58 protein-coding genes and 2 pseudogenes (2 of these 60 only partly in view) are annotated in these 55192 nt (G+C 66.3%); 26 read left to right on the top strand and 34 right to left on the bottom strand.

Going from position 1 to position 55192, the window contains the following annotated elements:
* From sucD to phhA, 7 genes are all read right to left on the bottom strand, one after another.
* On the bottom strand, positions 1-880 hold the 5' portion of the coding sequence (gene sucD, locus GGR45_RS08125; RefSeq protein ID WP_042484035.1) for a succinate--CoA ligase subunit alpha. 5 nt of this gene lie to the left of the window's left edge; only the first 880 of its 885 coding nucleotides appear in the window; its start codon is at positions 878-880; the stop codon falls past the left edge of the window.
* Between the two features lie 53 nt (positions 881-933).
* Complete coding sequence (locus GGR45_RS08120) at positions 934-1236, bottom strand: GIY-YIG nuclease family protein (protein WP_217497968.1); 303 nt, start codon at positions 1234-1236, stop codon at positions 934-936.
* Between the two features lie 52 nt (positions 1237-1288).
* Complete coding sequence (gene mdh, locus GGR45_RS08115; RefSeq protein ID WP_056436995.1) at positions 1289-2251, bottom strand: malate dehydrogenase; 963 nt, start codon at positions 2249-2251, stop codon at positions 1289-1291.
* A 121-nt stretch (positions 2252-2372) separates the two neighbouring features.
* The gene (zapE, locus tag GGR45_RS08110) at positions 2373-3497 is read right to left on the bottom strand and encodes a cell division protein ZapE (RefSeq protein ID WP_175311599.1); all 1125 of its coding nucleotides are present in this window, start codon (positions 3495-3497) and stop codon (positions 2373-2375) included.
* Positions 3498-3712: 215 nt separating this feature from the next.
* Positions 3713-4492, bottom strand: coding sequence for a succinate dehydrogenase iron-sulfur subunit (locus tag GGR45_RS08105; RefSeq protein ID WP_175311600.1), 780 nt, complete (start codon positions 4490-4492; stop codon positions 3713-3715).
* A 108-nt stretch (positions 4493-4600) separates the two neighbouring features.
* Positions 4601-5176 carry a ClpP family protease gene (locus GGR45_RS08100; protein WP_175311601.1) on the bottom strand — a complete coding sequence of 192 codons (576 nt, stop codon included), beginning with the start codon at positions 5174-5176 and terminating at the stop codon, positions 4601-4603.
* Between the two features lie 62 nt (positions 5177-5238).
* The gene (gene phhA, locus GGR45_RS08095; protein ID WP_175311602.1) at positions 5239-6111 is read right to left on the bottom strand and encodes a phenylalanine 4-monooxygenase; all 873 of its coding nucleotides are present in this window, start codon (positions 6109-6111) and stop codon (positions 5239-5241) included.
* A gap of 74 nt (positions 6112-6185) precedes the next feature.
* Here phhA and GGR45_RS08090 point away from each other — a divergent pair, with 74 nt between their 5' ends.
* Positions 6186-6821 carry a TIGR02117 family protein gene (locus GGR45_RS08090; RefSeq protein ID WP_246358114.1) on the top strand — a complete coding sequence of 212 codons (636 nt, stop codon included), beginning with the start codon at positions 6186-6188 and terminating at the stop codon, positions 6819-6821.
* Positions 6812-7171, top strand: a pseudogene (locus GGR45_RS19900) (esterase/lipase family protein); the annotation flags it as partial. The gene GGR45_RS08090 and the pseudogene GGR45_RS19900, both read left to right, overlap by 10 nt.
* A 50-nt stretch (positions 7172-7221) precedes the next feature.
* On the opposite strand, the gene GGR45_RS08085 reads toward GGR45_RS19900, so the two are convergent.
* The 3 genes from GGR45_RS08085 to GGR45_RS08075 all read right to left on the bottom strand — a co-directional run bounded on the left by GGR45_RS08085 (position 7222) and on the right by GGR45_RS08075 (position 8836).
* Positions 7222-7437: a hypothetical protein gene (locus tag GGR45_RS08085; protein ID WP_175311604.1), complete on the bottom strand. Its 216-nt coding sequence runs from the start codon at positions 7435-7437 to the stop codon at positions 7222-7224.
* Between the two features lie 74 nt (positions 7438-7511).
* The gene (locus GGR45_RS08080; protein WP_175311605.1) at positions 7512-7823 is read right to left on the bottom strand and encodes a hypothetical protein; all 312 of its coding nucleotides are present in this window, start codon (positions 7821-7823) and stop codon (positions 7512-7514) included.
* A gap of 14 nt (positions 7824-7837) precedes the next feature.
* Entirely contained in the window at positions 7838-8836 is a 999-nt protein-coding gene (locus GGR45_RS08075) for a glycerophosphodiester phosphodiesterase (protein WP_175311788.1), read from the bottom strand.
* A 113-nt stretch (positions 8837-8949) separates the two neighbouring features.
* Between GGR45_RS08075 and GGR45_RS08070 the strand changes: the two genes are divergently transcribed.
* From GGR45_RS08070 to GGR45_RS08050, 5 genes are read left to right on the top strand one after another with little or no spacing between them, the layout of a single operon-like run.
* Positions 8950-9486: a 2Fe-2S iron-sulfur cluster-binding protein gene (locus tag GGR45_RS08070; RefSeq protein WP_175311606.1), complete on the top strand. Its 537-nt coding sequence runs from the start codon at positions 8950-8952 to the stop codon at positions 9484-9486.
* Positions 9483-10466: an FAD binding domain-containing protein gene (locus tag GGR45_RS08065; RefSeq protein WP_175311607.1), complete on the top strand. Its 984-nt coding sequence runs from the start codon at positions 9483-9485 to the stop codon at positions 10464-10466. Before GGR45_RS08070 ends, GGR45_RS08065 begins: the two co-directional genes overlap by 4 nt.
* Before the next feature lie 4 nt (positions 10467-10470).
* Entirely contained in the window at positions 10471-12711 is a 2241-nt protein-coding gene (locus tag GGR45_RS08060) for a xanthine dehydrogenase family protein molybdopterin-binding subunit (protein WP_175311608.1), read from the top strand.
* Positions 12711-13634 carry an XdhC family protein gene (locus tag GGR45_RS08055; RefSeq protein WP_175311609.1) on the top strand — a complete coding sequence of 308 codons (924 nt, stop codon included), beginning with the start codon at positions 12711-12713 and terminating at the stop codon, positions 13632-13634. Before GGR45_RS08060 ends, GGR45_RS08055 begins: the two co-directional genes overlap by 1 nt.
* Entirely contained in the window at positions 13621-14244 is a 624-nt protein-coding gene (locus GGR45_RS08050) for a nucleotidyltransferase family protein (protein WP_175311610.1), read from the top strand. The genes GGR45_RS08055 and GGR45_RS08050 overlap by 14 nt, the downstream gene beginning before the upstream one ends.
* On the opposite strand, the gene GGR45_RS08045 is transcribed toward GGR45_RS08050, so the two are convergent.
* From GGR45_RS08045 to GGR45_RS07995, 11 genes are all read right to left on the bottom strand, one after another.
* Positions 14213-15418 (bottom strand): ABC transporter permease, encoded by a 1206-nt coding sequence (locus GGR45_RS08045; RefSeq protein WP_175311611.1) that lies wholly within the window; start codon positions 15416-15418, stop codon positions 14213-14215. The two genes, GGR45_RS08050 and GGR45_RS08045, sit on opposite strands and share 32 nt — an antisense overlap.
* The gene (locus GGR45_RS08040; RefSeq protein WP_175311612.1) at positions 15418-16149 is read right to left on the bottom strand and encodes an ABC transporter ATP-binding protein; all 732 of its coding nucleotides are present in this window, start codon (positions 16147-16149) and stop codon (positions 15418-15420) included. The genes GGR45_RS08045 and GGR45_RS08040 overlap by 1 nt, the downstream gene beginning before the upstream one ends.
* Positions 16139-17530 carry an efflux RND transporter periplasmic adaptor subunit gene (locus tag GGR45_RS08035; protein WP_175311613.1) on the bottom strand — a complete coding sequence of 464 codons (1392 nt, stop codon included), beginning with the start codon at positions 17528-17530 and terminating at the stop codon, positions 16139-16141. Before GGR45_RS08035 ends, GGR45_RS08040 begins: the two co-directional genes overlap by 11 nt.
* Positions 17530-19005, bottom strand: a complete 1476-nt coding sequence (locus GGR45_RS08030; protein WP_175311614.1) for an efflux transporter outer membrane subunit — start codon at positions 19003-19005, stop codon at positions 17530-17532. Before GGR45_RS08030 ends, GGR45_RS08035 begins: the two co-directional genes overlap by 1 nt.
* A gap of 268 nt (positions 19006-19273) precedes the next feature.
* Positions 19274-19858: an ABC-type transport auxiliary lipoprotein family protein gene (locus tag GGR45_RS08025; RefSeq protein WP_175311615.1), complete on the bottom strand. Its 585-nt coding sequence runs from the start codon at positions 19856-19858 to the stop codon at positions 19274-19276.
* Positions 19859-19878: 20 nt separating this feature from the next.
* Positions 19879-20841 carry an MlaD family protein gene (locus GGR45_RS08020; protein WP_175311616.1) on the bottom strand — a complete coding sequence of 321 codons (963 nt, stop codon included), beginning with the start codon at positions 20839-20841 and terminating at the stop codon, positions 19879-19881.
* Positions 20841-21752: an ABC transporter ATP-binding protein gene (locus GGR45_RS08015; protein ID WP_175311617.1), complete on the bottom strand. Its 912-nt coding sequence runs from the start codon at positions 21750-21752 to the stop codon at positions 20841-20843. The genes GGR45_RS08020 and GGR45_RS08015 overlap by 1 nt, the downstream gene beginning before the upstream one ends.
* Positions 21752-22858, bottom strand: coding sequence for an ABC transporter permease (locus GGR45_RS08010; protein ID WP_175311618.1), 1107 nt, complete (start codon positions 22856-22858; stop codon positions 21752-21754). The genes GGR45_RS08015 and GGR45_RS08010 overlap by 1 nt, the downstream gene beginning before the upstream one ends.
* A 97-nt stretch (positions 22859-22955) precedes the next feature.
* Positions 22956-24161, bottom strand: coding sequence for a DUF445 domain-containing protein (locus GGR45_RS08005; RefSeq protein ID WP_175311789.1), 1206 nt, complete (start codon positions 24159-24161; stop codon positions 22956-22958).
* Between the two features lie 264 nt (positions 24162-24425).
* Entirely contained in the window at positions 24426-27632 is a 3207-nt protein-coding gene (locus GGR45_RS08000; RefSeq protein WP_175311619.1) for an efflux RND transporter permease subunit, read from the bottom strand.
* 1 nt (position 27633) lies between these two features.
* Positions 27634-28812 (bottom strand): efflux RND transporter periplasmic adaptor subunit, encoded by a 1179-nt coding sequence (locus GGR45_RS07995; RefSeq protein WP_175311790.1) that lies wholly within the window; start codon positions 28810-28812, stop codon positions 27634-27636.
* Between the two features lie 211 nt (positions 28813-29023).
* Here GGR45_RS07995 and GGR45_RS07990 point away from each other — a divergent pair, with 211 nt between their 5' ends.
* On the top strand, positions 29024-29767 hold the full coding sequence (locus tag GGR45_RS07990) for an SIMPL domain-containing protein (protein WP_415640733.1): 744 nt from the start codon (positions 29024-29026) through the stop codon (positions 29765-29767).
* Positions 29768-29908: 141 nt separating this feature from the next.
* Here the strand turns inward: GGR45_RS07990 and GGR45_RS07985 are convergent, their stop codons facing one another.
* The 3 genes from GGR45_RS07985 to GGR45_RS07975 all read right to left on the bottom strand — a co-directional run bounded on the left by GGR45_RS07985 (position 29909) and on the right by GGR45_RS07975 (position 30926).
* Positions 29909-30166, bottom strand: coding sequence for a GlsB/YeaQ/YmgE family stress response membrane protein (locus GGR45_RS07985; protein WP_042483991.1), 258 nt, complete (start codon positions 30164-30166; stop codon positions 29909-29911).
* 135 nt (positions 30167-30301) lie between these two features.
* Positions 30302-30601 (bottom strand): CtrA inhibitor SciP, encoded by a 300-nt coding sequence (gene sciP, locus GGR45_RS07980; protein WP_037569132.1) that lies wholly within the window; start codon positions 30599-30601, stop codon positions 30302-30304.
* A 94-nt stretch (positions 30602-30695) separates the two neighbouring features.
* A complete protein-coding gene (locus GGR45_RS07975) occupies positions 30696-30926 on the bottom strand; it encodes a hypothetical protein (protein ID WP_175311621.1) in 231 nt (76 codons plus the stop codon).
* 179 nt (positions 30927-31105) lie between these two features.
* Between GGR45_RS07975 and mnmA the strand changes: the two genes are divergently transcribed.
* Both mnmA and GGR45_RS07965 read left to right on the top strand, forming a co-directional pair.
* A complete protein-coding gene (mnmA, locus tag GGR45_RS07970; protein ID WP_415640732.1) occupies positions 31106-32212 on the top strand; it encodes a tRNA 2-thiouridine(34) synthase MnmA in 1107 nt (368 codons plus the stop codon).
* A 15-nt stretch (positions 32213-32227) separates the two neighbouring features.
* Positions 32228-32500 carry a UvrB/UvrC motif-containing protein gene (locus GGR45_RS07965; protein WP_175311622.1) on the top strand — a complete coding sequence of 91 codons (273 nt, stop codon included), beginning with the start codon at positions 32228-32230 and terminating at the stop codon, positions 32498-32500.
* 13 nt (positions 32501-32513) lie between these two features.
* Here the strand turns inward: GGR45_RS07965 and GGR45_RS07960 are convergent, their stop codons facing one another.
* A complete protein-coding gene (locus tag GGR45_RS07960; protein WP_183988963.1) occupies positions 32514-33476 on the bottom strand; it encodes an alpha/beta hydrolase in 963 nt (320 codons plus the stop codon).
* 175 nt (positions 33477-33651) lie between these two features.
* Positions 33652-34368, bottom strand: a complete 717-nt coding sequence (locus GGR45_RS07955; RefSeq protein WP_246358113.1) for a DUF4163 domain-containing protein — start codon at positions 34366-34368, stop codon at positions 33652-33654.
* Between the two features lie 103 nt (positions 34369-34471).
* Here GGR45_RS07955 and GGR45_RS07950 point away from each other — a divergent pair, with 103 nt between their 5' ends.
* The 3 genes from GGR45_RS07950 (at position 34472) to GGR45_RS07940 (ending at position 37741) form a co-directional block, all read left to right on the top strand.
* On the top strand, positions 34472-35716 hold the full coding sequence (locus GGR45_RS07950; RefSeq protein WP_175311624.1) for a putative DNA modification/repair radical SAM protein: 1245 nt from the start codon (positions 34472-34474) through the stop codon (positions 35714-35716).
* Between the two features lie 68 nt (positions 35717-35784).
* On the top strand, positions 35785-36270 hold the full coding sequence (locus GGR45_RS07945) for a hemerythrin domain-containing protein (RefSeq protein WP_175311625.1): 486 nt from the start codon (positions 35785-35787) through the stop codon (positions 36268-36270).
* A 73-nt stretch (positions 36271-36343) separates the two neighbouring features.
* Positions 36344-37741, top strand: a complete 1398-nt coding sequence (locus GGR45_RS07940; RefSeq protein ID WP_175311626.1) for a UdgX family uracil-DNA binding protein — start codon at positions 36344-36346, stop codon at positions 37739-37741.
* Positions 37742-37784: 43 nt separating this feature from the next.
* Here GGR45_RS07940 and GGR45_RS07935 read toward each other — a convergent pair whose 3' ends face one another.
* Entirely contained in the window at positions 37785-38138 is a 354-nt protein-coding gene (locus tag GGR45_RS07935) for a darcynin family protein (protein WP_175311627.1), read from the bottom strand.
* Between the two features lie 139 nt (positions 38139-38277).
* Between GGR45_RS07935 and GGR45_RS07930 the strand changes: the two genes are divergently transcribed.
* Entirely contained in the window at positions 38278-38835 is a 558-nt protein-coding gene (locus GGR45_RS07930; RefSeq protein WP_285138729.1) for a TetR/AcrR family transcriptional regulator, read from the top strand.
* Between the two features lie 9 nt (positions 38836-38844).
* On the opposite strand, the gene GGR45_RS07925 is transcribed toward GGR45_RS07930, so the two are convergent.
* Entirely contained in the window at positions 38845-39642 is a 798-nt protein-coding gene (locus GGR45_RS07925) for an aldo/keto reductase (RefSeq protein WP_217497970.1), read from the bottom strand.
* A 75-nt stretch (positions 39643-39717) separates the two neighbouring features.
* Between GGR45_RS07925 and GGR45_RS07920 the strand changes: the two genes are divergently transcribed.
* Positions 39718-40353 (top strand): DedA family protein, encoded by a 636-nt coding sequence (locus GGR45_RS07920; RefSeq protein ID WP_175311630.1) that lies wholly within the window; start codon positions 39718-39720, stop codon positions 40351-40353.
* On the opposite strand, the gene GGR45_RS07915 is transcribed toward GGR45_RS07920, so the two are convergent.
* Together GGR45_RS07915 and GGR45_RS07910 are read right to left on the bottom strand one after the other, a co-directional pair.
* The gene (locus GGR45_RS07915) at positions 40308-41729 is read right to left on the bottom strand and encodes a hypothetical protein (RefSeq protein WP_175311631.1); all 1422 of its coding nucleotides are present in this window, start codon (positions 41727-41729) and stop codon (positions 40308-40310) included. The genes GGR45_RS07920 and GGR45_RS07915 overlap by 46 nt on opposite strands.
* Before the next feature lie 102 nt (positions 41730-41831).
* Positions 41832-44576 carry a [protein-PII] uridylyltransferase gene (locus GGR45_RS07910; protein WP_175311793.1) on the bottom strand — a complete coding sequence of 915 codons (2745 nt, stop codon included), beginning with the start codon at positions 44574-44576 and terminating at the stop codon, positions 41832-41834.
* A 213-nt stretch (positions 44577-44789) separates the two neighbouring features.
* Here GGR45_RS07910 and GGR45_RS07905 point away from each other — a divergent pair, with 213 nt between their 5' ends.
* Genes GGR45_RS07905 through GGR45_RS07880 form a run of 6 tightly spaced genes read left to right on the top strand, consistent with a single transcriptional unit; the run spans position 44790 to position 49198 of the window.
* On the top strand, positions 44790-46052 hold the full coding sequence (locus tag GGR45_RS07905) for a glutamate-5-semialdehyde dehydrogenase (protein ID WP_175311632.1): 1263 nt from the start codon (positions 44790-44792) through the stop codon (positions 46050-46052).
* The gene (locus GGR45_RS07900; protein WP_175311633.1) at positions 46049-46648 is read left to right on the top strand and encodes a nicotinate-nucleotide adenylyltransferase; all 600 of its coding nucleotides are present in this window, start codon (positions 46049-46051) and stop codon (positions 46646-46648) included. Before GGR45_RS07905 ends, GGR45_RS07900 begins: the two co-directional genes overlap by 4 nt.
* 12 nt (positions 46649-46660) lie before the next feature.
* Entirely contained in the window at positions 46661-47065 is a 405-nt protein-coding gene (gene rsfS, locus GGR45_RS07895; RefSeq protein WP_175311634.1) for a ribosome silencing factor, read from the top strand.
* Between the two features lie 17 nt (positions 47066-47082).
* Positions 47083-47505, top strand: a complete 423-nt coding sequence (locus GGR45_RS07890; protein ID WP_175311635.1) for a 23S rRNA (pseudouridine(1915)-N(3))-methyltransferase RlmH — start codon at positions 47083-47085, stop codon at positions 47503-47505.
* 2 nt (positions 47506-47507) lie between these two features.
* Positions 47508-48683 carry a murein hydrolase activator EnvC family protein gene (locus GGR45_RS07885; protein WP_343051166.1) on the top strand — a complete coding sequence of 392 codons (1176 nt, stop codon included), beginning with the start codon at positions 47508-47510 and terminating at the stop codon, positions 48681-48683.
* A 53-nt stretch (positions 48684-48736) separates the two neighbouring features.
* Positions 48737-49198: a hypothetical protein gene (locus GGR45_RS07880; RefSeq protein ID WP_175311636.1), complete on the top strand. Its 462-nt coding sequence runs from the start codon at positions 48737-48739 to the stop codon at positions 49196-49198.
* A gap of 27 nt (positions 49199-49225) precedes the next feature.
* Here GGR45_RS07880 and GGR45_RS07875 read toward each other — a convergent pair.
* Positions 49226-49309 (bottom strand): annotated as a pseudogene (locus GGR45_RS07875).
* Positions 49310-49462: 153 nt separating this feature from the next.
* On the opposite strand from GGR45_RS07875, the gene GGR45_RS07870 reads away from it, so the two are divergent.
* From GGR45_RS07870 to GGR45_RS07855, 4 genes are read left to right on the top strand one after another with little or no spacing between them, the layout of a single operon-like run.
* Positions 49463-50812, top strand: a complete 1350-nt coding sequence (locus GGR45_RS07870) for a S41 family peptidase (RefSeq protein ID WP_175311637.1) — start codon at positions 49463-49465, stop codon at positions 50810-50812.
* 2 nt (positions 50813-50814) lie between these two features.
* A complete protein-coding gene (locus GGR45_RS07865) occupies positions 50815-51309 on the top strand; it encodes a disulfide bond formation protein B (protein WP_175311638.1) in 495 nt (164 codons plus the stop codon).
* A complete protein-coding gene (locus tag GGR45_RS07860) occupies positions 51306-51848 on the top strand; it encodes a demethoxyubiquinone hydroxylase family protein (RefSeq protein WP_175311639.1) in 543 nt (180 codons plus the stop codon). The genes GGR45_RS07865 and GGR45_RS07860 overlap by 4 nt, the downstream gene beginning before the upstream one ends.
* Before the next feature lie 23 nt (positions 51849-51871).
* Complete coding sequence (locus GGR45_RS07855; RefSeq protein ID WP_175311640.1) at positions 51872-52336, top strand: hypothetical protein; 465 nt, start codon at positions 51872-51874, stop codon at positions 52334-52336.
* 48 nt (positions 52337-52384) lie between these two features.
* Here the strand turns inward: GGR45_RS07855 and GGR45_RS07850 are convergent, their stop codons facing one another.
* On the bottom strand, positions 52385-53449 hold the full coding sequence (locus GGR45_RS07850) for a Glu/Leu/Phe/Val family dehydrogenase (RefSeq protein WP_175311641.1): 1065 nt from the start codon (positions 53447-53449) through the stop codon (positions 52385-52387).
* A gap of 129 nt (positions 53450-53578) precedes the next feature.
* Between GGR45_RS07850 and GGR45_RS07845 the strand changes: the two genes are divergently transcribed.
* The gene (locus GGR45_RS07845) at positions 53579-54049 is read left to right on the top strand and encodes an Lrp/AsnC family transcriptional regulator (RefSeq protein ID WP_175311642.1); all 471 of its coding nucleotides are present in this window, start codon (positions 53579-53581) and stop codon (positions 54047-54049) included.
* Positions 54050-54310: 261 nt separating this feature from the next.
* On the opposite strand, the gene infC is transcribed toward GGR45_RS07845, so the two are convergent.
* Both infC and thrS read right to left on the bottom strand, forming a co-directional pair.
* Entirely contained in the window at positions 54311-54844 is a 534-nt protein-coding gene (gene infC, locus GGR45_RS07840) for a translation initiation factor IF-3 (protein WP_175311643.1), read from the bottom strand.
* Between the two features lie 114 nt (positions 54845-54958).
* On the bottom strand, positions 54959-55192 hold the end of the coding sequence (gene thrS / locus GGR45_RS07835; protein WP_175311644.1) for a threonine--tRNA ligase. The gene runs 1770 nt beyond the window's last position; only the last 234 of its 2004 coding nucleotides appear in the window; its start codon lies off the right edge, out of view; its stop codon occupies positions 54959-54961.

Below are 55192 nucleotides of genomic sequence, written 5' to 3'. Positions count from 1 at the left end.
TGTTCAGCACCGACAACAGCGTCGAGCCGAGCTCCGACGGCGAAGCCGCGACCTTGATGCCGGCCGCTTCCATCGCCGCGATCTTGTCCTCAGCGCCGCCCTGGCCGCCCGAGACGATCGCACCGGCATGGCCCATGCGACGGCCCGGAGGCGCGGTGCGGCCCGCGATGAAGCCCGCCATCGGCTTCGAACGGCCACGCTTGGCCTCGTCACGCAGGAACTGCGCGGCTTCTTCTTCCGCCGAGCCGCCGATCTCGCCGATCATGATGATCGACTGGGTCTCGTCATCGGCCAGGAACAGCTCCAGCACGTCGATGAAGTTGGTGCCGTTGACGGGGTCGCCGCCGATGCCGACCGCGGTCGTCTGACCGAGCCCTGCGTTCGAGGTCTGGAACACCGCCTCATAGGTCAGCGTGCCCGAGCGCGACACGACGCCGACCGAACCCTTCTTGAAGATCGAACCCGGCATGATGCCGATCTTGCACTCACCCGGCGTCAGCACGCCCGGGCAGTTCGGACCGATCAGGCGCGACTTCGAACCCGACAGGGCGCGCTTCACCTTGACCATGTCGAGGACCGGAATGCCCTCGGTGATCGCGACGATCAGCGGGATCTCGGCGTCGATCGCTTCCAGGATCGAGTCGGCCGCGAAGGGCGGCGGCACATAGATGACCGACGCATCGGCGCCCGTCTTCGACTTGGCTTCGGCGACGGTGTTGAAGACCGGCAGGCCGATATGCTCGGTGCCGCCCTTGCCCGGCGTCACGCCGCCGACCATCTGCGTGCCATAGGCCAGCGCCTGCTGGGTGTGGAACGTGCCGGTTTCACCCGTCATGCCCTGGGTGATGACCTTGGTGTTCTTGTTGACGAGGATGCTCATCTGCTTTTCGTCCTTACCGCCCCGGCGCAGGCCGGGGTCCAGTTGCGATACGGTTATGGGAGTGCGATGCGATCATACAGGTCGTCCCATTCGGGATTGAGCCCTTCGATCTCCCGTAGCTTCCAAAGCCGCTTCCAATTCTTCATCCGCAGCTCGCGTTGCCGCGCTGCTTCCCAGCTATCATGCACCTCGTACCAGACGAGCAGATGACAGTGGTTGTCCCGCGTGAACCCAGCCACCACGCCGTTGCGGTGTTCCCACACGCGCCGCGGCAAATTGGTCGTCGAGCCGATATAGATCGTCCCGTTGCGACGGCTGCCCATGATGTACACGAAGGCTTGTGCTTCGATCACCATGGCCAACCCAACTGGGTCCCGGCCTTCGCCGGGGCGGTTTCATTCCTTCAAATTACGCCAGGCTCTCGTCGATGCCCTTGCAGGCGACGAGCAGTTCCTTGACCGCGTCGACCGAGACCTGAAGGTTCGCCTTGGCCTCGTCCGACAGCTTGACCTCGACGACCTTCTCGACGCCGTTCGCGCCGATCACGACGGGCACGCCGACGTACAGATTGTCGATGCCATATTCACCCGACAGGTGGGCGGCCGCCGGCAGGATGCGCTTCTGGTCGTAGAGATACGCTTCGGCCATCGCGATGCCGCTGGTGGCGGGCGCGTAATAGGCCGAGCCGGTCTTGAGCAGCGCGACGATCTCGCCGCCGCCGCCACGGGTACGCTTGATGATCTCGTCGACCTTTTCCTTGGTCGAGAAGCCCATCTCGATCAGGTCGCTGACCGGGATGCCGCTGACCGTCGAATATTCCAGGACCGGGACCATCGTGTCGCCGTGGCCGCCGAGCACGAAGGTGTTCACGTCCTTCACCGACACGCCGAACTCTTCGGCGAGGAAGTGCGAGAAGCGCGCCGAGTCGAGCACGCCCGCCATGCCGACGACCTTGTTCGCGGGCAGACCCGAGAATTCGCGCAGCGCCCAGACCATCGCGTCGAGCGGGTTGGTGATGCAGATCACGAACGCGTCGGGCGCGTTGTCGCGGATGCCCTCGCCGACCGCCTTCATCACCTTCAGGTTGATGCCGAGCAGGTCGTCACGGCTCATGCCGGGCTTGCGCGCGACACCGGCGGTGACGATGATGACATCGGCGCCCGCAATATCGGCGTAGTCGTTGGAGCCCTTGATATTCGCGTCGAAGCCTTCGACCGGGCCGCACTGCGACAGGTCGAGCGCCTTGCCCTGGGGCACGCCCTCGACAACGTCGAACAGGACGATATCGCCCAGCCCCTTGAGCGCGGCGAGGTGCGCCAGCGTGCCGCCGATGTTACCGGCGCCGATCAGCGCGATCTTCTTGCGAGCCATTCCAATCCTACTCCGTAGTGGACGTGCGTGATTGGTCACGCGGCCTACGCCTATATGGACGTCGGAGCAACCGTTAATCCGCAGAGTTTAAGATTTTAAACGATAATGGTTCGCAAGTGCATTAGGGCTTCGTTGGCCCTTCCCCGGAGCCATGCCCCTGGGCCAGATATTCCTCGGATCGCATCTCTTCCAGCCGGCTGATCGTGCGTTCGAACTCGAACCGGCCATCGCCGGTTTCATAGAGTTCGGCGGGCTGCGCGTCGGCTGCGGCGAGCAGCTTGACCTTGTGTTCGTAGAGCGCGTCGATCAGCTGGACGAAACGCGCCGCCTCGTTGCGGTTCTCCGGTCCCAGCTTGGGAATGCCGACCAGAATGACGGTATGAAAGCGCCGCGCGACCGCCAGATAGTCCGCCGCGCCGCGCGCCTCGCCGCACAGCCGCTTGAACGAGAAGACCGCCACGCCCTTCAGCGCCTTGGGGACGTGCAGCACGCGCCCGCCGACCTTCAAATCCTCGCTGGGGACGTGCGCGGCATCCTCGACCGGATAGTCGGTCAGGCGGAAAAAGGCGGCCGAGAGCGTCATCGTCGCCTTCGGCCCATTGGGCACCAGCCAGGTGTCCAGTCGCCCCAGCCGGTCGCGCCGATAGTCGGTGGGGCCGTTCAATGCCAGCACGTCCAGCCGCGCCTCGATCAGCGCGATGAAGGGAAGGAAATGCTCGCGGTTGAGGCCGTTCTTGTAGAGATCCCTGGGCGGCCGGTTGGAGGTGGTGACGATCGTCACCCCCGCCTCGATCAGCGCGGTGAACAGCCGCGACAGGATCATCGCATCGGGGCTGTTGGTCACCATCATCTCGTCGAAGGCCAGCAGCCGCACCTCGTCCGCCAGCGCGGCGGCGACGGGGGCGATCGGGTCGCCTGCCTGCTTGGCCCGCTCGGTGGCGATGCGGGCGTGGACCTCCAGCATGAACTCGGCGAAATGGACCCGGCGCTTGGCCTCGATCGCGACATGATCGAAGAACAGGTCCATCAGCATCGACTTGCCACGCCCGACATCGCCCCACAGGTACACGCCCTTGGGGGCAGGCGCGCCCTTGCCGGTCAGGCGAGCGAACAGTCCGGTTTTGCGCGGGGTTTCCAGTTCGGTCGCGAGTTGTTCGAGTCGCGCAGCGGCGGCGGCCTGTTCGGGATCGGGGCGGAGCTCCTGCGCTTCGATCAGGCGGCGATAGGCGTTGAGGATGTCGGGCATGTTGGGGGCGATGTCTGCCGTGGCCTCTCTCGCGTCAAGTCCCACCCTCACCCTTCCCGCGCGCTTGCAGCGGGTGGGTCCCCTCCCTCTCCCACTGGGAGAGGGAGGGAGGCGCATAAGCGCCGGAAGGGTGAGGGCGGCTTGGCGATCGGAGGAGAAATAAAAAAAGGGGGCCGTTCCCGACCCCCTTTCCGTTTTCATCGAAATGGCCCGAATCAGATGACCCGCTCGGCTTCCATCTTCTTGATCTCCGCGATCGCCTTGGCCGGGTTCAGACCCTTGGGGCAGACATTCGCGCAGTTCATGATCGTGTGGCAGCGATAGAGGCGGAATGGATCCTCCAGCTCGTCCAGACGCTCGCCGGTCATCTCGTCGCGGCTGTCGGCCAGCCAGCGATAGGCCTGGAGCAGGATCGCCGGCCCCAGGAACTTGTCGCTGTTCCACCAATAGCTGGGGCACGAGGTCGAGCAGCAGGCGCACAGGATGCACTCGTACAGCCCGTCGAGCTTGGCGCGGTCATCGGGCGACTGGAGCCGCTCCTTGCCCGAGGGGGCGGGCGACACGGTCTGCAGCCACGGCTTGATCGAGGCATATTGCGCATAGAAGTGGGTGAAGTCGGGAACCAGGTCCTTGACCACGTCCATGTGCGGCAGCGGGGTGATCTGGACCGTGCCCTTCACATCCTCGATCGCGGTGGTGCAGGCCAGGCCGTTGCGACCGTCGATGTTCATCGCGCAGGATCCGCAAATGCCTTCACGGCACGAACGGCGGAAGGTCAGCGAGCTGTCCTGCTCGGCCTTCATCTTGATGAGCGCGTCGAGCACCATCGGGCCGCACTCGTCCAGATCGACCTCGAACGTGTCGTAACGCGGATTCTGACCCGAATCGGGGTCGTAGCGATAGACCTTGAACTTTTTCAGGCGGCCGCCGGTGGTCGCCTTGTGCGTTTCGCCCTTCTTGATGACGCTGTTCTTCGGCAGGGCAAATTCGGCCATGGTCACAAACCCGCTGGATGGGCCGACAGGCTGTCGGCAAAGGATCGACCCCGCCGATACATGACAGGGACGCTTGTCGCAAATGTCTTGACCGATTTAGGCGCTGGCTCAGATCACATCAAGCACGAGGCCCAGCTCATGCGCCTCCTCGGCGTCGATATACCAGTTGCTGCGCGCCTTTTCCCGAAGCGTCTCGAAGCTGACCTTCGATCCGTTGACGATGGCGCGGAACCCCTCTTCCTGGATCAGGACGGATTGCTCGATTTCGTGCAGCTTGGCCCTGAGCACGACGGGCAGGTTGGTGAGCGGGCCGGACAGGTCGATGCTGCCACTCATCTGCCGCTCGTGCAGCATCAATCGGGTGCCGCGCGTCAGGAAACGGGTTTCGACCGGAAAGGCCGACATGAAGGTCGCCCCGGCCGAATAGACCGCGACCTTGCCCAGAAACAACGTCTCACGACCGGTATGGTCCCGCAACAGCCGGATCGAGTCGCCCATCGCGCGCGCCATTTCCGGATCGCCGCCCAGCGTGGTGATCGACACGACCAGCGGACCGTCGGCGGGAGCTGCCGCGAGTTGGTCGTTGAACCTCGCATACATCACTTCATCCACTGTGCCGTACAGCTGGATGTGCGGGCGGGCGAGCAGCGGGTAGTTCACCGCGTTGTTGGGATGGTCGTGCATGGGGCTGCGAACCGGGGGCGCCGGGGAAGGTTCCGTGTCCCCTTCGGCCCAGCGCACCGCCTTCAGGGAGCGACCTTAGCCCGTGCATAATCCTGCGTGCCGCGGGTCAGCACCTCATCACCCTCCACGATCGCCGCCACCGGGATGTCGGGCAGCGCCTTGATCTCCGCATAAAGCGGCGCAAAATCCGTCTCCAGCGTGGTGCGCAGCAATTCCTCGTAACTCGGGATCACGAAGTAGTTCTGCTGGAAATCGTCGATCCGATATTCCGTCCGCATGACGCGGGCGAGGTCGAAGCCGATCCGGTTGGGGCTCGGATCCTCCAACGCAAAACGGCTTTCCGAATAGCTCGACACGATCCCCGCGCCATAGATGCGCAGATCGCCATCCTCGCGCACCAGCCCGAACTCGACCGTGTACCAGTAAAGCCGTCCGAGATATTTGAGCGCATCCATGCCCAGCGCGCGCTGGCCACCGCGCCCATAGGCGGCGAGATAGTCGGCGAAGACCGGATCGGCGAGCATCGGCACATGGCCGAACACGTCATGAAAGACGTCCGGCTCCTGAAGATAGTCAAGCTGGTCGGGCCGCCGGATGAAATTGCCCGCCACGAAGCGGCGATTGGCCATATGGTCGAAGAACACGTCATCCGGCACCAGCCCCGGCACCGCTACCACCTGCCACCCGGTCAGCTTCATCAACCGCTCGGACAGCTCCTCGAAATCAGGAATGCCCGGCCGCGAGAGCTTGAGCACGTCGAGGCCCCGCAGATACGCCTCCGACGCACGGCCCGGCAGCAGCTTGGATTGACGCGCGAACAGCGTATCCCAGGTCGCATGCTCCTCCGCCGTATAATGTTCCCAGCCCTGCGGGATGGTCCAGTCGGCTCCGGCGCCTTCAGGCGGGGCGGCGAGAACATGGGTATCCTGTGCCATTCGCGGAGCCTATCATGTTGATGGTGACAAATGAAACCATATCGTGGCGACGCCTTGGGCGGGTTGCAAGGGGGTTGCTCGCCGTTATCGGCCTGATCCTGTTCGCCTATATGGGCTTGGGGCTGGCGCTCGGCACGATCCCGCGTGAGACCGTGGCGATGCCCGCCGCAGGACCGGACGCCGTCACCATCTTCGTCGAGTCGAGCGCAATCCACACCGCGATCATCGTGCCGAAACAGGCGGCGGGCGTGGACTGGCGCGACTGGGCGCGGCCACAGGATCTGCGCGATCCGCGCTATGCGGGTTTTCCCTTCCTCGCCATCGGTTGGGGCGAGGCGGGCTTTTTTCGCGAGACGCCGCATTGGCGCGACGTACGGCCGGGGACGATCCTACGCGCGGCGCTGGGCAGCGACCGGACGCTGATCCATGTCGATCATCTGCCGCTGCCCCGTGCCAATGGCAACGATGTGCGAATGGTCCGCCTGTCGCCGCAAGCCTATCGGCGGATGGTCGCATTCATCCAGTCGAGTTGGCGACGGGGCGCGCCGCATTATTCCGGCTATGACGTATATGACGCCTTTTACGAGGCGACGGGGCGGTACAGCGCACGCCATACGTGCAATAGCTGGACCGGCGATGCGCTGGCGGCGGCCGGGGTGCGGATGGGGTGGTGGACGCCCTTTCCCTGGACGGTGATGACATGGCTGTGATCCCACCGCCGTCCAAGGCGCTCTGGGCCGCCGAACTGCCGCGCGCGCTGTGGATGGGCGCAACCTGGTGGCGGCACCGCGCGGCCCTGGCCGCTGCCCCGGCAGGAGACGGGCGGACGGTGATGCTGCTGCCCGGGCTGTTCAACAGCGACCGGTCCAACATTGTGCTTCGCCGCTATCTGACCAGCAAGGGGTACCGCGTTCATGACTGGGGCCTGGGCCGCAATCTGGGAGTGCGCAGCGTCGGGCTGGATGCCGGGCATCTGATCGCGCGTATCGAGTCGCTGGCGAGCCATGGCCCGGTAACACTGGTCGGCGTCAGCCTGGGCGGGATCATGGCGCGGATGGTGGCGCAGGCGCGGCCCGACCTGGTCGCGGGCGTCATCACCATTTCCTCGCCCTATGCGGGGCCGGCCCGCGCCACCAATGTCTGGCGCCTGTTCGAACGGTTGACCGGCGAGCGGGTGGACGATCCCGCCGTCGTCATGCGGTCGGCGGCGATCGCCGGGCCGCTGCCCTGCCCCTCGGCGGCGATCTGGAGCCGCAGCGACGGGCTGGTCGCGGGCGTGATCTGCCGCGACGACACGACCCGGCGGTCGAAGTCCGCTGCAGCCACTTATGGGTCCAGCACCGGCCACAGGTGCTGGCGGCCGTGGCGACCATTCTCGCGGGATGGCCGCGCGTCACTGGTCAGTCATTGGCGGCGCGATAGCCGTCATAGCCCTGCGGCTGGCCCTGATACGGGTTCTGACCCTGACACTGCTCGGGATGCTTGCGGCACTGTTTTTCATATTCGCGACGCTCGCGCCCCTCGCGCGCTTCCTTCTTGCGCATCTTGCGGCCGTAATTGCGATCCGCCTCGTCCTGGCTGGTCGTGGTCCAGTCGACCACCTGCCCCGCTGCCTGGAACGGCGCCTTCACCACGCTGGCCACCGTCTTGACGCAGCCTCCGGTCGTCAGCGGCAGGGTCAGCACGGCGAGTTTCAGGACGAGGTTACGCATGGATACGGGGTCTTTCAGCGGGCGCGCACGACGGCGTTGCGCGTATCTACCCCGATTTGCGGGAAATCGGTGAAGAATCCGTCGATGCCCTGACCGAGCGCGGCGCGAATTTCGCCCGCGACATCGCCATGCGCCTTGGGATCGGCACCACGGCGGAAGGCGGGGCGGACGAAATAATTCTCCGCCCGATAGGTCCAGGGATGGACGCGCAGTCTCGCACGGTGCGCATCGGCGACCAGCGTGGTGGGCGCGTCGCCGTTCCACAGCATCGCCTTGTCCGGCCCGATCCCCCAGGCATAGGTCGCCACCTGTTCCAGCCCCGCAGGCGTCATCATCGCGCCGTAGCTGGGCGCGGCATCGTCCGCCGGACCGCCCTCGCCCGCGACCAGCTGGATCAGGCGGATGCCGGTCATCGTCTTCAGATGCTTGAGATTGTTCACCTCGAACGACTGGATGAAGACCGGCGCGTCCGCCGTCTTCCACCCGGCCTTGTCGAGCGCGGCGACGAGCGGCGCATCGGTGCCCTTGCCGATCGACGCGAAATAGGTCGGGTGCTTGGTTTCGGGATAGATGGCGATGGTCCGCCCGGTTTCCTTCGACCGCTGCTTGGCGAGCGTGATGATCTCGTCCAGCGTGGGTATCTGGAACTGCCCGTCATAGGCGGTCGAGCGAAGCTGCGGCAGGCGCTCCCGCGCACGAAGCGTCTTCAACTCGGCCAGCGTGAAATCCTCGGTGAACCAGCCGGTCTCCTGCTGTCCGTCGATCGTCTTGGTCGTCTTGCGATCGGCGAACTCCGGGTGGGCGGCAACGTCGGTCGTCCCCGATATCTCGTTCTCGTGGCGTGCGACGAGATAGCCGTCACGGGTCGGCACCAGATCGGGCTCGATCACGTCCGCCCCTTCGCGGATCGCCAGATCATAGGCGGCCAGCGTGTGTTCGGGGCGCTCTCCGCTGGCGCCGCGATGCGCGATGACGATCGGGGACGATAGCGGCTTGTTCGGTTCGGCGGACATGGCCTCACCCTGCCCCATGACCAGCGCGACGGCAATGAGAGTGGTTCGCAACGGGAAACGTGCGGAAAGCATGGCGTTTGTTCATCCAATTGTAATCCCAAGGGGATGGCGCGATGCATTTCACAATCAATGGTCAATCGCATGACATCGAGGTCGATGTCCGAACCTCGCTGCTCGATCTATGTCGCGAGCATCTGGGACTGACGGGGTCCAAGAAGGGCTGTGATCACGGCCAGTGCGGCGCGTGCACGATGCTGGTGGACGGGCGGCGGGTAAATAGCTGCCTGACCCTGGCGGTGATGCATCAGGACGATGAGATCACGACGATCGAGGGGCTGGGTCAGCCGGGCAATCTCCATCCCTTGCAGGACGCCTTTGTGCGGCATGACGGCTTCCAATGTGGTTACTGCACGCCCGGGCAGATCTGCTCGGCCGTCGGGATGCTTGACGAGGTGAAGAAGGGGTGGCCCAGCCATGTCACCGAGGACCTCGGCTCGGCCGAACTGACCGTCGAGGAAATCTCCGAGCGGATGAGCGGCAATCTGTGCCGCTGCGCCGCCTATCCCAACATCATCGATGCGATCCGCGAAGTCGCGGGCCAAGGCGACCGCAATCCCAATGAGGATGTCGGCAAGGAGGTCGCAGCATGAGGCTGTTCGACTATGCCCGCGCCGATTCGATCGGCACCGCCACCCGCGATGGCGCTATGCCGGGCGCGCGCTTCATCGCCGGGGGCACCAACCTGCTCGACCTGATGAAATTGCAGGTCGAGACGCCCGAAACGCTGGTCGACATCAGTCGACTGCCCCTGGCCGATATCGAGGAGCGTGAGGATGGCGGCCTGACCATCGGCGCGCTGGTGCCCAATAGCGATCTGGCGGCCGATCCCCGTATCATCGAGGGCTATCCCATCCTGTCGCGCGCGCTGCTGGCGGGGGCCTCGGGCCAGCTGCGCAACAAGGCGTCGACCGGGGGCAACCTGCTCCAGCGGACCCGCTGCTATTATTTCTACGACCCCGCCACCCCCTGCAACAAGCGCGAACCGGGCAGCGGCTGTTCGGCGATCGGGGGGGAGAACCGCATCCTCGCCATCCTCGGCACCTCCGACCAGTGTATCGCCACGCATCCCAGCGACATGGCCGTCGCGATGCGCGCGCTAGAGGCGGTCATCATCACCCAGAAGCCCGACGGCGACCGCCGCCGGATCGCCATCGGCGAATTCTACCGTCTGCCGGGTGAGACGCCCGAGATCGAGAACGTCCTGGAGCGGGGCGAGCTCATCACCCATGTCGAGCTTCCCCCCGCGCCGGAAGGCCGCCAGACCTATCGCAAGGTTCGCGACCGGGCGTCCTATGCCTTTGCCCTGGTCTCGGTCGCGGGGATCGTCGCCGTCGCGGGAGGCAAGATCACCTCCGCGCGGCTCGCCTTTGGCGGCTTGGGGCCGATGCCGTGGCGCAACGAGGCGGTGGAGGCCGCGCTGGTCGGGCAAGAGCCATCCGACGCCGTATTCAATGCCGCCACTGACGTGCTGTTGGCGGACGCCAGGGGCTATGGCTCGAACGACTTCAAGATTCCGCTGACGCGTCGCACATTGGTCGCGACGCTCCGTGAACTGACGCAGGAGGGCTGATCCCATGTTCGGATCCGGCAAGGACGACACGAACGCGCTGACCATGAACCAGCCGCATCCCGACAGCCTGCTCGACACGGGCGTGCAGGGGGTGATTTCCAAACCACTCGACCGGGTGGACGGGCCGAAAAAGGTGACGGGCACCGCCACCTATGCCGCAGAATACGCCATCGAGAACTGCGCGCATGGCGTCCTCGTGAGCGCGACCAAGGGTCATGCGAAGATCAAGGCGATCGACGCCGATGCGGTGAAGGCGATCCCCGGCGTGATCGACGTCATCACCGACTACGACACCTTCATCCGCAATTCGCAGCAGGGCGGCGAAACCGAAGCCCCGACGCAAGGCGTGCGCACCGTCGACTATTTCGGCGAGATCATCGCGATCGTCGTCGCCGAGAGCTTCGAGGTCGCCCGCGACGCCGCCAAGCAGCTGAAGGTCGAGTATGAGCCGCTCGACGACGGCGCGTTCGACTATGAGGCGAACAAGGACAAGGCCGAACCCGCCCCCGATGGCCTCATCAAGGGCCATTACGATCAGGGCGATTTCGACAAGGCGTTCGACAATGCGGCGGTCAAGGTCGATGTCACCTACACCACCCCCAGCCAGAACTCCGCCGCGATGGAGCCGCATGCCTCGATCGCGGTATGGGAAGACGGCGCGCTGACGCTGTACGGCGCCTACCAAATGCCGACCTCGGACGCTCAGCAGCTCGCCAAGGCGCTGGGCGTTGCCCAGTCCAAGGTGCGGATCATCTCGCGCTATATCGGTGGCGGCTTCGGCTCGAAGCTAGGCATCGCGCCCGAGAGCGTCGCCGCCGCCATCGCCGCCAAGCAGCTGGGCCGCCCGGTCAAGGCGGTGATGCTGCGCCAGCAGGTGTTTGACGCCACCGTCCGCCGTTCCAACACCGAGCAGCGGATGCGGCTCGGCACCGAAGCGGGCGGCCGGATCGTCGCGCTGGGCCATGAATCGATCACCTCCAACCTGCCTGACGAGGACTTTTTCGAGCCCGTCGGGATCGGCACGCATTTTCTGTACGCGGGTGAGAATCGCCGGATCAATCATGACGTGGTGCGGCTGAACTGGACGCTGTCGGGCTCGATGCGCGCGCCCGGCGAGGCGGTCGGCATGGTCGGCATGGAATGCGCGATGGACGAGCTGGCCGAGGCGATCGGCATGGACCCCATTGCCTTGCGCAAGGTCAATGATCCCGAACGAGATCCCGAACAGGGCCTGCCCTATTCGTCCCGCAGCCTGACCCGCTCGCTGGAGGAAGGCGCCAGGCATTTTGGCTGGGATAAGCGCCAGGCCCCGGGCCAGCGGCGCGAAGGCGACTGGTTGATCGGCATGGGCGTCGCCGCCGCGTGCCGTTCCAACCAGTTGCAGCAGTCGGCCGCCAAGGTCGAACTCCACCCGGACGGCAGCGCGACCGTATCCTCGGCGATGACCGACATCGGCACGGGCAGCTATACGATCATGGCGCAGATCGCCGCAGAAATCCTGGGCTTGCCGGTCGAGAAGGTGACGATGGCGCTGGGCGACACCAACGATCCCCCCGCGGCGGGCTCGGGCGGGTCCTGGGGCGCGGCCTCGGCCGGCTCGGCGGTCTATCTGGCGGCGGAACGCGTGCGCGAGAAGCTGGCCAAGGCGATGGGCGTCAAGGCAGACGACCTGACCCTGAAGGACGGCATGGCGATCGGCGACAATCGCTCGGTGCCGCTTGGCGAGCTGGTCGGCCAAGACGGCCTGTCCGCGATCGGCGAGATCCAGCCGGGCCAACAGGAAAAGCAGTTCAACCAGGCCAGCTATGGCGCGCATTTCGCGGAGGTCGGGGTCAATGTCGTTACCGGCGAGGTGCGCGTGCGGCGGATGCTGGGCGTGTTCGCGGCGGGGCGCGTGCTCAACGCCAAGACGGCGCGCTCGCAATGCCTGGGCGGCATGACCTTCGGCATCGGCACCGCGCTGACCGAGGAACTGATCCACGACCCGCGCACCGGCAAGCTGGTGAATCACGATCTGGCCGAATATCATGTGCCGGTGAATGCCGATGTCCCCCAGCTGGAAGTCCATTTCCTTGATGAGCGGGACATCCATGCCAATCCGATCCACGCCAAGGGGATCGGCGAGCTGGGCATTTCCGGCGCGGCCCCGGCCGTGGTCAACGCCATCTACAACGCCACGGGCGTGCGGGTGCGCGAGATGCCGGTGACGCTCGACAAGCTGCTCGATCACCTCCCGGCGCTTTGATGAGCGACCATGACAGTGTCCTCGCCGCCGCGCGCGAATGGCGGGGCGAGAAGATGGCGATTGCGACGGTGGTGTCGACCTGGGGGTCGGCACCGCGTCCGCGTGGCAGCCATATGCTGGTCCATGAAGATGGCCGGTTCGAGGGATCGGTCTCGGGCGGCTGTGTCGAGAACGATATCCTCCACACCGCTGCCGAGGTCATCGCGGGCGCGCCGTTCCAGCTGAAGCGCTACGGCGTGGCGGATGCCTCGGCCTGGGAAGTAGGCCTGCCCTGCGGCGGCGAGATCGCGGTGATGGTGCAGCCGGTGTCGGCGGACGGGTTCGACCCCGAGTTGTTCGACCGCATCACCGAGGCGCGCGAACAGGGCCGCGCTCTGACCGTCACCACCGACCTGACCACCGGTCATTCCGACCTGCGGCCGATCGAGACCGGCGAGGTCTTCGCCAACCGCTATGATCCGCCCCGCCGCTTGCTGATCGTCGGCGCGGTGCAGATCGCGCAGAGCCTGGCGCAACTGGCGCAGACGCTCGGCATCGCCACCGTCGTGATCGACCCCCGCGCGCGTTTCCTGACCGAGGAGCGCTTCCCCGGCGTCACGCTCGACGATCGCTGGCCCGACGAGGCGGTGGCGGCCTATGCCCCCGGCCCCGCAACCGCCGTCGTGACGCTGAGCCACGACACCAAGATTGACGACCCCGCGCTGGTCGCCGCGCTTGCCAGCGACACCGCCTATGTCGGCGCGCTGGGCAGTCGGCGCAGCCATGCCGCGCGCCGGGAGCGTCTGGCCGCGATGGGCGTTTCTCCCCAGGCGATCGACCGGATCGATGGTCCTGTCGGCCTCGACATCGGTGCGATCGGCCCCTCCGAGATCGCGCTGTCGATCGCGGCGGCGATGATAGGAGCCTTTCATGATCGACGCTGAAGATGTGGTCCTGGTCCTGCTGGCGGCGGGGCAGTCGAGCCGCTTCGGGATGGAAAACAAGCTGGAGGCCGAGTTTCTCGGCAAGCCGGTGGGATTTCACGTCACCACCGCGCTGGAAAGCATTCCCTTTGCCGACCGGATCGTGGTGACGGACGGGTGCCAGCTCGACTTCGCCTCGCGCGGCTACCGCGTCATCCACAATGACGACATCGCCAAGGGCATGTCGCACTCGATGCATCTGGGCGTGCGCGAGGCGATGAAGGCGTCACCCCAGGCGATCCTGATCGCGCTGGCCGATATGCCGCGGGTCACGGCGGCGCATATCTATCGCCTGTTCGATGCCCTTGACGGGCCGGATTCGGTCGTCGTGTCGAGCAATGGCGAACACCCCACCCCGCCGGGCGTGTTCGGCTCAGGCCAGTTCGAGGCGCTGCTCAAGCTGGAAGGCGACGAGGGCGGCCGCCAACTGGTTGCGGGTGGGCGGCATGTCGTGACCGCCCCCGCCGAGTTGATCGACATCGACACGCCCGAGGATCTGGAAAAACTACGTCAACTCGTCCACGCGCCCGAGCGGACGATCACTCGTGGCGTAGCGCATCGATCGGATTGAGCGCCGCCGCCCGCCGCGCCGGGAAATAGCCGAAAACCACCCCGATCACCGCCGAAATCGCAAAGGCGATGATGTTGATCTGCAGGTCGAAGGTCCAGGGCACCTGCATGACGGGCACCAGCAAGGCGATGATCGCCTGCGCCAGGATCAGGCCGATGATCCCGCCCAGGCAGGACAGCACCACCGCCTCGACCAGGAACTGCAACAGCACCTCGCGCGCCACCGCGCCGATCGCCAGGCGGATGCCGATCTCGCGCGTTCGCTCGGTCACCGACACCAGCATGATGTTCATGATGCCGATGCCGCCAACCACCAGGCTGATCGCCGCCACCGCCGCGACGATGCGGGTCAGCATCGTCGTCGTGCTGGTCAGCGTGTCGCTGATCTGCTTGGTGTCGAAGATGTTGAAATCGTCGTCCTTGCCGCCGGTAATGTTGCGCCGTTCGCGTAAGAGATCGGTCAGCGAGGCTTGCACGGCCGAGGTCGAATAGGCCTGATCGACACCGACCAGCATCAGGCGGATGTCGCGGCTGCCGGTGAAGCGGCGTTGCACCGCCTTGATCGGCATCAGCACGACATCGTCCTGATCGCCAAAGCCCCCCTGCCCGCGCGTCGTCAGCACGCCCACCACGTCGCAACTGATCGCGCCGATGCGAAAGCGCTTGCCGACCGCCTCGGTGGTACGGAAGAGGTTCTGGCGGACGGTATTGCCGATGACGCACACCGCCTTGCCTGCGGCCTGTTCGGCCGGGGTCCAGTAACGGCCCGACGCCAGGGGCCAGGGTTGGACGGTGAAATAGGCCAGCGTCGTGCCGGTGACGGTGGTCGACCAGTTAGCGCCCTCATAGATGGCGGTCGCACTGGTCTGTGCCTGCGGCGCCACCGCCGTCACGCCCGCGATCTGGTCGGCGATCGCCTCGACATCCTCGGGTTTGAAGTCGGGCGGACGCGGACCGCCGCCGCCGCGCCCGAAGCCCTGACCGGGGCGGACCTGGAGGATATTGGTGCCCAGTGACGAGATCGACTGCTGCACCGCCGCCGTCGTCGCCTTGCCCAAAGTCACCATGGTCACGACCGCGCCGACGCCGATAATGATACCCAGCGTCGTCAGGAACGAGCGCAGCATATGCCGCCGGATCGACCGGATCGCGAGGAGAAGCGTGGTGCCGAACATCAGTGCCCACCCATTTCCGGCACTTCACCCGGCCGATGCTGCGCCTCGATCCGATCGACCAACCCATCCTTGAAATGGATGACGGTGCGCGCGAACGCCGCCATGTCGGGCTCATGCGTGACCATCAGCACGGTGATGCCGCTGTCCCGGTTGAGCCCGGTCAACAGTTCCATGATCTCCACCGAGCGTTCGGAATCGAGATTCCCCGTCGGCTCGTCGGCGAGCAGGACGTCGGGGCTGGTGACGATGGCGCGCGCGATCGCCACGCGCTGCTGCTGCCCGCCCGACAGTTCGGCGGGGGTATGGTCCCACCATTTGTCGAGGCCCACCTTCTCCAGCGCCGCCATGCCCAGCTCGCGCCGGGTCCGCTTGTCCTCGCCGCGATAGAGCAAGGGCAGCTCGACATTCTCCAGCGCGGTGGTGCGCGACAGCAGGTTGAACCCCTGGAACACGAAGCCCAGATAGCGCCGCCGCAGCATCGCCCGCTGGTCGCGGTCGAGCGTCTCGACATGATGGCCGCGAAACAGAAAATTGCCCCCGCTCGGCACGTCGAGACAGCCCAATATGTTCATTGTCGTCGACTTGCCCGACCCGGAAGGTCCCATCACCGCGACGAAATCCCCGCCCGCAATGTCCAGGTCGACGCCTTTCAGCGCCTGGAACTGGGTCGCGCCGCTGCCATAGGTCTTGGTAACGCCGCGAAGCTGGATGAGCGGGGCGTCAGCGGCCACCACCGCCCCCGCCACCCTGCTGGCCTCCGCCCTGGCGCCGCTGGCCGCCACCACGCGGAGCCGCGCTCTCGCCGCCCGCCAGCTGGCCGGTGATGACCTGCATATCGGGCTTCAGGCCGCCCGACAGCACCTCGGTCATTGATCCGTTGGTGTCGCCGGTGACGATCTGGATCGGCTGCGGCTTGCCGTCGGCACCGCGCACATAGACGGTCTGGGTCGCGCCGCGCTGGACGGTCGCGGTACGTGCGGCGCGGTCACGGCGCGGACGGAAGGTCAGCGAGCCTGCGATGCCACCGCCGCCCTGCCCTGCGCCGTCCGACGGCTTGAAACGCAGCGCCGCGTTGGGGATCAGCAGGACATTCTTCTTGTCCGACGTCACGATGTCGGCGGTCGCGGTCATGCCGGGGCGCAGTTGCAGGTCGGGATTGGCGACCGTCAGGTCGGCGGCATAGCTGACCACCTGCCCCGTGGTCGACGTCGCGCTGGCGGTCGAGGAGGTGGAAGAGGTCGCCGCGCTGACCGTCAGGTTCGACCCCAGATCCACCCGCGTGATCGTTGCCGGGAAGGTCCGCCCCGGAAAGGCGTCGACGGTGAAATCGGCCTTCTGCCCGACCTTCACCTCGCCAACGTCTGCTTCGTCGATCGCGACCTCCAGCTTCATCTTGGTCAGGTCTTCGGCGATGACGAACAGCGTCGGCGTGTTGAACGACGCCGCGACCGTCTGACCGGGGTCTACCTGTCGCGCCAGCACCACGCCCGAGACGGGCGAGCGGATGATCGCACGCTGACGCTGGGTCTGCGACTGCGCCAGCTGGGCGCGGGCGGCGGTCACATTGGCCTCCGCCACACGCAGCGCCGCGACCGCACGCTGGGCATCCGCACGCCCCGCCTGAAGTTCGGTCGCCGAGGGCACACGGCCGTTCGACAGCTTATACACCTGTTCCAGCCGCGCGAGCTGCGCCTGCGATTCCGACACGGTCGCGCGCGCCTGCGCCACCTGCGCGACATTGGCGGCCAGCGTCGCCTGCGCGGCGCGGATCTGGTCGTCGATCTGCTCAGGATCGATCAGTGCCAGCGCCTCGCCCGCCTTCACCCGGTCGTTCACATCGACCACGACCTTGGTGACCAGGCCCGACAGCTGCGAGCCGACCGTCACCTGGTTGGTCGGCGCCAGCTTGCCGGTGGCCGAGACGGTCACGGTCAGGTCGCCGCGCGTCACCGGCGCGGTGGCGAAGCCCGCTTCCTTCGATCCGCCGAAACAGCTTTTGAGCAGCAGCGCCAGCAGCACGACGCCGACGATCACCACGCCCCACTGCACCCATTTGCGCCAGCGCGGCTGTGGCTTCACGCCCAGGAAATCGTCGAGAGTCTGGTCGGCCATCAGCGGTTGTCCGGGGTTGTGGCGAGGCGCGGCGGCGCTTCGGGGGTGGTCGTGGCGTCCCATCCGCCGCCGAGCGCCGCGAACAGCGCGACTTGCGCGGTCGCGGCGTCGGAGCGGGCCTGAACCAGCCCGTTCTGTGCGTTCAGGAACGCCGCCTCCTGTTGCGACAGGGTGGTGAAATCGGTGAGGCCCGAGCGATACTGGCTGCGCGCCAGGATCGCCGAGTTGCGCGCGGCGTCGAGCTGGATGGCGAATTGCCGTTCCCGCTCGCGCGCGGTGTTGAGCGCAACGATGGCGTTCTCGACATCCTCCAGCGCGAGCAGGACGGTACCCTGATAGGCGGCATAGGACTGATCGGCGAGCGCCTGGGCATTGCGCACCTGGCTGCGCAGCCGCCCGCCGTTGAAGATTGCCTGGGTCAGCCCGGCGAACAGGCTGCCGGTGATCGCATCGCCCAGCGAGCCGAGGCTGGTGGCCGCCGTGTTGATATTCCCGGAAATGGCGAGCGCAGGGTAGAGCGCGGCCTGCGCCACGCCGATCCGCGCGGTCGCGGCGGCCAGATTGCGCTCGGCCGCGCGCACATCGGGGCGGCGGCGCAAGATATCGGCGGGGATGCCCGCACCGATCACCGCGGGGCCGGTGGGGATCGGCTTCACCGCTGCAAGCCGCGCCTTGACCGCGCCGGGCGCCTGCCCCGTCAGCACGCCCAACCGCGAGACGGCGGCATTATATTGCTGCTCGATCGAGGGGATGGTCGCGGCGGTCTGCGCCCGCTGGCTGCGCGCCTGTTCGGCGTCGAGCGAGGAGACGAGGCCCGCCTGCACGCGAAAGCCCGCAATCTCCAGATTGTCGTCCTGCAATGCCAGGCTGGCGCGCGCATTGGCGAGCTGCGCCTGATAGGCGCGCGCCAGCATGTAATTGCGCGCCAGTTCGCTCTCGACGGTCAGCAGCGTCGCGGCATAACTGAACCCCGCGCCCTCATAGGTCGCGCGGGTGGCCTCGACCGTGCGGCGCACTTCGCCGAACAGGCCGACCTGATAGCTGGCTGACAGTCCGATCGTGAAGCTGTTGCTGCCGCCCCCGCCGGTATCGACCACAGTGCCGTCGGGCAGGGTGAAGCTGCGCCCGCCGCCGCGCAGATTCTCGTTGCGTTGATAGCCGGTGGAGCCGGAGACGTTGGGCAACAACGAGGCACGGCTCTGGATCAGGCTTTCGCGTGCCTGCCGCAGCCGGGCGATCGCCTGGACGACATCGGTATTGGCGACCACTGCCTGCTCGACCAGTTCGGCGAGCAACGGGTCGTCGAACGACCGCCACCAGCGGGTCAGATCCTGCGCCTGCGCGTTGGCGGCGGGTACCGACCAGGCATCGGGCACCCCCAGCGCTTGCGGAGCGGCAGGATGGTAATCGGGACCGACCGTGCAGGCGGAAAGGGCCGCCGGGGCCAGAAGAAGGACGCGGGCGCGAGGCTTCATGCGGGGGAACGTGCCGTGCCGTTACGGCCCCGTCCAGTGTGTTTCTGTCGCAAATTGTGACGGATGCGGCATATTTCCGTCATCCTGAGGGCGCACGTTTCAGGAGGGTGAAAGTTCCGCTTCGATCTAAAAATCCTCCCCGGTACGGGGAGGTGGCAGGGCGCAAGCCCTGACGGAGGGGGGCTTCCACAAAGGTCATCCCTCGCGGCGCCCCCCCTCCACCATGCTACGCATGGTCCCCCTCCCCGCTAGCGGGGAGGATCAGTATTTACCGACCCACCCAGTCGGAAACCTGCTGGGCAACCTGGTTCGCCGCCTGATTCAGCGCCGGGCCGACGGTCGTGGCGTCGATCTTGCCGACCGGCACCCGCGCCTCGAAGCGGCGCTTCTCGATGTTCGTCTGACCATTGCGTTGCAGCGTGGCGTCGAACATCACCACCGCGTCGCGTCGGGTCGCGTCCATGCCGAACTGGCGCAGTTCGCCGCCCAGCCGGTCGCCCGGATCACCGATCGAATCGCGCGACGACAGGACGACGCGGCCGACCCGTGCGGTCAGCGTGTCGGCCATCAGCCGGGCGAACAGGCGCGCGGGCGGCTCGGCCCATTGCGCATCCTTCACATAGGCGATGCTGGTGGCATTCTCCTGCACCGGCACCCGCGCCGTCGCCAGCTCCTGTGGCGAGGACGGCAACTGGATGGTGATCGACTTGCCCGGCCCGGAATCCTGCGTTTGCCCCACGCTCGGCGCGGATTGCGCCTGAAGCGTCAGCAGCGAGGGAGGCGGTTTGGCTCCGAAGCTGATGCAGCCGGCGAGCGGAAGCGATGCGAGCATCACGATCAGCGGAGTCTTCATGACGGTCCTCATCGGCTTCCTCACTTGCCCTTATAGTCCGGCAGCTTCTGCTGCCCGATCAGCGATCCCGCACCCTGTTGGTCGACCTTTTCGGCGACCGCCGACAGCGACTGGGTCATCACGCGCAGGTCCTTCACCAAACGATCCACCTCGGGCATGGTCTGCTTCGAGAAGGTCTGCAGGCCCGGCCGTGCATCGCCGATCACGGCGTTCAGCGTGTCCGCGCTCTTCTGTGCCGAAGCGATGGTGCGGTTCAGATTGGCGATGGTCGGCTTCACATCCTCGGCCAGGATGCCGTTGGTGGTCGTTGCCAGCTGGCCGATCGACTGCGCCGCGTCACCAGCCTGCTGGATCGCCACGCGGGTCTGGGCCAGCGTCGCGGCGATCTCCGGCCCGCGATCGGCCAGAGCGTCGGTAAGGCGGTTGGTATTGTCGAGAATGCCCGAGATCGACGCCTGGTTGCGGTCGGACAGCAAGCCGGTCAGCCGCTCGGTCAAGGTCGACAGCCGCTCCAGCAGCTGCGGCGCGGAGTTCAGGATCGCGCCGATGCCGCCCTGCTTGGTCGGAATGACCGGCACGCCATAGGGGCAGATGGTGCGATTCTCGGGCTGCGGACAGGCGATCGGCGGCGCTCCCTTGCGCGCGCCGTCCAGCGAAATGGTGCTGGTGCCGGTGAAGCTGGCCGAGATCGACGCGGTCGTGCCCTGCAGGATCGGCGTCTGCTCGTTGACCGAAACGCGGACCCGCACGAATTGCGGATCGGGACGCCACAGCGCGATTTCCTTCACCTGGCCCGAGGGCACGCCGGAGTAAGTGACCGCCGAGCCCTTGGCCAGGCCATCCACCGACTGGCGGAAGAAGATGTCATATTCCTTCTCCGACGTGCCGCCCAGACGGGCGATCCAGACGGTGAAGATCGCCAGCACTGCGAGCAGGATCAGCACGACAGAGCCGACTAGGACGTGGTTTGAACGGGTTTCCATCAGCGTGTCCCTGCTTCGCCTCTCGCATGGGCATCGGCCGCATTGCCTTGGGCTTGCTGGCCGGTGGCATGGGCTTCGACTTCGGTGGGGTGGCGCGCGGCGTCCGCGGAACGGGGGCGGATGTCCGCAACCTCGTCCTTGGCGGCGACAGCGGCGCGGCCGCGCGGCCCCTTGAAATATTCCTCGATCCACGGATGGTCGAGCGCAATCAACTCGTCGATCGTACCGACCGCGATCACCTTCTTGTCCGCCAGCACCGCCACCCGGTCGCAGATCGCATAGAGCGTGTCGAGGTCGTGAGTGATGAGGAAGACGGTCAGCCCCAACGTCTTCTGGAGCGAGGCGATCAGCTGGTCGAATGCCGCCGCGCCGATCGGGTCGAGGCCCGCCGTCGGCTCGTCGAGGAACAGGAGTTCGGGGTCGAGCGCCAGCGCCCGGGCAAGACCTGCGCGCTTCTTCATGCCACCCGACAGCTCAGCCGGATATTTGGGTCCCGCGTCCGCAGGCAGGCCCGCCATCACCACCTTATAGGAGGCGACCTCGTCCATCAGCGCCTGGGGCAGGTCGCGGTAGAATTCGCGGAGCGGCACCGCGACATTCTCCGCCACGGTCAGTGTCGAGAACAGCGCGCCGCCCTGGAACAGCACGCCCCAGCGCTTGCGGACATCGATCGCCTCTGTCGCCTCGCGTCCGATGGTCGGCTGGCCGAACACGGTGATCTCGCCTTGGTCCGGAGTCTGGAGGCCGATGATCGTGCGCATCAGCACCGATTTGCCGGTACCCGACCCGCCGACCACGCCTAGGATCTCGCCCTTGCGCACGTCCAGGTCGAGGCCGTCATGGATGACCTGCTCGCCGAAGCTGTTGCGTAAGCCCCGGACCTGGATGAGGATATCGTCCTGCTCGGCCATCAATCCCATCCGATCCAGGTGAAGAAGACCGCGAAAAACGCGTCAAGCACGATCACCAGGAAGATCGCCTGCACCACCGCCGACGTGGTGCGCAGGCCGACCTGCTCGGCGTCGGACTTGACCTGCATCCCCTGAAAACAGCCGGCGATCGCGATGATCGCGCCGAAGACGGGGGCCTTGATGAGGCCGACATACAGGTCGGTGATCGGAACCACTTCACGAATGCGCGCGATGAAGGTGACGGGCGGGATGCCCAGCGACACCGCCGCCAGGAAACAGCCGCCGATCATCGCGATCAGCGACGAATAGAAGCCGAGCAACGGCATCAGCGTCACCGCCGCCAGCGTGCGGGGCACGACCAGCGATTCCATCGGCGACACGCCGATGACGCGCATCGCGTCGATCTCCTCGGTCAGCTTCATCGTGCCGATCTGCGCGGCAAAGGCCGAGCCCGAGCGACCCGCGACCATGATCGCGGTCATCAGCACACCCAGTTCGCGCAGCGTAAGGCGACCGACCAGGTTGATCGTGAACACCTCGGCGCCGAACTGGCGAAGCTGCACCGCGCCCTGCTGCGCAATGACGATCCCGATCAGGAAGCTCATCAGGCCGATGATCGCCAGCGCCGAAACGCCCACCGTCTCGAACTCATGCACCACCGCATTGAACCGGAAGCGGCGCGGATGGCGGATAACCGCCAGTCCGGCCAGCACCGTCGCGCCCATGAAGCCCAGCAGACCATAGAGCGTCTGGAACGCCGCCACGACCGCGTCGCCGACCTCCCCCGCAACGCGCGAGAACGGGCTGATGGGTTGCGGGCGCATCGCGACCGGCTGATCCGCCTCGGTCACTTTGGAGAACAGGTGTCGCTGATTCTCGTCCAGACCATCGATCGCGGCGTCGTTGCGCGCGGCAAAACGGTGGATCAGCCAGGCACCGACCGTGTCGATCCGGTCCACCTGCGACAGGTCGATCCGCCGAACCGCCGCATCCTCGCGATCCAGCCGCTCGGGCAGGTTCCCCAGGGTCGCCAGCGACAGGCTGCCGGTAAAGCGCAGGGCGCCCCCGTCCGCCGCGTCATGCTGATAATCGGCCTTGGCGTTCATCAACTGCCTCTTTGCGGGAAAGCGGGGGCATCGACAAGGCGCTTCGTTCCCGCGACGAATCGACCGGCGGCGATAATTACACTAGCGCGTGACGTTTTCATAGCAGGCGATCCAGCAGATGTAGAACTAGGCCGACGCTGCCACCCACCAGTGTCCCGTTGATGCGGATATATTGCAGGTCGCGGCCTACCGCATTTTCCAGCCGCGAGGTTACGGTATCGGCATCCCAGCCACGCACCGTCTCCGATACAAGGCGAACGATGCCGTCGCCATAATCGGCGGCGATGCCCACCGTCGCGCGGCGGACGAAGCGATTGATCGTCGCCGCCAGCCGGGGATTGTCCTGCAGCGTCTGGCCCAGCTGCCGCATCGCATCGCCCAGCCGCCCGGCCGTCACCGCCTGAGGATCGCGCGCCATCCGCAGCAGCGCCTCGCGTGCCTGCTCCCACAGGCCGTCCAGCCAGCGCTGCATCGCTGGATTGGCGATCAGCTCAGTCTTCATCCCCTCAACCTTGGCGCGCATGTCGGGATCATATTGCAGGTCCCAGGCAAGGCGATCGAGCCCTTCCTCGATCTTCTGGCGCAGCGGATGGTCGCGATCTTCGGCGACATCGTGGAGCAGCTTATGCAGCCCGTCGATCAGCTTGTCGGCCAGCGTCTCGTCCAGCCCGGTCCAGCGGAGGATCGCGCCGGCCCGCTCATGCACCATGGCGCGCACGATCGCCTCATTGGCGTCGAGCGCCGATGCCGCCCAGCGCAGCACCGAATCCAGCAGCGGTAGATGCCGTCCCTCGGCGATGCTGGCCTTCAGCAACTGGCCCAGGATCGGCGCGACCTCGGTGGCGCGCAGCCGTGATCCGATCCCCGCCTTGACCATGCCGCCCAGCCGCTGCGGATCGAAGGCGGTCAGCATCTCGGCGAACAGGCGGGACGCTCCGCGCCGGATGCGCCCGCCCTCCTGCGGGGGTTGGGCCAGCCAGCGCCCCGCGGCGCCTGCCACGTCCAGCCGCACCATGCGCCGCGCCACGACGCGCGGGATCAGGAAATTGGTGCGCAGGAATTGGGCGAGCGTATCGCCGATGCGGTCCTTGTTGCGCGGCACGATCGCGGTATGCGGGATCGGGAGGCCCAGCGGATGGCGGAACAACGCGGTCACCGCGAACCAGTCGGCCAAACCGCCGACCATCGCCGCTTCGGCAAAGGATCGCACATAGCCCCAGGCGGGATGCACCGGCTGCAGGCCACGCGACACCAGATACAGCGCCGCCATGCCGACCAGCAGTCCGGTGGCCACGACCCGCATCTTCCGCAGGGCGGCTGGAACGGTCTGGCTACCCCCCGATCGCATTGCGAGTTCCATCAATCAGGACAATTCGCGAGCGGCAGCTTTGTTCAAGCGGAATCTTTCCCCAGCGTAACGAAACGGGGCGGATGATCCTCCCCGGTACGGGGAGGTGGCAGGGCGAAAGCCCTGACGGAGGAGGATTGCCGCACAGGCTGCCCTTCGTGGCGCCTCCCCTCCACCACCGCTTCGCGGCGGTCCCCCTCCCCGTTCCGGGGAGGAGATTTACTCCGCCGGATCATACCCCAGCTTGCCCGTGGCGGGCGGCAGCGCAGGGCCGCCGGCGGGGCCTTCGATCACCGGCCCGCTGCCCAGCTCGTCGCCAGGCTTGTAGGTCAGCAAGCGCTTGCTCAGACGCGGGCCGATCCAGCGTTCGACGCCCACCGCAAGGCTGAATGCGGCGGGGACGATGAGCAGGGTCAAGACCGTCGACAAGGCAAGGCCGCCGATCACCGTCACACCCATCGGGCTGCGCCATGATCCGTCGCCGCCCAGCGACAGCGCGGTCGGGATCATGCCCGCGACCATCGCCACCGTGGTCATCACGATCGGCTGGGCGCGCTTGTGGCCCGCATCGAGCACAGCGTCGCGGATCGGCACGCCCTTGGCGATCTCCTCCAGCGCGAAGTCGATCAACAGGATCGAGTTTTTCGCGACGATGCCCAGCAGCATCAGCAGGCCGATATAGACCGGCAGCGACAGCGGATTGCCGCTGAAATACAGCGCCAGTAATCCGCCCAGCGGCGCGAGCAGCAGCGAGGCCATGTTGACGAAGGGCGGCAGGAAGCGGCGATAGAGCAGGACCAGCACCGCAAAGACCATGAAGATGGCCGAGATGATCGCGGTGAAGAAATTCCGCATCATCTCCGCCTGCATCTTGGCCTGGCCCAGCACCATTTCGCTGACCCCCATGGGCAGGTTCTTCATGATCGGCAGGTCGTGGACCCTCTTCATCGCGTCGCCGCTGATCACGCCCTTGGCGAGGTCGGCGCCGACCGTCACCTGCCGCCGCTGGTTGACGCGGTCGATCTGGGTCGGCCCCGCGCCCAGACCGATATCGGCGACGACGCTCAAGGGCACTGAGCCGCCGGTCTGCGTCTGCACCGGCAGGTTCTGGATGGTCGACAAGCGCGCGCGGGCATTCTGGTCGAGCGCGACGCGGATCGGCACCTGGCGATCCGACAGCGAGAAGCGCGCCGAATTCTGGTCGATATCCCCCAGGGTCGCGATGCGGATCGCGCTGGACAGCGCCTGCGTCGTCACGCCCAGGCTGGCGGCGAGATCGAGCCGTGGGCGGATGACGATTTCCGGCCGGTCGAGATTGCCGACGATGCGCGGCGCAACGAGACCGGGCAGCGTGCCCATCTGCTGGACGATCTTGTTCGCGGTATCGCGCAGCACGGCGGGATCGTCACCGCCCAGGGTGATGGTCAGATCGCGCCCGCTCGATCCCCAGCCGAATTGCGACTGGAAGGTCACACGCGCATCGGGAATCGCGGCCAGTTCGGGAGCCAGCGAGCGTTCGAAGTCGGTGCTCTTCATCGAGCGGTCCTCCTTCAACGTCGCGACCACACGGCCATTGCCGACGCCGGTGCGCGAATAGACCGACTCGACGTCCGGCTGCTTTTTCAGGAACTGCGCGACCTTCTTCACAACCTGATCGGTCTGGGCCAGCGTCGTGCCGGGCACCATTTCGATCTTGGCAACCGCCTGGTCATTGTCCTGTGGCGGCTGGAAGGTCTTGGGGATGATCGCGAACATCGCGATCGTCAGCACAAAGGCGCCCATGCCGATGCCAATCACCCACAGCCGATGATCGCGGAACCGCCCGAAAAAGCGGCGGAAGAACCCGCGCCGCACGCCATCGGTCGGCCGGTCATAGCGCAGCGACCAGCGCAACGTCGCCATATAGGCGTCCATCAAACGGCCCTCGCCATGGCTGGCATGACCCGCCGACTTCAGGAAATAGGCCGCGATCATCGGCGTGATCATGCGCGCGACCGCCAGGCTCATCAGCACCGAGACGACCACGGTCAGGCCGAAATTCTTGAAATACTGGCCCGGAACGCCGGGCATCAGCGCCACCGGCAGGAACACCGCGACGATCGCCATGGTGGTGGCGAGCACGGCGAGGCCGATTTCGTCCGCCGCGTCGATCGACGCCTGATAGGCGGATTTGCCCATCCGCATATGGCGCACGATATTCTCGATCTCCACGATCGCGTCGTCGACCAGCACGCCCGCCACCAGGCTGAGCGCCAGCAGCGTCATCTGGTTCAGCGTGAAGCCCAGCAGGTCCATGAACCAGAAAGCGGGAATTGCCGACAGCGGAATGGCCAGCGCCGAGATCACCGTCGCGCGCCAGTCGCGCAGGAAGATGAAGACGACGATGACGGCCAGCACGGCACCCTCGATCATCGCATGGATGGCGCTTTCATACTGCGCCTCGGTATATTTCACGCTGTTCGAGCGGAGGACGAATTTTACCTCCGGGTTGCGCTTTTCCAGGGCCTTCAGCTTTTCGACCGCGCCGTTGAAGACGCTGACGTCCGAGGCACCCTTGGCGCGCTGAAAGTCGAAGCTGATGACCTGCCGCCCGTCGACCGCCGCCTGCGAACGCTGTTCGGCATAAAGATCGCGCACGGTGGCGATATCCGCCAGCCGCACCGTCCGTCCGCCCCGCACATTGATCTGGGTCTGGCCCAAGTCATAGGCGTTGCGGGCATTGCCCAGCACGCGGACCGCCTGTTCGGTGCCCGCGATCTCGGCGCGACCACCCGCGGCGTTCAGGTTGGTCATGCGAAGCTGGGCATTGACCTCGCTCGCGGTCAGGCCCTGCGCCTGCAATTTCAACGGATCGAGGATGACGCGGATTTCGCGGCTCACCCCGCCATTGCGGATGACCTTGGACAGGCCGGGGACGCCCAGCAATTCCTTGGTGACGTTGTTGTCGATATACCAGCTAAGCTGTTCGGGCGTCATGTTGGACGCGACCGCCGAATAGCTGGCCAGGTCGTTATCGGTCGAATCGACGCGAATGACCTGCGGCTCCAGGATACCGTCGGGCAGCATCGAGCGAATCTGGCTGATCGCATCGCGCGCATCGCTGACCGCGCGGTCGATCGGCGTGCCGATGTCGAGCTGGACCAGCGTCTGCGACTGCCCCTCGGTCACGGTCGAGGTGATCTGGTCGACGCCCTGCAGGTTCCGCAACGCCGCCTCGACCCGCTGGGTGACTTGCGTCTCCAGTTCGGTCGGCGCCGCACCCGGCTGGCTCACGACGACCACGACGATCGGGAAATCGATGTCGGGGTCGTTGTTGACGTCCATCCGCATGAAGCTGACGATCCCCGCCAACGTCAGCGCGACGAACAGGACGATCGGCGGAACCGGGTTCCGGATCGCCCAGGCAGAGATGTTGCGGAAACTCATCTTACTTGGCCTCCTGGCCTGCAAGGATCGGGTGGACCAGCTGCCCCGCCGCCAGGAAGCCGCCCGCCGAACGCACGACCCGCTCGTCACCCTTCAGGCCCGAGGCGATGGTCACGCCATCGTCCGACACCTGCCCGATCTTCACGTCGCGACGCGCGACCTTGTTGTCAGGCCCGACGATATACACGAAACTGCCCTTGTCGTCGCTTTGGATCGCCGAGTCCGGCAGCACCGGGGCATGGCCTGCCCCGCCGCGGATAGTCGCCGCCGCGAAGCCGCCGGGGCGCAGCGCCGGGTTGTAGGACAGGGCGATGCGCGCAATGCCCTGACGCGTCTGCGGATCGATGACCGGCGACACCTGCCAAACCTCGCCCTTGAAACGCGTGTCGCCGCCGACCGGCGTGACCGTCGCGGGCGCGCCGACATTCAGGCCGACCAGGTCCGATTCGGCGAGCTGCGCGCGCAGTTCCATCTGCCCGCCCATCGCCATGCGGAACAGCACGCCCGAGCCGGAGCTGACGATCTGGCCCGGCTCGGCCGCGCGGGTCAGGATCAGGCCCTCGGCGGGCGCGCGAATGTCGAGTCGACCGTTGCGCGCCTGCGCCTCGCGGAAGGTCGCCTGCGCCGCGCGGACACGGGCGGCGGCGGCATCGCGGGTCGCGGTGCGGCGCTGGAGATCGGCCTTGGAGATGAAGCCGCGATCGACCAGCTGCTGCGCCCGGTCGAGTTCGGACTGGGCAATCTGCTGATCCGACTGGGCGACCGCGATCTGCGCGTTCAGGGCCGAGGCGGTCTGGGTCTGTACCGAGCGATCGACCGTCGCCAGCACCTGTCCGGCGCGCACCCACTGGCCCGGTTCGACTAGGACGCGGGTGATCATGCCCCCCTCGCCCGCGACGCCGACCGGCATTTCGCGGCGTGCGGCGAGCGTCCCGGTGGCGGAAATCACCCGGCTGACCGCCTGCTGGCCGGGGACGACCACGGTGATGTTGGGCACCTGCGTTCCCGCACCCGCCCCGCCGGCCGCATCGTGCTTCTTGCCGCCGAACAGGAACCAGCCCGCCAGCACCAGCACGACCACGGCCGCGACGCCCCAGATCCAGCGCCGGCGCGGTGCGGACACCGGCCCCTCCAGCCCTGGATGCCGGCCGTCACCGATCGCCCCCGTCTCGTAATTCATGTTCGTCACCGATCCCCGTACCGCATCCATCGTGCGCATTTTGCCAGGCAGGATGCGCGCATCCCCGCTGTGTTATAGAAATATAGCACACCGCTCAAGCGTCTTTTGTTAAGTGGTAATGACGGCGGCTCCAAGGGGAATGAAAGGCGTTCATCACCTGTTTTGCCAGGAGGCGCCAAAGCCTCGGGTCACCATCACAAGGGAGATGTCGATGAACAAGATACTGCTCATGGCCGCACTGGCCCCCGCCGCGCTCGCACCCGTGACGGCGATCGCCCAGGTCCAGCCCGCCCCCACGGTCGAGCCGCTGGTGCCGGCCGCAGGCGCGGTGCTCGACGTCTCGGCGGAGGGACGCACGACGCGCGTGCCCGACCTCGCGACGATTCGCGCAGGGGTGGTCAGCCAGGGCGCGACCGCCGCCGCCGCTCTGTCGGACAATGCGCAGCGCATGGCGCGGGTACTGGCCGCCGTGAAGCGCGCAGGGATCGCCGACCGCGACATTCAGACCGCGACCGTGCAGCTCCAGCCGCAATATCGCTATGGCGAGAACGTGCCCCCGGCGATCACCGGCTATCAGGCGACCAACACGCTCAGCGTCCGGTTCCGCGACGTTGCCAAGTCGGGCAGCGTTCTGGACGCGCTGGTCGCGCAGGGGGCGAACCAGATCGACGGCCCCAACCTCTCGATCGACAAGCCCGACGCCGCGCTCGACGAGGCGCGGGCGGACGCCATCCAGCGCGCGCGCGCACGGGCCGAGCTTTATGCCAAGGCCGCCGGGCTGCGCGTCGTGCGGATCGTGTCGATCACGGAGAACGGCGCGGATGCGGGCGGGCCTGAACGTCCGATGATGATCCGCGCCCAGGCGATGCGCTCCGACGCCATGGAAAAGACCAGCATCGCGCCGGGCGAGCGCGACGTCACCGTCAATGTGTCGGTCCGTTTCCTGCTGAATTGATCGCTCCCGCCCCCATCGCCCGTGCGGCATGGGGGCGCCCTCCCCGGCGGGTACAGCCGCGCGCCGCCATACCCCCACATACGAAAAAGGCCGCCCGGTCATCCCGGACGGCCCTTTTCGGCTCAGTGAGCGGATGCGGTCTTAGCGCACCCGGCCACGACGAACGAGGTTCACGATCGCCAGCAGGACGACGGCGCCCAGCAGCGAAACGAGGAACGAGGTCAGCGTCAGGCCGGCATTGTTGATCGAACCGCCTGCAAAGATCAGACCGCCGATGAACGCGCCGACGACACCGACGACGATGTTCAGGAAGATGCCCTGCTGAGCATCAGTACGCATGATGATGCTGGCCAGCCAGCCAATGACACCACCGACGATAAGCCACAGGATAATACCCATTGTCTTTCCCTCCGTTGGGCCCGCGAGCGGGACACGGGGGGAAGACGTGCGAATGCCGGTTATTGTTCCGTGCCCGTACCGGCAATGCGGCGAAACGTTTGGTTTGTTAACAAGACATTGGTCGAGATGGCGACCTCAATATTTCTGCTGGCGCTCATAGAGTGAACGATAATGCTGGATGCGAGTGACGCGCAGTCCGGGCATCCCCGACCGGTCGATCGCGCGCTGCCACCCGGCGAATTCCTCGACGGTCAGGCCATATCGGTCGCAGACCTCGTCGACCGAGAGCAGACCGCCATTGACGGCCGCGACGACCTCCGCCTTGCGGCGGACGACCCAGCGGGTGGTGCTGGGCGGCGGCAGGGTTTCGAGCGTCAGCGGTTCGCCGAGCGGCCCGATTACCTTGGCAGGGCGGATCTTCTGGTTCTCGATCATCATCAAACCTCATTGGGGCTCCCTACCCCATGTCGTCTGCGGGGCCGTTTACCATGGACCCTTGAGCATCGCCTAAAATCGAAAGGTTAACGGGTCACTCATGCAATTTCCACCCCATCAGCGCCCGGGCCATCGGTCCGTTGAATGCCCCGTCGAGCGGTGCGAACAGCATCGGATCGGGTGACACGCGGACGAACCCTGCCTGCACCGCCGCGGTCGGACTGGCCGCCTGCCGTGCGGTCGCACCGACCATCAGCACGGCCAAGTCCGGCGGCAGCACCGTCAGTTCGGTATCCCGATCGAAACGGCTGAAACTCAGGTCCAAAAGCGAGGTCCAATCCCGGTGGGTGAGTGGCCTTCTTATCGGCGGGATATGAAAGCCGGGTAAAGGCCCGCCAACATTCTGTCTTGGCGAAAGGCTCGGCACGGTCGCGCCCGGCGGGTTGAAACAAGGGCATTGGCGGCTTTTTGCATGACGCGCGCGAAAGGCGTAAGGGGGCGGTCATGGAGCAGATGGTGGACTTTCAGCTTGGGGGCGATCTCCGGGCACGTCGGATCGTGGTGGCGATGTCGGGCGGCGTCGACAGTTCGGTCGTGGCCGCGCTCGCCCATGCCACGGGAGCCGAGACGATCGGCGTCACCCTGCAACTCTACGACCATGGCGAGGCGGTGGGCCGCGCGGGTGCGTGCTGCGCGGGTCGCGACATTCGCGATGCGCGCGCGGTTTGCGATCGCCTGGGCATCGCGCATTATGTCTTCGACCATGAGGACAGTTTTCGCACCCAGGTGGTCGATCGCTTCGCCGACGAATATCTGGCCGGGCGCACGCCGATCCCCTGTGTCCAGTGCAATATGGGGCCGAAATTCACCGACCTGCTGAAGCTGGCGCGCGACCTGGGCGCCGACTGTCTGGCGACCGGCCATTATGTCCGCCGGGTCGAGGGGGCTCAGGGAGCCGAACTGCATCGCGGGGCCGATCCGGCGCGCGACCAGAGCTATTTCCTCTTCGCCACCACCCAGACGCAACTGGATTTCCTGCGCTTCCCGCTGGGCGCTCTTCCCAAGTCGCGGGTGCGCGAGATCGCCGCCGAACTGGGTCTGGGCGTCGCGGCCAAGCCCGACAGCCAGGACATCTGCTTCGTGCCCGATGGCGACTATGCGGGCCTCGTGAAGAAATTGCGTCCGGAATCGGATACGCGCGGCGACATCGTCGATCTGTCCGGCGCCAAGCTGGGCGAGCATCGCGGCCTGATCCACTATACCGTCGGCCAGCGGCGGGGGCTGGAGATCGGGGGCAGCCCCGAGCCGCTCTATGTCGTCCGGCTGGAGCCTGACACCAGGCGCGTCGTCGTCGGCCCGCGCACCGCGCTGGCGGTCGAGGCGGCACGGTTGACCGGTATGAATGTCCTCGGCCCGCTCGACGGCCCGCTCTTCGCCAAGGTCCGCTCGATGGCGAAACCCGTTCCGGCGCGCATGGTCGGCGACCAGCTGGTCTTCGACACGCCCGAATATGGCGTGTCCCCGGGCCAGGCGGCGGTGCTGTACGACGGCGACCGGGTGCTCGGCGGCGGCTGGATCGCCGAGACCGAGGCGGCACGCATCGCCGCCTGAGGCGTTGATCCGGGCATGACCGCCCCCACCCTCGAAGAACTGCGCCGCCAGATGGAAGCCGCCGCCGAACGCCTCGACTTCGAGGAGGCGCGGGCCTTACGCGACCGCATCAGCCTGCTGCGCGGCGGCGCGGAGGATGTCGGGGTCGACACCAGCGGCCTGACCCGCCAGCAACCCGGTGCGATGGGTCTGGGCACCAGCCAGTCCCGCCCCGAACGCCCCAAGGGCTGGGTCCCGCCGAAAAAACCCGACCCGATGACCAAGGGACGCGGGCGGCGGCAGGGTTAGCAGATCGGAGACGTCAGGGGCGTTCGCGGGCTCGCAGCAATCTCTGCGGAAGCCAGTCATCGATCACGCGCAGGGTCGCCGGATCGGAAATCGGCCAGCCAGCATAGTCCTTCTTCCCCGAAGGCGTCGTGACAAGCGGTTTGAAGCCATGTTCGACATCCGGCATCTCGACGATCATGGCGTCGTGATTGTTTGCAAGTGCGCGCCGCGCTTCAGGCATACTGAGCGCCGTGGAAACCGTCGTGTCATTCGCGGCATAGATGGCGAGCACCGGCGCCTTGACCTGCGCGAGAACGGCATTGGCGGCAACCGTATAGAGCGATGAGGTTGCAGGCTCGCCCAGGGTCTTGACGGCGCCGTCCGCCAGATCGGCGCGCCAACCGGCCGCGACAAAGGACTGAACGACCGCGCCCCGTCGCGCAGCGATGGTGTTCGCCGTACCACCTCCCGTCAGGGCGTCTAGGTAAAGCCCCGCCGCCTCCACCACATGCTCGGCCGCCTCAGGATCCATCCCGCTTGCCGTCAGCTTGAAGCGCATCCCGTCCAGAAACATCTGCCCGCGCTGCCCCGCCGGGGCGGCCAGTAGAACAAGGGCCGCGACCGGAGGATCTTCGACCGCGAGCGCAGGCGCAATCACCGCTCCCTGGCTCAGGCCCAGAATGGCGATCCTGTCGGTATCGATCACATCGGATCGCGACCGCAGATAGAGCAGCGCCGCGCGGGCATCCTGCCGAGCGACGTCGATCGCGTCCTGGAAAATGCCGGTCGACTGGCCGACACCGCGCTTGTCGAAGCTGAAAGTCGCGATCCCTTTTGCATTCAATTGCGCTTCCAGCAGGGGATAAATGCCATGAGGAGAAGCCCCTCCGCCACCCAGCAGGAGTACGATCGGAGGGCGTTGCGCAGGCTTGGCCGGGAGATGTAGCTCGCCTGCCAGAACCACGTCGGGCGATGATTGGATATGCGCCCGCTCCATCCGAACATTCGCAGTATCGGGCGTCGGAAGGACGGCAAGCGCCGCACCGGAAAGCGATAGAACAACGCTTGTCAGTAAAACGCCTGCCAGATGCCTCGATCGTCCCATGGCGTCCTCCCCGTATCACCGCCAGTCTGCCCCGGGGTGACGCCACAGGCAATGGCGACGGACCCTCTCATCCCCGCACGGCAAAGGCCCCGCGATATTCCGGCTTCACCGCGCCGAGGATCGCCCGCGTCACCGGCAACGTCACCTCATAGCTTCCCTCGGCATAGGAACCGGCGACATAAGGATCGGCGATCAGCCCGATCCGGTCGATCGCGCGGCCGTTGGTCGAACCCAGCAGCACGGTCAGATCCTTGACGGGCGGGCAGACGTTCATCGACGACACATCCCCCTGATTGCGTCGCCGCTGCTCGGCCTTGAGCTTGGCGCAATAGTCGGAGCGGGTCGCCGTTTGCAGCGCGGGCAGCGAGGCAAACACCGCCTTCGGGTCGAGCCGCCGCCCTGCCACCTTGTCCCAGACCAGCCCATGGGAAGCGGGCGAGCCATGCGCGCCGCCGGTGAAGCTATAACTGTCGCCCGACAGGCTGAGGAAACGCGGAGTGTCGGTCACGACCTTCCACGTCTTGTCGAACGAATAACGGTGATAGGGATAGCCCGATGCCTTCGCGTCGCGGCGACCGGCGGCACCGTCGTGCGCGGTCTTGGCCTGGATGCGGGCGCGGTCGGCGTCAAGCCAGGCCTTCAGCCCGGCGATCCGCGCCGCAGCGGCGGGATAGGCATAGCCGAATTCATAGTCCGCAGTCTTGGCCTTGCGCTCCACGACCTGCGCCAGCGCCGGGCTGGCGGCACCGATCAAAGCCAGCGCGATCATCACCTTACGCATCATCCGTCTCCCCTCGATGCCGCCAATCTGGATCAGACGGGCTGTACGGCCGATGACTGGCGGAGTTGCGCTTGCTGCATCGCCAATGCGAACATATATCGAACACATGGCGCAACTCGACACCCGTGAGAAGCTGGCGATCCTGGCCGATGCCGCGAAATATGACGCCTCCTGCGCGTCGTCGGGCACGTCGAAACGCAACAGCCGCGACGGCAAGGGGATCGGCTCGACCGAAGGCATGGGCATCTGTCACGCCTATGCGCCCGATGGCCGCTGCATCTCGCTGCTCAAGATCCTGCTGACGAACAGCTGCATCTTCGACTGTCATTATTGCATCAACCGCAAATCGTCGAACGTCCGCCGCGCGCGCTTCACCGCGCAGGAAGTGGTGAACCTCACCCTTGCCTTCTACCGGCGCAATTATATCGAGGGGCTGTTCCTCTCCTCGGGCATCATCAAGTCGTCCAACTACACGATGGAGCAGATCGTCGAGGTCGCCCGCAGCTTGCGCGAGGATCACGGCTTTCGCGGCTATATCCATCTGAAGACGATTCCCGATGCCGATCCAGAACTGGTGCGCCTGGCCGGGGTTCATGCCGACCGCGTGTCGATCAATGTCGAGCTGCCGACGGTCGGCGGGCTCAGGCGGCTCGCGCCCGAAAAGGACGCCACGCGGATCGAAGGGGCGATGGCCGATGTGAAGACCGCGATCGAGGATCGCACGGACGCGGCGAAGAAATACAAGTCCGCCCCCGGTTTCGCCCCCGCGGGCCAGTCGACCCAGATGATCGTCGGCGCGGATGCCGCCACCGATCGCGATATCGTTGGCCGCGCGGCGACCTTGTACGACCGCTTCTCCTTACGCCGCGTCTATTATTCGGCGTTCAGTCCGATCCCCGACGCCTCGGCCGTCCTGCCGCTCCAGCGCCCGCCCTTGATGCGCGAACATCGTCTCTACCAATCGGACTGGCTGATGCGCTTCTACGATTATCGCCCCAATGAGGTCGCGGCGGCGGCCGACGAGGCGACGGGGATGCTGCCGCTCGACATCGATCCCAAGCTCGCCTGGGCGCTCAAATTCCGCCAACATTTCCCGGTCGACGTGAATCGTGCCCCGCGCGAGATGCTGCTGCGCGTCCCCGGCCTGGGCGTGAAGGCCGTCGACCGGATCATCGCCACCCGCAAATGGCGCAAGCTGCGGCTGGAGGATGTCGGGCGGCTGACCGTCTCGATCACCAAGCTGCGCCCCTTCCTGATCGCCGAGGATTGGCGACCGGTGGCGCTGGCCGAGCGGGCGGACCTGAAACCGCTGGTCAAGCCCAAGGACAAGCAGCTCGAATTGTTCGGCTGAGTGAGAGTGATTCGCGGGTGAAACGGGCGTCCCCCTGCGCCGTTGGACCTCGCGAAGGAGACAACACGATGGCCACCGCCGACATCTATGCCGATCTGAAGCGCGATCACGACAAGCAGCGCGAGATGCTGAAGGAGCTCGCCGAGCTGAAGGGCGACGGCGCCAAGCGCAAGAAGCTGTTCGAAGCGTTCCGCATCGAGATCCAGAGCCACGCCGCCGCCGAAGAAGAGTCGCTCTACGCCACGATGCTGGGCGAGCCCGAGCTGCGCGACGATGCCCGGCATTCGGTATCCGAGCATAAGGAGGTAGACGATCTGCTGGGCGAGATGATGGACCTCGACTTCGCCTCGGACGAGTGGGAATCCAAATTCTTCCACATGCGTCATCGCTATGAGCATCATATCGACGAGGAAGAGGAAGAGATGTTCCCCGCCGCCGAGAAGGAACTCGACGACGCGACCGAGCAAAAGCTGGCCGAGATCTACGAGGAACGCAAACCCATCGAGGCGAAGGAAGCAAAGGCCAACCCGCCCGGCGCGGACGAGCGCGATTGATTTTCAGGGGCGATTCTAAGGCGGCAAGGCATCCGCTCCCCACTCCCCTCCCCTTCAGGGGAGGGGCTGAAGCATGCGGATCATAACCCTCCCCGCCCCTGACGACTTCGACGCCTGGCGCGACGCGGCGCGCGGGTTGATCGCCGACAGCGTGCCGCCCGATCAGGTCGTGTGGCAGGTCGGGGAGCAGGTGGCCGACCTGTTCGGTACGGTGTCCGACGACGGCCCGACCGCCGACACCCCACGCTTTTCGGTGTCGCGCGGCTTCCTCGATCTCGCGCGCAGCGTGATCCTGTCTAACGACCCCGAGCGTTTCGCGCTGCTCCACACCGCGCTCGACCGGTTGCGCCGTCAACCCCGGCTGATCGAGGATCAGGCCGATCCGCTGATCCGCCGCCTCGACCGGCTGGCCAAGGCGGTGCGGCGCGACATCCACAAGATGCGCGCCTTCCTGCGCTTCCGCGAGACCGAGGACGGCGACGGCCCGCGCTATGTCGCCTGGTTCGAGCCCGAACATCATATCGTGCGCGCCAATGCGGCGTTCTTCGTCAACCGTTTCACCACGATGCGCTGGTCGATCCTGACGCCAGAGGTCTCGCTCCACTGGGACGGCCAGACGCTCACCGAAGGCCCCGGCGCCAGCAAGGCCGACGCTCCTGAAGGCGATCCGACCGAGGCGGTGTGGAAGACCTATTATGCCAGCATCTTCAATCCCGCCCGCGTGAAGATCGGCGCGATGCTGAAGGAGATGCCGCGCAAATACTGGAAAAACATGCCCGAAACCGCGTTGGTCCCGCAACTGATCGCAGGAGCGCAAGCGCGGGAGAGCGGCATGATCGACACGGCCAAGGTGGATGTGCGTTCCGGGCGCGGCGGCAATGCGCAAGCGGCCTGGGCGGCGCTGCGCGAGGAAGCGATGGGCTGCACCCGCTGCCCGCTCTACGCCCCCGCGACGCAGACGGTGTTCGGCGAAGGGCCGGTCGACGCGTCCCTGATGTTCGTCGGCGAGCAGCCCGGCGACCAGGAGGATCTGGCGGGCCACCCCTTTGTCGGCCCCGCCGGCCAGGTCTTCGATCGCGCGGTGGCGGAGGCCGGGATCGACCGGGCGACGGCGTACGTCACCAACGCGGTCAAGCATTTTAAGTTCGAACCGCGCGGCAAGCGCCGCATCCACAGCTCGCCCAATGCGGGCGAGATTCAGGCCTGTCGCTGGTGGGTCGAGCAGGAGCGGCTGCTGATCCAGCCCAGGGTCACGGTGGCGCTCGGCGCCACAGCGGCGCGGTCGCTGTTCGGCAAGGTCATGACGATCGGGCGGGAGCGGGGCAAGGCGTTGACGTTACCCGATGGCGGAACCGCCTTCATCACCGTCCACCCCAGCTACTTGCTGCGACTGCCTGATCCGGAGGCGAAGAAGGTGGAATATGCGCGGTTCGTCGAAGATCTGAAGCTGGCGGCGGGCGCGATCAGATGAGGATTGGGGGGCGGCTTCGCCAAGTCCCCCCGTCCCCGCCGCGTCAGGCGTTGATCGCCGCCCGACCATAATTTTTGGCATAGGCATTTTCGATGCCCGTCAGGATTTCGACAATGTCGAAATAGCGATCCCAAAACGGCGTTTCGCGCAGATCCTCGACGAGCAGTTGATAGGCATGATGGTCGCGGGCATCCCACATCCAGATGTCCGTGACCCGCGTCGAGTAGAATTCCACATCGAAGAAGCGAAGCACGACATGGTCGGCGTGCTTCTTCAGGATCGGCGTGAATTGCTCGGCCAGCAACTCGAAACGCCGGTCCACCGGGAATCCGAGCCATTCAGGCGAGGTCTTGACGAGCATGAAGACGGTAAGTGCGGGGTCGAATGGACGAGACATATGATATCCTTGCATCGTTGAACGACGCGCCTAAGATGCGAGCAAATCCTCACATTTTGCTACTCGTCTTCGCGCCATGCCGACATCGTCCACCTCGCACCGCCCAAGCCTCAGAAAAGCGCCACGTCAGGCGCGGTCCGTGGAAACGGTGCGGATCATCGTCGAGGCGGCGGCTCGCATTCTAGAAGAAGCGGGACTCGGGGGATTCACGACCAATGCCGTCGCGCAGCGAGCAGGGGTCAGCATCGGCTCGCTTTACCAATATTTCCCGCGCAAAGAGGCGTTGATCGGCGCGCTGATCATTCGCGAAACGTCACTTCTGATCGGCGATTGGGAAGCGGCGGCGGCGGGATCGGATGCCTGGGCTGCCTTGCTGAACATGATCGCCTCGGCCGTCGATCATCAACTCCGGCGGCCCGTCCTGGCGCGGTTGCTCGATGTGGAAGAGGCCCGCCTGCCCTTCGACGGCGACCGGCAAAGGGTGGTCGGCAGATTGCGGGATATGCTGGCCGACGTGTTGGGGCGCACAGACCTGGACTTGGATTACGACAGGAATATCGCGACCCAGGACACGCTGGCGATCATCAAAGGCATCGTCGACGCCGCCGGTGAAGCGGGCGAGGTCGATCGCCCGCTGCTCGTCACCCGGGTTCGCCGCGCCGTCTTCGGCTATCTGAATGGCGCGGAACGGCCATAGGCCTGTCCGTCACATCTCCCTTGGATCCGGCCCGATCCGCCCATCCGCATCGTCCAGCGCATCAATCGCCGCCATGTCGTCATCGTCCAGCGTCAGTTCGGTCGCGGCGAAATTGTCCGCCATATGCGCCGCATCCGCCGCCTTGGGGATCACCGACAGCCCATGCGCCAGATGCCAGGCGAGTACCACCTGCGCCGCCGAACGGCCATGCTTGTCCGCGATCGCCACGATCTCCGGCGTCTTGAGCAATTCGCCGCCCTGCCCCAGCGGGCTCCAGCTCTGGGTCACGATGCCCTTGGCCTGATGGTACGCCCGCGCCTCGCGCTGCTGGAAGCGGGGATGGAGTTCGATCTGGTTGACCGCCGGCACCACGTCGGTCGCCTCGATGATCCGGTCGAGATGCTCGGGCAGGAAATTCGACACGCCGATCGACCGAGCCTTGCCCGCTTCGCGAAGCGCGATCAGGCTTTGCCACGCCTCGACATAGGCGTCCTCGGCGGGGACCGGCCAGTGGATGAGGTAAAGGTCGACCGCTTCGACGCCGAGCAGCGCCAGGCTCTCGTCCAGCGCCGCCTCGGCATGGCGGTGACGGTCGTTCCACAGCTTGGTGGTCAGGAACGCATCGGCATCGCGCAGACCATCGCCGACGCCGCGTTCATTGCCATAGATGGCGGCGGTGTCGACAAGGCCGTAGCCGATGTCGAGGCCGCGCCGCACCACCATCGCCACCTGCGAGTCCGGGATCTGATAGGTGCCGAGCCCCAGCTGGGGCAGGTTGCGGCCGTCGTTCAGGCTGAGCATTGTCATAGCGTCCCAAACCGGTCGCACCCCCACGCGGTTCCGATTGACCCCCGCCCCCCGATCGCGCAATTCGCTGCCCCCATGGTCGAGCATATTCTTTCCGCGCTGGCGAGCTTCGCCATCTGGGTCATTTCCACCGGCGGCTATCTGGGCATCATGCTCCTGATGGCGATCGAGAGCGCGTGCATTCCGCTACCGTCCGAGATCATCATGCCCTTTGCGGGCTATCTGGTGTCGACCGGCCAGTTCAACCTGTACCTCGCCGCGACGGCGGGGGCGCTGGGCTGCAATCTGGGGTCGATCGTCGCCTATGAAATCGGCAAGCGCGGCGGCCGGCCGGTCGCCGAGCGCTGGGGCAAGTATCTGTTGATCGGGCCGGGCGAGTTGGACGCCGCCGACCGCTTTTTCGCGCGCTATGGCTCGATCGCGGTGCTGATCGGGCGGTTGCTGCCGGTCATCCGTACTTTCATCGCCTTTCCAGCCGGGGTCGCGCGAATGAAGCTCGTCCCCTTCCACCTCTATACCTTTATCGGCAGCTGGCCCTTCTGCCTGGTACTGGCGATCGTCGGGCGCGAACTGGGCGAAAAGTGGGATTCCGATCCCCGCGTGAAGGCGTTCTTCCACCGCGCCGACCTGGCGATCGGGGTCGTGCTGGTCCTGCTGGTCGGCTTCTATATCTGGCACCGGGTGCGCGGCCTGAAGCGCGCGCAGGACTGAATCAGCCATAGCGCCAGCGGGATCGCCACCGCTACCCAGAGACAGAGGCCATTCCATGTCGTCCATCCCCACCAGTCGGAGGGGATGGTGCGCAGGTCGCCGACCAGGAAACGCTGCTGCATCACCGCCTGCCACCAGGCCCAGCGGAAGGTCGGCGGCGCGAAAATCTCGGCCGAGGCGATGGTCAGGTTGATCGCGATCGAGCCCGCCAGCACCAACGCCAGCACGCCCCTTTGCCAAAGCGTCCGCGCCGTCGCCCAGAGCGGCGCCAGCCCGAGCGCGGCAACGCCCGCCAGCGGCATGGCGTGGCGCGGTCCGGTCGCATTGCCGCCGTCCCAATAGACATAGGCCGCGTTGACCAGCAACGCGATCAGCGCCACCTCGACGGCGGTCAGCGCCAGCGCGCGCGTCGCTCGCGCCTCCGCCAGCCGCCACAGCCCGATGGGTGCCAGGAACAGGATCGGCGCCACCCAGAGCAATCCCCGCATCGGCCCGATCAGGATTTCGCGCAATACCGCGATCCTGGGAACGGTCAGGCCGAACAGCCCCTGATTCATCCCCTCGAACCCGACCACACCCGAATAACCGATTCGGAACGGCGTCCCGAAGGCAAAAAGATTATAGGCGAATAGCGGGACCAGACCGATCAGTCCTGCCGCGAGAAACGGGGCGAGCGCCCTGGGCCTGGCCCGGTGCCGCCACACGGCCCAAAGCCCTATGGCGGAACCCGCCAGCACGGCCTGATATTCGATGACCACCGCCCAGCCCAGCGCCAGCCCCGCCACCCCCAGCCAACGCGCGCCGCCCCGCGCCACTCCGGCCAGCGCGATGACGAACAACGCCCCCACGCTCGCATGGCCGAGCAATGTCGTCGAATAACCCCAGATGGGCGTTCCCAGCGCATAGCCGAGCGCGGCAAACAGCGCTGCTCCCGCGCTGCCGGTCAGGCTGAGCGCCAGATCAAACAACAGGACGGCGGCAATCGCGGTCAGGAGCGCCGATCCGGTGGCGGCCGCCACCCGGGTCCGCAGCTTCAGATAACGCACGAAACCCGGATCGACCGAGGATAGCGCATGATGCTCGGCCCGATCGCCGGTGATCCCATCGGTCAGCGCTATGGCCGGCAGCGCCATCAGCGTCATGCCCGGTGCCTTGTCGAGATAGGCATGGGCGCCGAACTGCGCCTTGTCGATGGTCAGCGGCGCAAAGGGGTCGATGGTCGCCGTGCCGTCCTCGACCATGCGGATGGCCGCGAACAGGCGGGTCGCGTTGTTAGGATTGAGTTCCCAGGATCCGAACCATGCGCAGGCGAACCAGACGAGCAGGAAGAGTCCTGTCCGGATGCCGCCCAAGCCTGTGCCCTGCCACCGCGTCATCGGATCCCTCCTCGCCGTGCCCCGCCGCTACCCGCCCGTAACGTCAGCGACAAGCGGGACGCCCGGATTCCGCATCCGGTCAGCCGAACGGATGACGGGAATCTAGGCTGCGATCTCCAGCGTCTCCCCCGCCGCCGCGCCGAGAAGCCGTTTCTCCAGCGTCTTCAGCCGCCCGCCATTGGTGATCTGATCCCCTGTCAGGTCGGTCAGGTAGAATACGTCGACCGCGCGCTCGCCATAGGTCGCGACATGGGCCGAGTGGATCGTCACCTTCGACTGGAACAGCGCATGAGCGAGTTGGTTGAGCAGCGCCGGGCGGTCGCGTGCATGGACCTCGACCACGGTGAAGCGATTCGACGCGCGATTGTCGATCAGGACGTTGGGCGCGATGGGGAAGGCGTCGGCGCGGGGCCTGGCATTGGGCTTGGCGACCAGCCGGTCGGCCAGCTTGCTGCGGTTGGCCAGCGCATCCTCGATCGCGCGACGCAGGCGGCTGAGCTGGCCCGGATCGTCGAAGGGGCGGCCAAGCGGGTCCTGGACCAAGAAATTGTCGATCGCCATGCCGTCGCGCGTCGTGTGGATGCGCGCGTCGATGATGTTGCCGCCCGCGACATGGATCGCACCCGCGATGCGGTAGAACAAGCCCGGATGGTCGGCGGCGTAGATCGATACGAGCGTCGCCCCGCGCTCGCCATAGACCTGCGCGTCGATCGACAGCTGCGCATCCCCTGCCGCCGCCATCTGTCGCGCGTTGTGCGCCAACACGTCCTCGGGCTCGGCAATCCAATAGGCTTCGGGCAGGCGGCGGACATGCGCCGCAAACTGTGCCTCGGGCCAGCCGAGCAACTCGCCCAGCCGCGCCTGCTTGGCGGCGATCCGTTCGGTTCGGCCGCGCTGCTTGTGGCCGAGCCGGAGAACCTCCTCGGCGGCGTCGTAGAGATCGGCGAGAAGTTGGCGCTTCCATCCATTCCAGGTGCCCGGCCCGACCGCGCGAATGTCGACGATGGTCAGGAGAAGGAGCAGGCGAAGCCGCTCGGGGCTCTGCACCGTCTCGCAGAAGTCGAGGATCGTCTTGAAGTCCGACAGGTCGCGCTTGAAGGCGGTGGCGGACATCAGCAGGTGCCAGCGAACCAGCCAGGCGACCGTCTCGGTCTCCGCTTCGCTCAGGCCCAAGCGCGGGCACAGGCGCTCGGCCACTTCCGCGCCCAAGATCGAATGGTCGCCGCCGCGCCCCTTGGCAATGTCGTGGAGCAGCACCGCGACATACAGCACGCGGCGCGAGACGATCTGGCCGATGATCGCCGAGGCCACGGGGTGTTCCTCGACCAGTTCCTGCCGCTCAATCCGGGCAAGCAGGCCGAGCGCGCGGATGGTGTGTTCGTCGACCGTATAGTGATGGTACATGTCGAACTGCATCTGTGCGACGACGCGGCCGAAGTCGGGCACGAAGCGGCCGAACACCCCCGCCTCGTTCATCCAGCGCAGCACCAGCTCCGGGTCGTGGCGGCTGGTCAGCACGTCGAGGAACAGGGCGTTGGCGCGCGGGTCACCCCGGATGTCGTCGGCCAGCTTGGCGTCGCGCGAGGCGGCCCGCACCGCCAGCGGATGCACCTCCAGCTCGTAACGGTCGGCAAGCTGGAAAATCTCGATCAGACGCACCGGGTCTTCCTGAAAAAAGTCGTCGCGCGGCAGGGCGAGGCGACCGCGATCCAGCACGAAGCCGTTCAGCCGGCGCGGGCGGCGGCGGATGGTGGGCAGGCCGAAGCGATGCCCGCGCGCCGCGAACCGCTCGTCCAGATGCGCCAGGAAGGCGCCGGTCAGTGCACCGACCGTCTTCACCTGAAGGAAATAGAGCTGCATGAACCGCTCGACCTTCGCCTTACCCGGCCGGTCGGAGAAGCGCATCCTCTCGGCAATCTGGCGCTGCACGTCGAAGGTGAGGCGATCCTCGGCGCGCCCCGTGATGGTGTGAAGGTGGCAGCGCACCGCCCACAGGAAATTGTCGGCGCGGTGGAATTGCCGATATTCCTCGCGGGTAAACAGGCCACGGTCGATCAGGTCGGCGGCGCGGTCGACGTCATAGACATATTTGCCGATCCAGAAGAGCGCGTGGAGATCGCGCAGGCCGCCCTTGCCTTCCTTGACGTTCGGCTCGACGACATAGCGGGTATCGCCCATCTTGCGGTGGCGCAGGTCGCGCTCGGCCAGCTTGTCGGCGATGAACTGGCGGTGGGTGTCGGTCTGGATCTCCGCCTTGAAGCGGCGCGAGGCCTCGTCATACAGCGCCTGGTCCCCGCACAGGAAGCGCCCCTCCAGCAGGGCTGTACGCACGGTCACATCGCCCTTGGCCTGGCGGATCATCTCATCGATCGAGCGGCTGGAATGGCCGACCTTCAGCCCCAGATCCCAGAGCGAATAGAGCATCGACTCGATGACCTGCTCGGCATGGGGCGTCTGTTTGAAGGGAGTGAGGAAGCCGATATCGACATCCGAATAGGGCGCCATCTCCCCCCGGCCATAGCCGCCCACCGCGATCAGGGTCAGCCGCTCGCCCGCCGTGGGGTTGCTCAAGGGGTAGAGCGTATCGGTGGTGAAGTCGAACAGCACCTTCAGCACCTGATCGGTCAGATAAGCCTGCGCCGCCGCCGCCTCCAACCCACGCGACGGGTGGAGCGAGAGCCGCCGCGCCACCTCCTGGCGCCCGGCGTCAAGTGCGGCGCGAAGGACCGGCGTGACAAGCGTGCGGCCTTCCGCCCCCGTAATCCCCAGCGCAGCGACCTGTTCGGCAAGTGCCCGGCGATCGACGATGGCGCGGCGGTTGGGGAGGGATTCGAAACGGCTGTGCATCGGGGCGTCATAGAGGATGGGTGTGAACAAATGGAGAGGCCACGACACATTCCTCCCCTGCGAGAAGATGGGGACCATGCGCCGCATGGTGGAGGGATATCCCGCTATCGAGAGGTGACACCTCTCCGTCGGGGCTGCGCCTGGCACCTCCCCTTGCCGGGGAAGAAGATTCAGATGCTTGGGTGCGTTCCCTTACCATGATACCGCCCGGGCATGGCCGAGCATCATGACATCCCCACCCTGATCGCCGACATGGGCCAGCGCGCCCGCATTGCCGCCGTCACGCTGGCGCAGATGCCGACCGACGCCAAGGCGAATGCCCTGCGCGCCGCCGCCGCCGCGATCCGTGTTGCAACCCCGGCTGTGCTGGAGGCCAATGCGCGCGACGTGGCCGCAGGGGCGGCGAACGGTCTCGGTTCCGCGATGCTTGACCGGCTGACGCTGGACGACGCCCGGATCGCCGGCATCGTCGCTGGTGTCGAGGCTGTGGCCGAGCTGCCCGATCCGGTCGGCGAGCGGATCGACGAGCGCACCCGGCCCAACGGCCTCCACCTCTCGCGCGTCCGCGTGCCGGTGGGGGTGATCGGTATTGTCTATGAAAGCCGCCCCAACGTCACGGTCGATGCCGCGGCGCTGTGTGCGATGGCGGGCAATGCCGCGATCCTGCGTGGGGGGACGGAGGCGGTGCACAGCAACCGCGCGCTCCACGCCGCCTTTGTCCAGGGCTGGACGGCGGCGGGCGGCCCGGCCGATGCGGTGCAGCTGGTCCCCACGACCGTCCGCGCGGCGGTCGGGGCGATGCTGGCGGCGGAGGGCCTGATCGACCTGTTGATCCCGCGCGGGGGCAAAAGCCTGGTCGCCCGGGTGCAGGCCGAGGCCAAGGTGCCCGTCCTCGCGCATCTCGACGGGATCAACCATGTCTATGTCGACGGCTCTGCCGATCACGCCATGGCGACCCGCATCGTGCGTGATGCCAAGATGCGGCGTACCGGCATTTGCGGCGCGATGGAGACGCTGCTGATCGACCAGGCTTACTGCCACCCCGCCGAACTAGTTGCGGCGCTGGTGCAGGCCGGATGTACGGTGCGCGGCGACGACGCGGTGCGCGAGATCGTCCCCGGCCTGGAAGCCGCGACCCCCGAAGATTGGGATACCGAATATCTTGACGCGGTTGCGAGCGTCGCCTTGGTCGACGGGGTCGGTGGCGCGATGGCGCATATCGCGGCGCACGGATCGCACCACACCGACGCGATCGTCGCCGAGGATGCGGGCGTTGCCGAGCGCTTCCTCGCCGAAGTCGACAGCGCGATCGTGCTTTGGAACGCCTCGACCCAGTTCGCGGACGGCGGCGAGTTCGGACTGGGCGCCGAGATCGGCATCGCCACCGGACGCCTGCACGCGCGCGGACCCGTCGCGCTGGAGGGGCTGACCACGTATAAATGGATCGGGCGCGGAACGGGCCAAATCCGAGGATGAAGATCGGTCTGCTCGGGGGGTCGTTCAACCCGGCGCATCGGGGGCATCGCCGGATCACGCTGGACGCGATGCGCGCGCTGGACCTGGATGAGGTCTGGTGGTTGGTATCGCCCGGCAATCCGCTGAAGGATGGCGCCAGTGACATGGCACCCTTTTCCGCGCGGCTCGCCTCGGCCGAGCGCATGGCCCGCCGCGCGCCGATCCGGGCGAGCGCGATCGAGCAGGATCTGCACACCCGCTATACCCTCGACACCGTCCGTGCGATCACCCGGCGTTACCCCGGTCACCGCTTTATCTGGTTGATGGGCGAGGATAATTTGCAGCAATTTCACCGGTGGCGCGGGTGGCGTTCGATTGCCCGCGCGATCCCGATTGCGGTTATCGACCGTCCGGGGTACAATGCGGTCGCCCACGCGACACCCGCGCTGGGCTGGTTCAGGCGTTTCCAGAGGCGTCCGGACCAGGCGAAGAACTGGACGATGTGGAGTTTGCCGGCCTTCGTGCTGTTGCGCTTCCGCCCCGACCCGACTTCCGCCACGGGCCTTCGGGCTCGCGATCCGGACTGGTTTCGGCATATGGGCCGGAACGTCCCCTGAACAGGAGCTCACTTGGCCACTTCCCCGCAATCGCCGCGTCCGTCCGATCCCGCCGAGGTGGAGGCGCTGCACCGCCTGATCCTCGCGTCGCTGGATGACGACCAGGCGGTGGAGACGATTTCGATCCCGCTCGCGGGCAAATCGTCGATTGCCGATTTCATGGTGATCGCCAGCGGTCGCTCGACCCGGCAGGTCGCCTCTATGGCGATGAAACTCTCCGAGAAGATCAAGGCCGAGTTCGGTCGCTCGGTCCGGATCGAGGGTCTGCCGACCGCCGACTGGGTGCTGATCGACGCGAACGACGTGATCGTCCACCTGTTCCGGCCCGAGGTTCGCACCTTCTACAATCTGGAGCGCATGTGGGCGTTCGGCGATGCGCCCACTCCGCCCGCCAGCCCGGCCGACCGCCAGCTCTGACGCTTTAGAGCCCGCCCGTGCTGCTGCATATCGTCGCGCGCGGGCGGATCGGCCGTTCGCCCGAGGCCGAACTGGTCGACCGCTATATCAAGCGGATCGGCTGGCCGACCAAGGTGACCGAACTCCCCGATACCGGCGGCAAGGTTCCAGCCCTGGAGGGCCAGGCGCGTCTGGTCCTGATGGACGAGAAGGGCGAGAACCTGACCTCGATGGATTTCGCGCGTCGGCTGGAGCGCTGGCGTGACGATGGCGTGCGCGAGTGCCGCTTCATGATCGGCGCGGCGGACGGGTTCGAGGATGCCGACCGGGCACGCGCCGACCTGCTCATCTCCTATGGCCGGGCGACCTGGCCGCACATGATGGCGCGTGCGATGCTGGCCGAACAGCTGTTCCGCGCGACCAGCATCCTCGCCAACCATCCCTATCACCGCGAAGGCTAGACGTGGTGTTGCGTCATGGGGCGCGGCGGCATGGCGTGCTGGCGCTGACGGCCCTGGCGCTGCTCGGCGCGACCGACATCGCCGGAGACCAGCGGCGGCTGGCCGAGGCCCGTGTGGGCGCGGCGGCGGCGCAGGCGCGCGCCCAGGCACTGGAGAGCCAAGCCGGGGTCGAGCGCAACGCCGCCGCCATCGCCCAGGCGAAGGAGCGCGCGATGGCAGCCCGCGTCGCGGCGGCGGAGGCCGAGGTGACGGCGGCGCGTGCCCGGGTCGATCTGGTCGCCGGGCTGCTGGAGCAACAACAGGCGAAACTGGCCAGGGCGCAGGCCCCGCTCGCGCATCTGCTGGCCGCGATGCAGAGCATGGCGGCGCGTCCCCCGCTGGCGGCGGTGGCGCAGCCGGGCTCGGTCGCCGATCTGGCGCATGTCCGCGCGGTCTTCGCCACCGTCGCCCCCGTCATCGCCCAGCGTTCCGCGACCGTTCGCGCCGAACTCGCCGCCACCCGACGGGTGCGTGCGCAGGTGACGGTGGCGGCGCGCGCGCTGGCGGCGACCACCACCAAGCTGGAGAGCGAACGCCAGGCGCTGGCCAAGCTGGAGGCGAGCCATCGCGGTCGCGCCGAAGCGCTGGGCCAGGTCGCGATCGACGAATCCAACCGCGCACTGGCGCTGGGCGAGGCGGCGCGCGACATCGTCGACCGCATGGCCGAACGCGGCGAGGCGCGGGCGACGGCGGGGGACCTGATCGCGCTGCCCGGCCCCGTCTCGCGTCCGCTCGGCCCCGGCGTCATGGGGCCGGTGATCGCGCCGGGCACCTATCGCCTGCCCGTGCGCGGGCGGGTCGCGGGCGGCTTCGGCGAGATTTCGGATTCGGGCGTGCGGGCGCGCGGCATCACCCTGTCCACCGTTCCCTATGCGCCGGTCGCCGCGCCCGCAGACGGCGAGGTCCGCTATGCGGGCGCGTTTCGCGGCTATGGCGGCATCGTCATCCTGAATCACGGCACCGGCTGGACCAGCTTGGTGACCGGGTTGGACGGTATCGCGGTCAAACCGGGGCAGCACGTCGCGGCGGGCGCGGTGCTCGGCCGGGCGGGGCGGGGCGGCAACGGGGTCGAGCCGCGCGTGACCGTGGAATTGCGCCGCGACGGCCGCCCGATGGATATCGCCGCGATCCTGGGGTGAGGGTGATTGCCTTCTGGATGGTGTGCATCATCTCTAGGCGGTAAGTGTTTGCGATGCTCACTCCCTTTTTGCTTGTCGCCATGGTCCTCGCCGAAGTGTCCGGGCTACCGCAGCCCGCACGCCAGCAGGCGCTGATGAACGAGATTGAGGGGATCGTGGTGCTGCCCCAAGGTGCCAGGCCGCTGGCGTCCTATGGTCGGAACTATGCGTTGTCTGGACCCGATAAGGTTGTGGCCACCTATCTGTTGCCATCGCCGTCGATTGACTTCAGTCAGGGGTGCGAAGAGATGCTGGCGGACTTCAGTTCCCGACCTTGCGCCAAGGGCGAGATAAAGGCGCAAGTGCGATTGGATGCACGGCGCAAAGCGGCGGAAACGCCCGCTGGCAAGAGACGCTGGCATCAAAGTGCCAAGGCGCTCCCTCGCATCAACGACGGCGGATGCATGCAGGTCAACGTCGAGTATGAAATCTCGACACGCCGCGTCATGACGGTTTCCTGCAACGGTCAGGCATAGCGACCGCGCTGCGCCGTGGCCCGATATGGCCAGCGGCGGGGATCGAACCCGCACCCCGACGATTGCCGAGGATCGCTGCGGCGATACGTCTACCGATTCCGTCACGCTGGCGGCATTCCATAGCATGGAACGAGGAAAGGCGGACCGCTGTCGGTTCTCGACAGTCCCCACCATCCGCTCACCCCCCGTTCAGCACGGTTGCGCTTTGATTGCGTCCGGCTTCCCGCTACACAGGCGGATCGCTTATCTGGTCCAGGACCCTCGATGCCCCGTTCGTTTGTGAAGCGTCCGCTTCTGACTGCTACTGCCCTTGTCGGCGCGCTGGCCATGGTGCCGATCACGACCTCCGCGATGGCGGCGGTGGACAGCTCGACCGTTCGCCAGTTCGACCGGTTCCTCGACGTGTATAACCGGATCAAGGCCGATTATGTCGACAAGGTCGACGACGACACGCTCATCAAGGGCGCGATCCAGGGGATGCTGGCGGCGCTCGATCCGCATAGCAGCTATGTCGATGCGCTCGACTTCGACAATCTGAAGATCCAGACCGAGGGCAATTATGGGGGCCTGGGCCTGACCGTCTCGATGGAGGATGGCGCGATCAAGGTCATCGCGCCGCAGGAGGACACGCCCGCAGGCCGCGCAGGTGTGAAGTCGGGCGACTACATCACGCACATCGACGGCAAGCTGATCTATGGCCAGTCGCTGGACGAGGCGATCGGCCAGATGCGCGGCAAGCCGGGCACCAAGATCAAGCTGACCATCGTCCGCCCCGGCCGCGACAAGCCGATCGAGCTGACCCTGACCCGCGAGGTCATCGTCCAGCGCCCGGTCAAGTGGGAGGTGAAGGGCGATGTCGGCTATATCAACATCAACACCTTCTCCGAGAATACCGGCGCCGACACGCGGGCTGCGATCATGGCGATCGACAAGGCGCTGGGCCATCGGCCGCTGGGCTATGTCGTCGATCTGCGCGACAATGGCGGCGGGTTGCTGACCCAGGCGATCGCGGTCAGCGACGCGTTCCTCGATCATGGCGAGATCGTGTCGCAGCGCGGCCGCGAGAAGTCGGATATCGAGCGCTATTATGCCAAGCCCGGTGACGATGCGCATGGCCTGCCCGTCATCGTGCTGACCAATTCCGGCACCGCCTCCGCCTCCGAGATCGTCGCGGGTGCGCTCCAGGATCATCACCGCGCGATCGTCATGGGAGAGCGCAGCTTCGGCAAGGGTTCGGTGCAGACGCTGCTGCCGCTGGGGCCGGAGACGGCACTCCGACTGACCACCGCGCGCTATTACACCCCCTCGGGCCGCTCGGTGCAGGAGGGCGGGATCGAGCCGGACATCAAAGTGCCGCAGATTTCCGACCCCGATTACAAGACGCGCCCCGTCTTCCGCGAGGCCGATCTGCGCCGCCACCTGATCAACGAGGTGAAGGCCGACAATTCGATCCTGGAAGAGGATACCAAGACCGATCCGCGCTTCGCCGCCACGCCCGAGGCGCTGAAGAAGCAGGGGATCGAGGACTTCCAGCTCTATTACGCGCTCAAGACCGTAGCGCGGCTGGGCGGCCCGGCCCAGGTCGCCGCCGCCACCAAGCCGCCGGTGAAGTGACGATGGCGACCCCCCGTACCCGAAACGAGCGGCTGGCCAATATCATCGCCTTCGCCTTGCCCGCGGCGCTTCTTGCGGGTGCCTGGGCCAGCCAACTGATCGGCGGCCTTTACCCTTGCGAGATGTGCCATTGGCAGCGCTGGCCGCATTACGCCGCGCTTGTCCCGGCGCTGATCGCCTTCTTCGTACCCCAGCGCAGCATCCGGGGATCGCTTGTCGTACTGGCGGCGTTGTTGATTGCGGTGTCGGGGGCGATCGGCGTCGCCCATGCCGGGGTGGAATATGGCTGGTGGCAGGGCTTTACCGCCTGCACCTCGACGGTGAATTTCACGGGCGGGAGCGCCGCCGACCGGCTGAATGCGATTCTGAAGGCGCCGGTCATCCGCTGTGATGTGGCGCAATGGACTCTGGGCGGGATTTCACTGGCCGGGTTCAACGCCATCTTGTCGCTGGGTGGCGCGGTGGGGATCCTGTTGTTGATGAGGAAGGTGCAATGAGCCAGCTTCGCTGGATGCCGGGCGACCGGCGTGAATCGACGAAGGCGATGGTCCGGGTCGACCAGGCCGGGGAATATGGCGCGACCCGCATCTATGCGGGGCAACTGGCGGTGCTGGGCGACCGGCATCCCTTTTCACGCGCGATCCACCACATGGCCGAGCAGGAAGAGCGGCACCGCGCCTTTTTCGACCGGCTGATCGCCGAGCGCCGCGTGCGCCCGACGCTGTTCCAGCCCTTTTGGGACAAGGCGGGCTTTGCGCTGGGCGCGATCACCGCCGCGATCAGCCCGAAGGCGGCGATGGCCTGCACGGCCGCGGTCGAAACCGAAATCGACAAACACTATCAGCAACAGCTCGAACAGCTGGGCGACAGCGATCCGGAACTGTCCGAGGCGATCGCCGATTTCCAGGCCGAAGAGTTGGAGCATCGCGACCATGCGCTGGGCGCCGGCGCGCAGGAGGCGTTCGCCTATCCGGTGCTTTATGGATTGATCCGGGCAGGCTGCAAGGTCGCGATCGCCGCGGCCAAGCGAATCTGACGCGGACGAGCGGGAGAGAGAGGATGATGAACCGCCCCTGGGCCATCGCCACGCTGGTGGTTTTCGCGAGCGCGAGCCCCGTGACGGCGCAACAGATAGCCGCCCCCGGCGCGATCAAGGCCAAGCCGATCGAGGCGCCGGGTGAGGTATCGCGCAACGCGCCGGTCAACGGCGTGCTGACCCTGTTCGGCAACGAGCGCTGTCCGACCGACAATAACGGCAACGAGATCGTCGTCTGCGTCCGCCGCGGCGCCGAGGAGCAGTTCCGCGTGCCCAAAGAGCTGCGCGAGCTTCAGGTGACGCCCGAGAATGAAAGCTGGGCGGCGCGGGCGACGGGCACGCTGAACGAAGGTGCGGGCGTGAACAGCATTGGCAGCTGTTCGGCGGTCGGCGCGGGCGGCGCGACCGGCTGCTTCGTCCAGCGCGCGCGGGAAAACCGGGCCGTCAACGCCCAGCGCAGGCGCGACGAAGAACCGCCCAATCCCTAATAGCCCATTCCCCCTGCAAGGGGGGAATGGGATGAATGTCGTGGACGACTAAGCCGCCGCCTGCGCACGCGAAACCTGAGAGATTCGTTCCAGTGCCAATGCGCGCGCGGCTTCGTCGGGCGTGATGCCATTTTGATCGGCCAGCGCCAGAACGGCCGCCATCTTCTGGCCCACCGCCATGACCCGCCGCTCGACCTCGGGTGTGGACCAGCCCAGATATTCGCCCGCGACGTTGATGATCCCGCCCGCATTGACGAGGAAATCGGGCGCATAAAGCACATCGCGTTCGGCCAGTCGGGTGGCGAGGTCCTCGCCGGCCAGCTGATTATTGGCCGCGCCACACACCACGCTTGCGCGCAACTGCGCGACCGTCTCGGCGTCCAGCACCCCACCCAGCGCACAAGGGGCCAGCACGTCGACGCGAGCGGACAACAACGCGCGGCTGCTCATCACCATCGCGCCGAACCGGTCGGCGGCGCGTGCTGCGACATCGCTGCGGGGCTCCGCGACGATCAGCTTCGCCCCCTGTGCGTGAAGCAATTCGCACAACGCATAGCCGACATGGCCCAGCCCCTGCACCGCGACGGTCAGGTCGGACAGGTCGGCGCCCAGCTGCCGATCGACCGCGACGCGCATCGCTTCCAACACGCCCAGCGCGGTCCATGGCGAGGGATCACCGCCAGGCTTCTGGCCCGAGGCGGGCAACCCAGCGACATGACGCGTCCGGGTGGCCACCTCCGCCATGTCCGCCACGCTCGTTCCGACGTCTTCGGCCGTGACATAGCGCCCCTGCAGCTCGGCCACCTGACGACCAAAGGCGCGAAACAGCGCGGCCCGGTCGAACGGACGCTGGGGCACACGGATCACCGCCTTGCCCCCGCCAAAGGGCAGATCCGCAAGCGCGTTTTTCAGCGCCATGCCTTCGGCGAGGCGTAGCGCATCGACGGTCGCGGCGCGGTCGTCGGGGTAATGCCACAACCTGCATCCACCGGCAGCCGGGCCGAGCGCGCTCGAGTGCAGAACGATGACACCGCTCGCACCACTGTCCCTGTCATGAAAGGTCACCACCTCTTCGGGCGGCAGGCTCTGTCGGTCTTGGACGGGGCGAAGCATCGGTCATATTCCTCAAACTGTCTCTGCCGTCCGAATAGCCCAGGCCGTGAGGCGAATCTGATCCGATTTGTTAGGCATTCAGACGATATCGGGTTATATTATCCTAGAAATAAGCCATTCACGAAAAATATGACGCAAGAGCTCGATATTTGGGAACGCCGCATCCTCGCTCTGCTCCAGGAGGATGCCAGCCTATCCACGGCCGCGATCGCCGAAGCGGTGGGACTTTCGGCTTCGCCGTGCTGGCGACGGATCGACCGGCTGGAGCGAGACGGCATCATCAAGCGTCGGGTCGCGCTGGTCGACCGGGCGAAGGTCGGATTGAAGGCGCAGATCTTCGCGCAGGTGAAGCTCAACGCCCATGGCCGCGCCAATCTCGACGAGTTCACCGCCGCGATCCGTGAGGTGCCGGAGGTGATGGAATGCCATGTGCTGATGGGCTCGGTCGACTTCATGCTCCGGATCGTCGCAGCGGATATCGAATCCTATGAGCGGCTGTTCTTCGAACGGCTGTCCAACCTCCCGGGCGTGCAGGAGATCAACTCGACGGTGGCGCTGTCCGAGATCAAATCGACGACGTCATTGCCGATCCTGCCATAGCGGGCGGCATTCTTTTTGCCTTTTCATCGAAACAGGCTTTGGGGGAAATCGGGTGCCTTCGGCTTCGGTCCGGCCGCAGCGAATTGCGGGGACGAACAATCCCGTCCCTCCATCCTCGTCGCGGTCTCGCGGCTGCGCGTAACCCCGGACGGCTTTGCGTCACTGTGCGAGCGCAAGACGAAAACCCCCGAAAGCTCGAAAGCCCGGGGGTTTCATCAGCATCCGATGACTTAGGGGCTTAAACCCCCGAGTCGGGTCCGATCACTTCGGCGCCAGGACCATCAGCATCTGGCGACCTTCCATGCGCGGATAGGCTTCGACCTTGGCGGTTTCTGCCATCGCCTCGGCGACGCGCTGGAGCACCGCCATGCCGAGCTGGCCATGGCTGAGTTCGCGACCGCGGAAGCGCATGGTGACCTTCACCTTGTCGCCCTCGCCGATGAATTCCGCCACCTTCTTCATCTTGGTGTCGTAATCATGGTCGTCGATGTTCGGACGCATCTTGATCTCCTTGATCTCCTGCGTCTTCTGCGACTTGCGGGCGAGATTCGCCTTTTTCTGCGCCTCGTACTTATATTTGCCGACGTCGAGGAACTTGGCGACGGGCGGGTCGGCGTTGGGCGACACTTCGACCAGGTCGAGGCCGAGCTCCTGGGCCTGCGCCATCGCTTCGCGCGTGTACATCACGCCGAGATTCTCGCCCTCATGGTCGATCACGCGAACCTTGGGGCTTTGAATCCACTCGTTGAACCGAGGACCGTTCATCGGCGGCGCCTGCATCGGACGGCGCATCATGGGAGGACGTATGGGTATTTCTCCTGTGGCAATTGCGATTTCAATATAAGCGATCGGACCCGAATTTGAAAGGGCGAGACAAACGTCCCGCCCTTTCCTTCAACCCGTGATGTTTCAGCCGCGCAGATCGGGCGGAGTCGCCTCGTCGCGCAGCATGGCGATGGCATCTTCGAGGGTCATGATCTCCTGCGCCTGGCTGCCCAGGCGGCGGACGGCGACCTTGCCTTCCTCGGCCTCGCGCTTGCCGACGACCAGCAGCACAGGCACCTTGGCGACCGAGTGCTCGCGCACCTTGTAGTTGATCTTCTCGTTGCGCAGATCGGTCTCGACGCGGATGCCCGCCGCCGC

It is taken from the genome of Sphingomonas zeae, assembly GCF_014197135.1.
GTDB lineage: Bacteria > Pseudomonadota > Alphaproteobacteria > Sphingomonadales > Sphingomonadaceae > Sphingomonas > Sphingomonas zeae.
This window is presented reverse-complemented; position numbering and strand designations above follow the sequence as displayed.

Coding starts and splice junctions, on each gene's coding strand:
- GGR45_RS08120 (WP_217497968.1), bottom strand. CDS start 1,236: ATGGTGATCGAAGCACAAGCCTTCGTGTACATCATGGGCAGCCGTCGC.
- mdh (WP_056436995.1), bottom strand. CDS start 2,251: ATGGCTCGCAAGAAGATCGCGCTGATCGGCGCCGGTAACATCGGCGGC.
- zapE (WP_175311599.1), bottom strand. CDS start 3,497: ATGCCCGACATCCTCAACGCCTATCGCCGCCTGATCGAAGCGCAGGAG.
- GGR45_RS08105 (WP_175311600.1), bottom strand. CDS start 4,492: ATGGCCGAATTTGCCCTGCCGAAGAACAGCGTCATCAAGAAGGGCGAA.
- GGR45_RS08100 (WP_175311601.1), bottom strand. CDS start 5,176: ATGCACGACCATCCCAACAACGCGGTGAACTACCCGCTGCTCGCCCGC.
- phhA (WP_175311602.1), bottom strand. CDS start 6,111: ATGGCACAGGATACCCATGTTCTCGCCGCCCCGCCTGAAGGCGCCGGA.
- GGR45_RS08080 (WP_175311605.1), bottom strand. CDS start 7,823: ATGCGTAACCTCGTCCTGAAACTCGCCGTGCTGACCCTGCCGCTGACG.
- GGR45_RS08075 (WP_175311788.1), bottom strand. CDS start 8,836: ATGTCCGCCGAACCGAACAAGCCGCTATCGTCCCCGATCGTCATCGCG.
- GGR45_RS08070 (WP_175311606.1), top strand. CDS start 8,950: ATGCATTTCACAATCAATGGTCAATCGCATGACATCGAGGTCGATGTC.
- GGR45_RS08065 (WP_175311607.1), top strand. CDS start 9,483: ATGAGGCTGTTCGACTATGCCCGCGCCGATTCGATCGGCACCGCCACC.
- GGR45_RS08060 (WP_175311608.1), top strand. CDS start 10,471: ATGTTCGGATCCGGCAAGGACGACACGAACGCGCTGACCATGAACCAG.
- GGR45_RS08055 (WP_175311609.1), top strand. CDS start 12,711: ATGAGCGACCATGACAGTGTCCTCGCCGCCGCGCGCGAATGGCGGGGC.
- GGR45_RS08050 (WP_175311610.1), top strand. CDS start 13,621: ATGATCGACGCTGAAGATGTGGTCCTGGTCCTGCTGGCGGCGGGGCAG.
- GGR45_RS08045 (WP_175311611.1), bottom strand. CDS start 15,418: ATGTTCGGCACCACGCTTCTCCTCGCGATCCGGTCGATCCGGCGGCAT.
- GGR45_RS08035 (WP_175311613.1), bottom strand. CDS start 17,530: ATGGCCGACCAGACTCTCGACGATTTCCTGGGCGTGAAGCCACAGCCG.
- GGR45_RS08030 (WP_175311614.1), bottom strand. CDS start 19,005: ATGAAGCCTCGCGCCCGCGTCCTTCTTCTGGCCCCGGCGGCCCTTTCC.
- GGR45_RS08025 (WP_175311615.1), bottom strand. CDS start 19,858: ATGAAGACTCCGCTGATCGTGATGCTCGCATCGCTTCCGCTCGCCGGC.
- GGR45_RS08020 (WP_175311616.1), bottom strand. CDS start 20,841: ATGGAAACCCGTTCAAACCACGTCCTAGTCGGCTCTGTCGTGCTGATC.
- GGR45_RS08015 (WP_175311617.1), bottom strand. CDS start 21,752: ATGGCCGAGCAGGACGATATCCTCATCCAGGTCCGGGGCTTACGCAAC.
- GGR45_RS08010 (WP_175311618.1), bottom strand. CDS start 22,858: ATGAACGCCAAGGCCGATTATCAGCATGACGCGGCGGACGGGGGCGCC.
- GGR45_RS08005 (WP_175311789.1), bottom strand. CDS start 24,161: ATGCGGGTCGTGGCCACCGGACTGCTGGTCGGCATGGCGGCGCTGTAT.
- GGR45_RS08000 (WP_175311619.1), bottom strand. CDS start 27,632: ATGAGTTTCCGCAACATCTCTGCCTGGGCGATCCGGAACCCGGTTCCG.
- GGR45_RS07995 (WP_175311790.1), bottom strand. CDS start 28,812: ATGAATTACGAGACGGGGGCGATCGGTGACGGCCGGCATCCAGGGCTG.
- GGR45_RS07990 (WP_415640733.1), top strand. CDS start 29,024: ATGAACAAGATACTGCTCATGGCCGCACTGGCCCCCGCCGCGCTCGCA.
- GGR45_RS07985 (WP_042483991.1), bottom strand. CDS start 30,166: ATGGGTATTATCCTGTGGCTTATCGTCGGTGGTGTCATTGGCTGGCTG.
- sciP (WP_037569132.1), bottom strand. CDS start 30,601: ATGATCGAGAACCAGAAGATCCGCCCTGCCAAGGTAATCGGGCCGCTC.
- mnmA (WP_415640732.1), top strand. CDS start 31,106: ATGGAGCAGATGGTGGACTTTCAGCTTGGGGGCGATCTCCGGGCACGT.
- GGR45_RS07965 (WP_175311622.1), top strand. CDS start 32,228: ATGACCGCCCCCACCCTCGAAGAACTGCGCCGCCAGATGGAAGCCGCC.
- GGR45_RS07960 (WP_183988963.1), bottom strand. CDS start 33,476: ATGGAGCGGGCGCATATCCAATCATCGCCCGACGTGGTTCTGGCAGGC.
- GGR45_RS07955 (WP_246358113.1), bottom strand. CDS start 34,368: ATGATGCGTAAGGTGATGATCGCGCTGGCTTTGATCGGTGCCGCCAGC.
- GGR45_RS07950 (WP_175311624.1), top strand. CDS start 34,472: ATGGCGCAACTCGACACCCGTGAGAAGCTGGCGATCCTGGCCGATGCC.
- GGR45_RS07945 (WP_175311625.1), top strand. CDS start 35,785: ATGGCCACCGCCGACATCTATGCCGATCTGAAGCGCGATCACGACAAG.
- GGR45_RS07940 (WP_175311626.1), top strand. CDS start 36,344: ATGCGGATCATAACCCTCCCCGCCCCTGACGACTTCGACGCCTGGCGC.
- GGR45_RS07935 (WP_175311627.1), bottom strand. CDS start 38,138: ATGTCTCGTCCATTCGACCCCGCACTTACCGTCTTCATGCTCGTCAAG.
- GGR45_RS07925 (WP_217497970.1), bottom strand. CDS start 39,642: ATGACAATGCTCAGCCTGAACGACGGCCGCAACCTGCCCCAGCTGGGG.
- GGR45_RS07920 (WP_175311630.1), top strand. CDS start 39,718: ATGGTCGAGCATATTCTTTCCGCGCTGGCGAGCTTCGCCATCTGGGTC.
- GGR45_RS07915 (WP_175311631.1), bottom strand. CDS start 41,729: ATGACGCGGTGGCAGGGCACAGGCTTGGGCGGCATCCGGACAGGACTC.
- GGR45_RS07910 (WP_175311793.1), bottom strand. CDS start 44,576: ATGCACAGCCGTTTCGAATCCCTCCCCAACCGCCGCGCCATCGTCGAT.
- GGR45_RS07905 (WP_175311632.1), top strand. CDS start 44,790: ATGGCCGAGCATCATGACATCCCCACCCTGATCGCCGACATGGGCCAG.
- GGR45_RS07900 (WP_175311633.1), top strand. CDS start 46,049: ATGAAGATCGGTCTGCTCGGGGGGTCGTTCAACCCGGCGCATCGGGGG.
- GGR45_RS07880 (WP_175311636.1), top strand. CDS start 48,737: ATGCTCACTCCCTTTTTGCTTGTCGCCATGGTCCTCGCCGAAGTGTCC.
- GGR45_RS07870 (WP_175311637.1), top strand. CDS start 49,463: ATGCCCCGTTCGTTTGTGAAGCGTCCGCTTCTGACTGCTACTGCCCTT.
- GGR45_RS07865 (WP_175311638.1), top strand. CDS start 50,815: ATGGCGACCCCCCGTACCCGAAACGAGCGGCTGGCCAATATCATCGCC.
- GGR45_RS07860 (WP_175311639.1), top strand. CDS start 51,306: ATGAGCCAGCTTCGCTGGATGCCGGGCGACCGGCGTGAATCGACGAAG.
- GGR45_RS07855 (WP_175311640.1), top strand. CDS start 51,872: ATGATGAACCGCCCCTGGGCCATCGCCACGCTGGTGGTTTTCGCGAGC.
- GGR45_RS07850 (WP_175311641.1), bottom strand. CDS start 53,449: ATGCTTCGCCCCGTCCAAGACCGACAGAGCCTGCCGCCCGAAGAGGTG.
- GGR45_RS07845 (WP_175311642.1), top strand. CDS start 53,579: ATGACGCAAGAGCTCGATATTTGGGAACGCCGCATCCTCGCTCTGCTC.
- infC (WP_175311643.1), bottom strand. CDS start 54,844: ATGATGCGCCGTCCGATGCAGGCGCCGCCGATGAACGGTCCTCGGTTC.